The following is a 57,671-nucleotide window of genomic DNA, read 5'->3' as shown; positions in this document are numbered from 1 at the left end:
CTTGCATCGCCTACATAATCATAATTCCAAACGGCATCTAAAATTTGTTCTCTGGCTAAAACTAGTTCATTATTTTCAATAAAGTATAAAAGTAAATCATATTCTTTGGGTGTAAGGTCTAATTTTTCATTGGCACAAACTACTTCTTTTTTTAACTTATCAACTGATATATTGCCTATAACAACATTTTCGACCTTTCGCTTACCAGTTCTTTTTAATACAGCTTCAAGTCGTGCAAGAAGTAATGACGGCGAAAAAGGTTTAGATATATAATCATCTGCACCAAATTTAAATCCAGCCAATTGATCATATTCCTCCCCCTTAGCAGTAAGCATAATAATTGGAGTAATCGAGTCTTCACGAATTTCAGAAAGTACATCAAATCCATTCTTCATTGGCATCATTACATCTAATAAAATTAAATCTATCTTACTGTTATTAGAATAAAACATTTCCATCGCTTCTTTTCCATTGCTTGCCTCAAGTATCTCATATTTATGACTAACGAGAAAGTCCTTAAGCATTCGTCTAATTCTACTTTCATCATCAACAATAAGAATCAGACCTTTTATTACATCCATTATTATCACCGCCTTAAAATGATAGTATACCATAACTATGATAAAAATATGAGAAGTAAACATTAGTCACTACAGACCTTTTTCAGCTGACTGTCCAATAGATATTACTTGAATTAGTAACGTAGTGAACAATTTATATTAGCTAATTATCAAGATTCAGATCCCCATAATAGGTATTATAAAGGAAATACTTTAATAATTTTACAAATTAATAAAACAAAAGTATACTGAAATTATATAAATCTAAACTATATATGGATAAAATTCCATATGTAAGATGATGTATGAAATTAATTTATAAAGGATGAGTAGGATGAATGATAATATAAGTGTATTGGTGGTAGAAGATGATATAGATATAAATAATTTGTTATGTGGAATATTGAGTAAACATGGATACTATGTGAAAACTGCATATTCAGGATCGGAAGCAAGAATGTGCATAAATCAGTATGATTTTCACATTATCTTATTAGATTTAATGATACCGGGTATATCTGGGGAGGAGCTTATATCAATCATAAGAAAAATTAAAACTATGCCAATAATAGTTTTATCTGCGAAGACAGCACAGGATACAAAAATAGAAGTACTAAGACTAGGTGCAGATGATTTTGTGTCCAAGCCTTTTGATGTAAATGAAATTCTAGCAAGGGTTGAATCACAACTCAGAAGATATATGATATTTTCTAATAAAAGTAAAAGTGAAAATATTTTAAAGTATAAAGATTTAATTTTAAATAGTGAAGCAGTAGAGGCACTAGTTAAAGGAGAAAATATTAACATTACACCAAGAGAGTTTCATATCTTAGAGATGTTAATGTCTTACCCAAATAAGGTGTTTACTAAAGCAAATATATTTGAGACTGTATGGAATGATGAGTTTTTTGGTGATGATAACACTGTAAATGTTCATGTGAGCAACCTTCGCTCAAAAATAGCAAAAATTGATCCAGATAGTGAGTATATTCATACAGTATGGGGAATTGGTTATAAGATGAGCTAGAAATCTTAATACTTTCTTAAGGGTTTCCTTAAGGTTTCTTATACTTTAAGTACTATTATAAATATATAAGATAAGGGGAGGGAATTTAATGGGGGATATAATTTTAAAAACAAAAAAATTAACTAAAAAGTATGGTAAGGACTTTGCCGTAAATAATGTTGATTTAGAATTAAAACAAGGGGATATTTACGGACTTGTAGGTAAGAACGGTGCAGGAAAAACAACAATTCTTAGGATGATATCTGGATTATCTATACCAACAAGCGGAGAAATAGAACTTTTTAATGAAGTATCAAAAGCCGGTTTAAATAATTCAAGGACAAAGCTTGGATGCATGGTTGAAACACCAAGTTTTTTCAAGTATTTATCAGCAAAGAAAAATTTGGAATACTATAGATTGCAAAGGGGCGTTGTAGAAAAAGAATGTGTGGATAAGGCAATTAAAATGGTAGGTCTTGAGGATGTGGGCAAGAAAAAATTCAAAAATTTTTCACTTGGCATGAAACAACGATTAGGGCTCGCGCTAGCTATAATGACAAGTCCTGACTTACTAATCTTAGATGAACCTACCAACGGTCTTGACCCTACTGGAATAATAGAATTAAGAGAACTTTTATTAAAATTTAATAGAGAAAGAAATACGACAATAATTATATCTAGCCATATATTAAGTGAGCTATCTCAACTTGCAAATACCTATGGATTTATTAATAAGGGCGAGTTTGTAGAGCAAATATCTGCAAAGAATCTAGAAGAAAAATGTAGAAGATACCTATTAATTAAAGTAGATGATACCTCAAAAGCCACCGTTATAATAGAAAATAAGCTAGGAGCCATGGAATATGAAGTGTTAAATAGAAATGAAATTAGATTATATCAGCACATAGATACTCCAGAGAGAGTGTCAGAGGCGCTTATTAATAATGGAATTAAGCTATTTTCAATTAATAACAGTGGTGTGAGTTTAGAAGAGTATTTTGTAAATTTAATTGGGGGTAATAAGCATGATTAATTATATAAAAGCTGAACTTTATAGAAGTTTTAATAGAGTATATTTTTGGGCTTATACAGCTTCTATAGGTATTTTATCTATATTAGCTAATGTTATGATTTTAAATGTACATTGTCATATTCCCACTGATAGTATTAATAGTATGTTTGATAAGTTCACTATGTCAACCCTTATTATACCAATATTTCTAGTAGTTGGATTTGTGGATATGATTACATCGGAGGAAAACAAAAATGAAACGCTTAGAAATGTTGTGGTTTTTGGAGTTACAAGAAGTAAAATAATTTTATCAAAGCTTATAACTACAGTTATCCTTGCATTTATAGCAGAAATTATTATATTAGTTTTGTATTTTGGGAGCGCATTTGTAGTATTTGGAGTAAATAATGAACTAATTATAACTATAATAAGGTTTTGTCAAAAATCATTAGTAGCCACGCCTCTATGGATAGCAGCTATAGCAATATGTACTTTCTTAGCTGTTATTATTAAAAATAATACTATTTTTGCATTTGTCTATTCTGGAATATTTATATTTACAGACAAGATTATTGGAGTGCGTTCATTCTTTGTTTCTGATAAGTTTAAATACCTGGAAAATATTCTTATTACAAAAAAAATAAATGAAATTTCAACATCATCATTAACAAGCGAAACTATAATATCTTCGGTTTTAATGGGAGTTATTTATACATTAGTATTTACAATTATAACTATAGTGTATTTTGAAAAAAAGGAAGTTAAATGATCTCCTGCGGAGCTGCAACAGCTTCACAGAAGCTGTATTATCGACTTCAGAAGGAGATTTATATTCCCACTGAAGTTTTCTATTTATTAGGGCAAGTAACTCCTACTTATAGAAGAGGGGGACTTTCCTTCTGAAATGTCGTTAAATAAATTAGAGTAGCATACGGATAATATATTTTAGATATTAGAGGAAGGGGTGATATTTATGCAAAGAATAATAATAATTTTATTACTAGCTGCGGTAGTCATATCTGTTACCCTTTATGTTTTCCTATATAGTGAAATTAAAAGTATAAACAATCAATTAAACAAAATTAATAAGACTAAGACTAGTTCAAAAATACTATTATCTTATGATAATAAGCAATTACATGGGTTAGCTTTGGGAATAAACAAAAACCTAGAAGAAAAACAAAAGTCAGAAGCTAAATATAAAAAGATGGATTTAGAGCTTAGAAAAGCTATTTCAAATATATCTCATGATTTAAGGACTCCATTAACTTCGATAATGGGGTATATGCAATTAATTGATAATAATAGTTTATCTGAAGATGAAAATAAGAAATATATAGATATAGTAAAAAACAGAACAAAATCCTTAGAATCCTTAATAACTAGTTTTTATGATTTATCAAGACTAGAAGGTAATGAATATAAATTTGATATGAAATCATTAAACTTAAATAATATATTGTGTGAATGCGTGGCTTCATTTTATAATGATTTTTTAAATTGCGAAGTGGAACCTAAAATTGATATAGAAGAAAAACCTTATTTTATTATAGGAGATGAAGTTGAAGTAAAGAGAGTGTTTTCAAATCTAATACAAAACATTATTAAATATGGTGAAGGATATGCAGCCATCTCTTTAAAACGCAGTAATGAATACATTGTTACAATATTTCAAAATGCTGCCCAAAATTTAAGTGATGAAGATGCGAAGCGTTTATTTGAACGATTTTTTACAGCAGATAGAGCAAGAACAGGGAAAAGTACAGGGATTGGACTTGCTATAACAAAACAACTAGTTGAACAAATGGGGCATGAAATTTCAGTGGAACTAGTAGAAGGAAATCTTAGCATAATAATAAGGTGGAAATGTTTAAAGTCTATTACAGAGTAGATAGTCCGAATTTAAAGTAAGTCATCTTCAAAAAAATAACAAGCCACCTTCTGGCTTGTTATTTTTTGATTATATAGGAAACAGCTTTCGGAAAACAATGTGGATAACTTTTTTCATCTATATAATATATATTTAATGTAATATACACCTTTATTAAAATAACCAATTTGGTAAGTAATATAATATATGTAATTTAACGACAGTTAAACACATATATAGTATACTTAGGATGGTATAAACTGCAACTATGTTAAAATATAATAAGTTAGAGGGTGTTATAATATGAAATTTTTAAAAAATATAGAAAATCAAGCGATAACTGTTAAACAAATGACTATAATTAAAGCTTTTCTTGTAATGCTTACAGCAATTTTATTGGAGATATTAGGTCAAATACCCATAGAAATTTTAAATTTATTTTTTAAACGTTTTACAAAAGTAGCCCCCTATTTGAAATTTGTTACAGGAGTGTTAGTTAAATATTTCATTATTACTCTTTTATTAAAGTGGCATAGTAAAAATTCCTGTGAAAAAATTCATAAAAAAAGGTTTAATAGAAAGAATTTTATTTATGTTGCTTTAATAATTATAGGCTTTCGTATAGTATATGATAATAGTTTAATTTACTGGGTTAATAAGATACCTATGCCTGATTTTATAAATCAAGCATTTGAGGAGCTGGCGATGTCACCTATTATAATGATACTTAGTGCTGTTGTTATAGCACCTATATATGAAGAAATTGTTTTTAGAGGGATATTGCTAAGGGGTATGGCTAACAAAATAAATCCAACATTGGCACTTATAGTATCAGCCTTATTTTTTGCGTTGATGCATATGAATATTCCTCAGGGCATAAATGCATTTTTGCTAGGATTAATTATTGGATCTATATATTTGAATACAGGTTCAATTTATTTAAGTATATTTGCACACTTTATAAATAATTCTACGGCGATCTCAATTTCAGGAGCCTTCCAATTAATAAGCGGAAAGTATGCTACATTAATTCATGGTACAGCTTTTATTGTAGGAAGCATAATTTTAATTGTTGCCTACAGATGGCTTAATCAAAATAAACCAGGAAATAAGCTAGATATATACAAAGAATCTATAGAAATATAATATTAGGCCACAAAACAAAATCCTCCATTATAAAGATAATTATCTTTATAATGGAGGATTTTGTGCATTTTATTACTTTAAAGAAAGATACAATTATTACTTAAGGGTATAGGGAAATATTGATATGAACAAAAAAATGACGGATTAATTATAAGAAATTGCAGAATATCTTTACAAAATTGCGTTTAGGCTATATAATAATAAATAAATTGAAAGTTTAATGCATATAAAATTCAAATATGTATATTCTATAAATAGAGATAGGGTATACAGCAAGGAGGAAAATAAATGAAAGAGATGAAGATAACAAATTACAATGATTCCCATAAGAGGGTAATAAATAATTTTAAGGCAAGTAATGAAGAACAACCTAGGTTATTTAAAGAAATATTTCCATACTCAGAAATTCCAAAAATGGTTTTTAATAATGAACAGATTCCAATGTTTATACCTGAAGATATTTGGATTACGGATACTACTTTTAGAGATGGGCAACAGGCAATGGATACCTATACTGATAAACAAATAATTAAAATATTTGATTACCTACATAAACTTGATAATAATTCAGGGATAATAAGACAAACGGAGTTTTTTTTATATACCGAAAAAGACAGAAGAGCGGTTGAAAAGTGTTTAGAAAGAGGATATAAATTTCCAGAGGTAACTTCGTGGATAAGAGCCAACAAGGAAGATCTTAAGCTAGTGAAGGACATGGGGCTCAAAGAAACGGGAATACTTATGTCTTGTTCTGATTATCATATATTCAAAAAATTGAATAAAACAAGACAGCAGGCCCTGGATTTGTACATCTCATTGGTAGAAGAAGCATTAGAAAATGGCATAACTCCAAGATGTCATTTCGAAGATATAACTAGAGCTGATTTCTTTGGATTTGTGGTGCCACTAGCACAAAAACTTATGGAACTTTCTAAGAAATCGGGTATCAAGATAAAGATTAGAGCATGTGATACATTAGGCCTTGGGTTACCTTACTCGAGAACCGAGTTACCAAGGAGTGTACAAAACATCATACATGGATTAAGAATTTATGCAGGAGTTCCGCCTGAGTGTATTGAATGGCATGGACATAATGATTTTTATAATGTAGTGACCAATGCTACTACAGCATGGACTCATGGATGTGCAGCTATAAATACGTCGCTTTTTGGTATTGGTGAGAGAACAGGTAACTGTCCACTTGAGGCTATGATTATAGAATATGGTCAACTAAGAGGAAATGTAAAAGATATGAATCTTAAATTGATAAGTGAAATTGGCAAATACTTTGAAGGTGAGTTTAAATATAGTATTCCACCTAGAACACCATTTGTAGGGAGTGAGTTCAATGTTACGAGAGCTGGCATACATGCGGATGGAATATTAAAAGATGAAGAAATATATAATATTTTTGATACTGAGAAAATATTAGGCAGGCCAATTGTTGTAGCAGTTAATGAACATTCAGGACACGCAGGTATAGCAGCTTGGGTTAATACTTACTTTAGATTAAGGGGAACAGACAAGATAAGTAAAAAAGATGAGGGAATTAATGTTATAAAAGAATGGGTTGATAAGCAATATGAAACTGGAAGAAATACTGTAATGAAAAGTGAAGAGCTTGAATTAATTGCAAAAGAGATTATTCCACAGCTAAGTGTAAAGTCACAAAAGACTGCAGCTTGTTAATATAAGTTAGACATTGTAAATTCTATTTATAAATGAAAAATGGAGGGATATCATGGCATTTACTGTTGCACAAAAAATAATTAAGGCTCATTTAGTTAAGGGTGAAATGATTTTCGAACGTGAAATCGCAATTGAAATAGATCAAACGTTAACACAAGATTCTACAGGTACAATGGCTTATCTTCAATTTGAGGCTATGGGAATTGATAAAGTATTAACCAAAAAATCAGTTGCATATATAGACCATAATATTTTGCAAACCGGGCCTGAAAATGCAGATGATCATTTATATATACAAACTGTTGCTAAAAAACATGGCATATATTTTTCTAAACCTGGCAATGGTATTTGCCACCAAGTTCATTTAGAAAGATTCGGAGTTCCAGGTGAAACTTTACTTGGCTCGGATAGTCATACTCCCACTAGTGGGGGAATAGGGATGCTTGCTATAGGTGCAGGAGGATTAGATGTTGCGGTTGCTATGGGCGGTGGAGAATATTATATAACAATGCCTAAAATTGTAAAGGTGGATTTATTAGGAAAGCTTAACCCTTGGGTTTCAGCTAAAGATATTATATTAGAATTATTAAGACTCTTAACGGTTAAGGGCGGAGTTAATAGAATATTTGAATATGCTGGCTCCGGGCTGAAAAATCTAAGCGTACCAGAAAGAGCAACAATTACTAATATGGGCGCAGAGCTTGGAGCCACAACTTCAATCTTTCCGAGTGATGAGATTACACATGAATTCTTAAAAGCACAAGGTAGAGAAAAAGATTATGTGGAACTTAAAGCAGATGATGGTGCAGTATATGATGAGATAGTTGAAATAGATTTAAGTAAAATTGAGCCTCTTGTTGCTTGTCCTCATAGTCCGGATAGGGTAGTCTCTGCATCATCTTTAAAAGACATAAAGGTAGACCAGGTGTTAATAGGAAGCTGCACTAATTCTTCTTATGTTGATATGATGAAGGTGTCGAAAATACTTCTAGGAAAAACCATACCTGATGAAGTGTCACTTGCTATTGCACCAGGCTCAAAACAGGTTCTAAATATGCTTTCCAAAAATGGTGGACTCGGAGATATGATTGATGCTGGTGCAAGAATTTTAGAGAGTGCATGTGGTCCATGTATAGGAATGGGACAAGCGCCTTCAACTGGAGCAGTATCACTTAGAACCTTTAATAGAAACTTTAAAGGTAGATCTGGAACGGTGTCTGCGAATGTTTATATTGTAAGTCCAGAAGTGGCTGTTGCATCGGCACTTACAGGATATATAACGGATCCAAGAGAGCTCGGTGAAGCAATTAAAGTGCCCATGCCAGAAAAATTCTTGATTAATGATAATTTAATAATAAACCCAGCAGAGGATGGTAAAAATATAGAAGTGAAAAGAGGACCGAATATAAAGCCATTCCCTAAAGCGGAAGAATTAAAGGGAAATGTGGTAGGAAAAGTTTTAACTAAATTAGAAGATAATATTACAACGGATGATATAATGCCATCTAATGCAAAATTACTTCCATTTAGATCTAATATACCTTATCTATCAGAATTTTGTTTAACTCCGTGTGATGAGAGATTTCCAACTAAGGCTAAGGAGAATAGTGGTGGAATCATAGTTGCCGGATCAAATTATGGGCAAGGCTCCAGTCGTGAACATGCGGCATTGGCACCTCTTTACTTAGGTATTAAGGCCGTTATCGCGAAATCTTTTGCAAGAATTCATAAGGCTAATTTGATTAACAATGCTATAATCCCATTGGTATTTGAAGACATTAAAGATTATGAAGATATAGCTATTATGGATGAATTAATAATAGAAGGTGCCGTAGATCAAATTAAAAAAGGCATAGTTATTGTAAAAAATATAACAAAAGGATCTGAGTATAAAACTCTACCTGAAGTAACTCAAAGAGAAAAAGAGATGCTTATATATGGTGGATTAATAAATCTTATGAAAAACAAGAAAAAGGGAGGGGTTTAGAAGTATGGAACATAATATTACACTTATACCTGGTGATGGAATTGGGCCGGAAGTAACTTCTGCTGCAGTTAAAGTAATAGAAAAAAGTGGAGTCACAATTAATTGGGAAACGGTGCGTATGGGTGCCGCGGTTATAGAGGAATTTAATACTCCTATGCCTTCCTACGTTTTAAAAAGCATTAAAAAGAATAAAGTTGCACTTAAAGGGCCTGTAACTACACCGATTGGTAAGGGGTTTAAAAGTGTTAATGTTACATTAAGACAGGAATTAAATCTTTATGCTAATATAAGGCCTATAAAAACACATGAGGGGGTTCCATCAAGGTTTGAAGATGTAGATCTAATAATAGTAAGGGAAAACAGTGAAGATTTATATGCAGGAATAGAACATATGATTACAGAGGATATTGCTGAGAGCATAAAGGTAATAAGCAAGAAAGCTAGTGATAGAATAGTAGAATATGCTTTTAAATTGGCAAAAGAGCAGAATAGAAAACAAGTAATAGCTGTTCATAAAGCAAACATTATGAAACTTTCCGATGGATTGTTCTTAAGATGTGCAAGAAACATAGCGACCATGCACAAAGATATAGGCTTTGGAGATGTTATAGTAGATGCGATGAGCATGAAGCTTGTAATGAACCCAGAAAAATATGATGTGCTTGTAATGCCTAACCTATACGGAGATATATTATCAGATATGGCAGCGGGGTTAATTGGTGGGCTAGGACTAGTTCCAGGTGCAAATATTGGAGAAGAAGGTGCGGTTTTTGAGCCAGCTCATGGATCTGCTCCAGATATAGCTGGCTTAAACTTAGCAAATCCTACTGCGTGTATTCTATCAGGTGTTATGATGCTAAGATTTATAGGAGAAGTAGAAGCGGCAAATAAAATAGAGAAAGCTGTGGATGATGTTTTAAAAGAAGGCGAACATTTAACTTGTGATTTAGGTGGAAATACTGGGACTCGCGAGTTCGCTGAAGCGATCATTGGAAAAATGGGGAAATAAAATAATTAACAACAAATAACTCATGAGCAACTTGCTCATGAGTTATATTTGGTATAATGATACAAAGAGATTAAAGTAGTTTAGATGACTAGTGAAAGGATAAAGATTTATTATGAGAATAAATAAACTGCTTAGCAATTATGGTATTTGCTCAAGAACTGATGTTAATAGGCTTATAGATGAAAAAAGGATAATGGTAAATGGGAAGCTTTGCACCACCGGGCAGTGGGTAGAAAAAGAGGATAACATTCTTCTTGATAATGAGAATATTTCGATGAGAGAGAAGATTTATATTGCGCTAAATAAACCCGTCGGGATTACATGTACTGCAGAAAAAACAGTAGAAAACAATATAATTAATTTCATGAACTATCCAGAATACATATTTCCAGTTGGAAGATTAGATAAGGCATCTCAGGGGTTAATACTTATGACTAATGATGGTGATTTGGCAAATAATATTTTAGAATCTGAAAATGAACATGAGAAAGAATATATAGTAACTGTGAATAAGCATTTTGATGGATTTTTTCTCAAAGCAATGTCTGAAGGTGTTCAAATTTGTGGGGTTAAAACAAGACGTTGCAAAGTTATCGCGGTTAGCGATGATACTTTTCGTATTATTTTAACACAAGGACTAAATAAGCAAATTCGCAGAATGAGCAAAACTTTTGGATATACAGTTGTAAGATTAGAACGAGTTCGAATTATTAATATAAAAATTGATGAAACTGATATTGGCATGTGGCGTCACCTAACAGAGAAAGAGGTAATAGAATTAAGGAATAGTTAGAAAGGGTACCTTAGTAAAAATATTAAGGTACCCTTTGTTTTTTATGGAAAATACTCAATTATGTGGTTTTAAAAGTCAAACAATCTGTTTCTGAATAGAGATTAACATTTTCGCCACTAACGTCTATAGATTTAGCATTACAGAGCTGATTAGAGTTATAGGTGCAAGTACATACATTACAAGCAATTACGTCGCATCCATTGCTATTGGAATTAATGATATTTGTAAGAGAACTATAGACAATACTATCTAAAAAAGTAGCACAACAAGTATCAGAATCTTTTTTAGCACTTTTTCCACCAACATTTATTATGTTAGCATAACATGTGTTTTTGTCATTATGGGAGCAATTTGAAACGCTACAATTGATTTTTGACATTATATCTCCTCCTTAGTGTATCTACTAAGAAGTTTAACCAAAAGGAAAAGAAAATATTTATAATATAGGGTTTGTTTAAAATTTCTATTTGATAGATTTTTTATAAGAATGTTGCCGTAAAACATATTTTCGATTGAATATTGTTGTATTTTCATATATAATTAGAATTAAGTAAGAAAATGTAACAATATACATATTATTCAAAGTATATCGTTTATTAAATTATAGGGAATATATATCTATTGTCGCTTGTATTTTATCATGAAAACGAGTGCAATAGGTATTGATGGACCCCTTTGACTTCAGTATAAGTTAGCTTAACCCCTTGCTATTGCAAGGAGTTATATAAATAAACAGATAGTGTTAACATTATCAAAAAATATGAAGGGGGAGAATTTATGAGGTATGTTAATAAAACATTAAAAAGATATGGTAGCTTTGCTTTATCTTTAGTGATAGCTCTTAATTTAATGCTATCTTTTTCATTTAAAACGTATGCATCAACTATACAATCTGACTACAAGTCATTTGTAATGGCTCCATTGGAAAAAGTAACAGATTGGAATGCGTTCAAAAATCAATTAATAACCATTAAGAACAATGGAGTCTATGCCCTTACCACAGATGTGTGGTGGGGAGATGTTGAAAGTGCGGGTGACAATCAGTTTGACTGGAGTTACTACAAGACTTATGCAGATACTGTTCGTGCTGCAGGATTAAAGTGGGTGCCTATTATGTCCACTCACCAATGCGGTGGTTCTGTGGGGAATTCAGTAAATATACCTTTACCTACATGGTTATGGAATAAAGATAGTGCTGAGAATATGCAGTTTAAGGATGAAAAAGGAAATTATGATAAGGAATCTCTTAGTCCATGGTGGTCTGGTACAGATAAACAGTACAATGAACTTTATGTGTCTTTTGCTGAAAACTTCAGCAGCTATAAAGATATTATAGCTAAAGTTTACCTTTCTGGTGGTCCATCAGGTGAATTAAGATTTCCTTCTTACAATCCATCATTAGGTTGGTCATATCCAGGTCGTGGATCTCTACAATGCTACAGCACAACAGCAAAAACAGATTTTCAAAATACGATGAAAACTAAATACGGCACTATTTCGGCAGTTAATAGTGCATGGAATGCAAGTCTAACAAGCTTTACACAAATTATGCCTCCAACAGATGGGGATAATTTTTTTGAAAAGGGTTATAAGTTAACTTATGGTAATGACTTTTTAACTTGGTATCAAAGTGTACTTGCAAAACACTTGTCGAATATAACGGCTATAGCGCATAACAGTTTTGATTCAGTTTTTGATGTTAGAATAGGAGCAAAAATAGCAGGTATACACTGGCTAATGAATAGTCCTACTATGCCACATGCTGCGGAGTACGGTGCAGGTTATTATAAGTATAGTACTTTACTCGACCAGTTTAAGACATCAAATGTAGATTTAACATTTACATGTCTTGAGATGGATGATTCAAACGCATATGTTAGTCCAAGCTATTCAGCTCCTAAAAGTCTCGTTATAAATGTTGCCAATTTGGCTACATCGAAAGGTATAAGACACTTTGGAGAGAATGCACTAGCTATTTCTAATAATAATCAAGCGTATCAAAATGCTGCTGAAATGCTATTTAATTATAATTTCTCTGGATTTACACTTTTGAGATTTGCAAATGTTGTTAACCGCAATGGAACAGCTACTTCTGAAATGGCTCCCTTTGCAGATACTTTAGTTATGAAGCCAGTTCCTGTAACTTTTACAGTGAACAACGTTAATCCAGGCAGTGGTCAAAATGTATACTTATCAGGGAGTAGATGGGAATTATCTAACTGGACTACAGGCGTATATCCTTTGCCACTTACTAATAGCAATGGAAGGTATACAGGAACCACATATCTTGGTGAAGGCCGTGACTATCAATTTAAAGCAATTATGAAAGATGGTGATGGAAACGTAACCTGGGGAGGTGGCAACAGTCAATCTTATACTGTTCCTACAAGGGGAGGTTCCTATACCTGGAACTGGTAGCTAGAAAAAATACCATTATAATTTTTTTGCACGTATATTGGCAGTTTTAAAAAAAAGTTTAAGTTTATCGTAAAATTAAGAGCCACTACTCTGATAAATATGATATAATTAAAATAATGTAGAAAAATAAACATGTGTGTTCTAGAGAAAATTGAATTGTTATTAAAAAATTAGGGAAATATTAAAGTTATATATAATTTTAAATCCCTTACAAGGCATATGAAAAAAATAGACTAGCGTGCTGACTGGTTATTTTTTTGAAGATGCCTAAATAGAAGAAAGAGGTGTCCTATCATAAAAAACGAAAATGAAAATAAAAAAGAAACTACTAAAGTAGAAATTAAATCAAACAAATATCAGACGCTAGAAAATATTACATTTTTAAAAATAGTTAAAAAAGATGGAACAACTATTGATTGTAAAATAGATACTGAAGATTTACAAAAGGTATTAGAAAAAGGTCGTTGGTTTGCAGAGTGGAATAAAGATTTTAATAATTTCTTAGCGCAGAATCTAGGCAGTTATTATATCGAAGAAAAGAAATATAGAAGAAAACAGAGTTTGCAGTCATTCATATTAGATGTTCATCCAAAAGCACCTGTAAGACATATCAATGGAGACACTCTAGATAATAGAAAATGCAACTTAGAAGTATATAATCAAAATACAATTAACGATTATGAAGAATTAGATGAAGAAACTGTTGCTATAATATTAAGAGATAGATATGGTAAAGAAAAATCTAGGACTATAATCGATAAAGAAGATTTAAGCAGAGTGGTTAATAATAGTTATACATGGGTTCTCTTTAAGAAAGATACAGAACCTTATGCTGTAGCAAACACTCCTGAAGGAAAAATTTATTTGAATAGATTTATAATGAGTACAACTGAAGATATGGTTACTCATCCTATAAATCTTAATACATTAGATAATAGAAAAGCTAATTTAGAAAACAAAAAAGTTGAGTTAGAATTTGATAAACCAACTGAAGAAACAGAAGATTAATGACAGTTTAGAAGGAAAGTCATTAATCCAGCTCCGCAGGAGATGATTTAATAAGCATTGTAAAGCAGTATAGAAGATAATTCTATACTGCTTTTATTGTGCGCCCGGCATGGGCGCAATCTAATGGGTGAAAGTCCCTAGCACGGGTTAATAGTGCCAAGTGCATAGCTTAAGACAAGGGTGTCCATCGTGAGATGGAATCTGAAGGAAGTTGGCGGCCAAACTCCGGTCTGACGAACAGAAACTACATATAAGGCATATGCTTGTGGGTAAGTTTGCAATACAAAACGAAGCCCAAAACTATTCGAAACAAGTGGTGTAAATGTAGCAGATAGATGGAGTGAAAGATTGCGTTCTTACCCGGGGAGATCTGATAGGTAAGTTGTGGATATGAATTTAGAAATAACAACCCATACAGTGATGTATGGCTGAACTATCAGAAGTCAGCAGACGTCATAGTACCATGCAAAACGCGTTAGCGTGGGAAGGACTGAACAATAGGAGGTTTTGGAATTTTGAAGGATACGAGAAAATATGATAAAAGCAGACAACTTCATAAAGAAGGCTCTCTACGAGAGAATAGAGTGGAACTCGAAGGTAATGTAGAAGTGCATAGTATTTCCTCTATGTCAGAAGAAGGAAGAAACGATGTGAATGAATATGATAATGGTTTACTCGAGCAGATATTATCGAGAGATAATATGAATAAAGCATATAAAAGAGTAAAAGCCAATAAAGGAAGTCATGGGATTGATGGTTTGACAGTAGATGAACTTCTACATTATCTAAAAGAGCATGGACAAGAATTAAGGCAATCATTATTAGAAAGTAGATATAGACCTCTAGCCGTAAGAAGGGTAGAAATACCAAAACCTGACGGTGGAATTAGGCTACTTGGAATACCTACTGTATTAGATAGAGTTATTCAACAAGCGATATCACAAACTCTAATACCAATATATGAAAAGAAATTTTCTGATAATAGTTACGGTTTTAGACCTTTAAGAAGTGGAAAACAAGCTGTTGAAAAATGTAGGGGATATATTAATGCTGGACATACATGGACGGTGAATATAGACCTTTCTAAATACTTTGATACGATAAATCATGATAAATTAATAAGGATACTATCGGAAGATATTAAAGATAGTAGAGTAATTTCTCTGATACGAAAGTATCTACAAAGTGGAGTGATGATAAATGGGGTATTTATGAATACAGAAGAAGGAGCACCTCAAGGCGGGCCTTTGTCCCCATTATTAAGTAACGTAATGTTACATGAACTCGATGTAGAACTAACAAAACGAGGACTAAACTTTTGTAGATATGCTGATGATGCGAATATATACGTCAAAAGTGAGAAATCAGCAAATAGAGTAATGAAGAGTATTACGAGATTTATTGAGGAAAAGTTAAAGCTTAGAGTGAATAAAGAAAAGAGTACAGTAGATAGACCTTGGAAACTTAAATTTTTAGGATTTTCATTTTACCGAGCAAAAGGTGAATACAGAATGAGAGTTCCTCAAAAACCTATAATCAAATTCAAAGCAAAGCTAAAAGAATTAACTTCAAGAAGTAATGCGATGAGCATGAAATATAGGTTTATGAAACTTAAGCAAGTGATAGTTGGATGGATAAATTATTTTGCTATTGCAGACATTAAAAGTATTCTTAAAACACTTGATGAATGGTTAAGGCGAAGAATTAGAATGTGTTTTTGGAAACAATGGAAAAAGATTAAAACAAAATATGGGAACCTTGTTAAATTAGGAATACCAAACAATAAAGCTTTGCAATATGCAAATACAAGGAAAGGCTATTGGAGAACATCCAATAGCCCTATATTAAACAAAACATTGACCAATAAATACCTTAAAAATATAGGATTAGTTTCTATATCTGAGACATATTTATTAAAACATTAATTTCTATTGAACCGCCGTGTACCGAACGGTATGCACGGTGGTGTGAGAGGTCGCTAAATAAATTAATTATTTAGCTCCTACTCGATTTTTTGATATTGGGTCAGAAACAACTTGAAATTGATTTGTTTTTCCCATAATATAAGCTAAATTAATTATAGACTTTTCTTCCTCGGTCATTTCCCTTTTGAACATTTTTTCGAATTGTTTCATTAAATTACAAGTGTCAAGTTTGTAACTTTCAGCAGCGGGTCTAGTTACCCTTGTGTTTTTATGAGGATTATATATCCTAGATTTAATTTCACTGCTATAAATTTTCTTGAAAACTTCAGCTGTATAGAATGCATCATTATAAGCATTATGAAACTTGCTTTCAATAGGTATGCCTAATAGCTCTGCTGCATTACCTAGCCCAATGTTAATTCCTTTTTGACAATTAAGCTCTTTAGAAGCGTAGGACTGAATGTTTATGTATTTTGTGGGTACAATCAAGGTATCTAATTCATGATATTCTATATTTCGAAATAATTCTTTTATATCAGCGACTCCCCATACACACAATATGCTTGAGTCAGCGTTTATAAACTCTGAAAGTTCTTTATATAGTTCTTTAAAAGGTTTGCCTTTATCTAATTCATCCATTGTTATTCCGGTAAGTTCTTTTACAAAGGGATTGATGATAGTATATATTTCCGGTTTTATTAATACATCTAGAGTCCCAATCGTTTCAAAATTATCATTTAGTTTTATGGCACCTATCTGAATTATTTCGAAAGGACATTTAGGATTTGTTATGTTCGTAGTATCTTTTGTGTAATTGTAGCCTTGATTAAACTCTAAGTCAAATATTATATAATTCATGTAATTACCTCTAAACTTATTTAATATTATAGTGCATAGTGATATATTACTATATCATGTAGTATATCATTTTCTTTAGTAAAAAACACCTGCACTATTACAGTTTTAGCTGCAAAAAATTGAATGTTGTATATAAAGTAGTTTATAATGAGTATAGTTGCTATATCATATTTTAATAAAATAAGTGAAATCAATCCGTGCAGCGTATGCTACACGTGATATATAAGAGAGGAAGTTTTATATATGGGAAAAATATTGGTGCTTGCAGAGAAACCCTCTGTAGGCCGTGAACTAGCGAAAGTTTTAAATTGCACTCAAGGTGGAAATGGGTATTTAATGGGACAAAAGTATATTGTAACTTGGGCACTCGGACATCTTGTTACACTAGCTGGTCCGGAGGATTATGATCAAAAATATAAAAGTTGGAAAATGGAAGATCTTCCTATGCTGCCAAAGGACTTAAAACTGGTAGTTATTAAGGAAACTTCAAAGCAATATAAGATTGTACATGAACTCCTAAAAAGAGCTGATGTAGATGAGCTTATTATTGCTACAGATTCAGGACGTGAAGGAGAACTAGTGGCGCGTTGGATTATTCAAAAAGCAGGATTTAGAAAGCCAATTAAAAGGTTGTGGATTTCGTCTCAAACTGAAAAAGCAATAAAGGATGGATTTGCGAATCTTAAACCTGGAAAAGATTATGAAAACCTATTTTGGGCAGCGCAATCAAGAGCAGAAGCAGATTGGCTAATAGGGCTTAATGTTACAAGAGCATTAACTTGTAAATATAACGCTCAATTGTCTGCGGGAAGAGTTCAAACACCAACTTTGGCACTTATTGTTGAAAGAGAAAACGAAATTAAGAGATTCATTCCAAAGGATTACTGGACAGTAAATGGAAAGGTAAATAATTTTACAGTTCATTGGTCTAGTAAAAATGGTGAAGCACGTACATTTGACAAGCAAAAGGCAGAAGATATAGCTAATAAGGTAAATAATCAAATGGGAACCGTTTCCGAGTTAAATAAAGCATCTAAAAAAGAGCTCCCTCCACTTGCATATGATTTAACGGAGCTTCAAAGGGATGCAAATAGAAAATTTGGATATTCTGCAAAGCAAACTCTTAATATAATGCAGAGATTATATGAAAATCATAAGATATTATCTTATCCAAGAACAGACTCTAGACATATTACCACAGATATTGTAGCAACGCTTCTCGACAGATTAAAGAGCATTGCTATAGGACCATATGAGAAAGCTGCTAGAAGTATAATAAAAGGAAGGATACATACTACAAGTAGACTTGTGGATAATAGCAAGGTATCAGATCATCATGCTATAATTCCAACAGAGCAACATGTAGATTTATCAAGCCTTAACAAAGAAGAAAGAAGCATTTATGACTTAGTTGTAAAAAGATTTTTAGAGGTTCTAAGTCAACCTTTTGAGTATGAGCAAACTACTGTGAAAATAAATGTTAAGGGTGAGACTTTTTCTGCAAAAGGAAAAATACTTAAGTCAAAGGGCTGGAAAGAAATAAGTAGTTCTGAGGGTGGAGAAGACAAAGATCAGTCACTTCCACCAATTAATAAAGGTGAAGAAGTTAAACTTACTTTAGTTAAATTGGAAAATGAAAAAACTAAGCCACCAGCTAGATATAATGAAGCAACGCTGCTTACAGCTATGGAGCATCCAGGAAAAGATATCCAGGATGAAAGTCTAAGAGAAGCATTGGATAATACTTCGGGACTTGGGACGCCTGCTACGAGAGCAGATGTTATTGAAAAATTATTTAACATCTTTTATATGGAGAGAAGAGGCAAAGATATATTCCCAACCTCAAAAGGAATACAGCTAATAGGTTTAGTTCCGCAGGAATTAAAATCCCCAGAGCTTACGGCTAAGTGGGAAAAACAGCTTCAACTTATAAGTAAAGGAAAAGCTAATTCCATGAATTTCGTAAAAGATATGAGGGAATATGCAGTGAAGCTTGTGAAGAATGTTGCAGCTTCTGGCGAAATATATAAACATGACAACGCCACAAGAATGAAATGTCCTGAGTGTAGTAAGTATCTTCTTGAAGTTAACGGCAAAAGGGGAAAGATGCTAGTATGTCCAGATAGGGAATGTGGATATCGTAAAGGAGTTTCACAAGTTTCTAATGCACGTTGTCCTACTTGCCATAAGAAAATGGAGATTAGAGGAGATGGAGACAATAAGATATTTGTTTGTGGCTGTGGATATAGAGAAAAACTTTCAGCCTTTAACAAACGTCGCGACTCAGAAAAAAGTGCTTTAAACAAAAAAGATGTCAGTAGATTTTTGAATCAGCAGAATAAGAAAGATGAACCAACTGGCAATTCTGCTATGGCTGAGGCTTTTGCTAAGTTTAATTTAAAATAGTAAGGAAAAACACAATGTATAAGATTTTTATGCGTTGTGTTTTTTTATTCTCGAAATATATCTCAAGCGCGCTTAATTATTGATTAAGCTTAATTAAAAGGCTAAGGATATTTAATGGTGATTTTATTCATAATTATTCATAATTATCCTATTTTTATTTAATAATTAAATTGTATGATAATCTTATGATGATAAATAAGTTATTCATTAATAATATTAATAATAAAAGAAAGGACGATTGTAAGGTATGTGGGTTAAAAAATTAAGACAACGAAAAATGCAGAGCATTATGATTTTTTTTATCATATTAATTTGTACCATGCTAATGTCAAGTTCTATAATGATGATATCATCATTACAAAAACCCTTTGAAGATCTCCAAAAAGAGTGCCAATCTCCGAAAGTAAAAGTATTTCCTCTTGAAAAAGGAGAAAAAGAAATCGGTGAGTTATCCAAAAGAATAGAAGGATTAGACTCTGTATCAAAAACAGTATTAATTAACAGACATTGGATAACAGAAAAAATATCTTATAAAGGTAAAAATGTGGAAACATTTGCAAGTTTAACCAAATATGAGGGAAGTGTATATGGGAAGATAAGATCTATTAGCAATAAAGTTGATGTGCCTAAGGAAGGAGAGTGCTTTATTCCAGCTGCACTCTCAAATGAATATAATATAAAGGTTGGCGGAAAAATTGTTTTATGGAGTGGCAGTAGAAATTATACTTACAAAGTAGCAGCCATTTATGCAGATCCATACTCTATATCTTTAGCATTTAATTGTGAATTTCTTGTGAGTGAAATTCCAGAAGAGTTAGAAACTTCAAAGGTTATAGCAGTGTTTAGCGATAAGAGTATTACTGGAAATGATATTATTAGCGAATACCGCGTGAAAAATCATGGCGTATTAGAAGGAAGAGCCATGACCATAGAAGATAGTATGAGTAACAGTGCTATATCAGAGAAGATTTTAGGCGGTATATTGCTGGCAGCAAGCATTCTTGTGCTTTTAGTAAGTAGCATGATGATTCGCTATATGATCAAAAATGCTCTAATTCAAGATAGCAAAACTTTAGCTATTTATAAAACCATTGGTTATTCATCAAAATCTATTATGAGAATTTATATGGAACTATATTTCTTTATTGTAGCAAGTGGAAGTGTTCTAGGAATCATTTGTTCTTCATTTATTTCAAGTAAATTTACTAAGCAAATCTTTGCTAATATTGGTGAAACTAATCATGCTAGTATATGGTTTCCTGCATCAATATGTTTTTTCTTAATCAATGGCTTTGTATTACTTCAAGTTTATTTAGTAATAAATAAATTGAAAGATATAAAACCGGTTATTGTGTTAAATGGAAGAGAAAATCAGCTTGGCACTCGTAAAACAAAAAATCATCCCTTTACAGAAAAATTAAGTTTTTCTCCACTAGGAATAGCAGTTAGAAATATGCAAAGAGATAAAAAAAACACCTGTTATATTATTCTCACTTGTGTGATTTCTATTTATTGTGTAAATTTTGCGTTATCATCCATTTCCGTATTAGATACCATGAAGGATAACAATTACTATTGGATAGGTTTTGATAAATTTGATGTAGCAGCCGTTTCTGAAAACCAGGTGAAATTTGACGAAAATTGCCGTGTTTTATTAACAGATGCAGATGTTAAGCGTGTTATTAAAACAACTGCAAATTCAAATGTTATGATGAAATGGACCAAAGGGATGGGAGACCCCAATATTGCAAGGATGGTGTATGAGACTTATAAAAATATTGATATGCCGGTAGTGAAAGGACGCAATCCAATACACAGTGATGAAATTGTGCTAGGAAATTTAATCGCGAAAGAAATGAAAAAGGATGTAGGCGATTATGTGGATATCTATTTAACCCCAGATAAAAAAGTAAGCCTTCTTATTGTAGGAACTAGCCAAGGGTACTATGAGCTTGGGAGAACCTGCAGACTTCTAAGTTCTACCTTGGAAAAAAATGGAGTAAAGTTTTCTTTCGATGAAGCATCCATTTATCTAAATAAGAATGTAGATAAAAATCAGTTTATTGTGAAATATAATAATAAAATGAAAAATGATTTGAAAATAATAGATCGATCAAATAAATACAGCAATATTATGGATATGATATGTGGACCTCAAAAGGAGGCAATTGCTCCCTTTATGGTATTGGTTATGATTATTGGTGCATTGAATCTTTTCTGCATAGTATATTTAAAAAATATAAAAGAGCGAAAGAAACATAATATTTTCAAATCTATTGGCTATACAGGAAAGCATTTATTACTAACGAATTTATGTTACATTGGGATTATTGCATTAGTATCAATCTTAGTAACTGTGCCAATCTTTATTGTAACATTTCCTAAAACTATGGTTATGGCCTTATCTATGTTTGGATTTTCACAATATCTGGTGACTTATAATGTTGCAACTTTGGTTATGGGTAATACTGGAATACTATTTGTGTTCTTACTAAGTGCTGTATTATCATCAACTGGATTATTTAGTAATCACCTAACAGAGCTCGGGCAAGAATAAAAAAATAAAAAATAGTGAGGTAGAATTTTATGGATAATGTTATAATTAAAACAAGCTTATTGTGCAAAAGTTTTTTAAGTGATGGTGAAGTAAATAACGTAATCAAAAACTTAAATCTTGAGATAAATAAAGAAGACTTTACAGTAGTTATGGGAAGTTCCGGCTCTGGTAAATCCACTTTGCTTTATCTGTTAAGCGGTATGGATGGAGCAACTAGTGGAGAGGTATTTATAGGTGATGAAAATATTACAAATTATAAGGAAAGTGAAATGGCTGATTTACGAAGAAACAAAATCGGATTTGTATTTCAAGGGATTAACCTTATTCCTGATCTAACCATTTATGAGAATATTGTAAGTCCAACCTATAAAACTAATAAAAAGAAATTTGACATTGATAAAAAAATTGATGAGTTATTAGAGAAAATGGAGTTAACAGATCACAAAAAAAAATTCCCCAGTCAATTATCTGGTGGACAAAGTCAGAGGGCGGCAATTTGCAGAGCGCTTATAAATGAGCCTGAACTATTATTTGCCGATGAACCTACAGGTGCACTTAACTCAGCTCAAGGAGAAAATGTACTAGATATTTTTTCTGATATTCATAAGGGCGGTCAAGCAGTTGTTATGGTTACCCATGACTTAAAGGCTGCGCTTCGAGGCACTCGAATTATATTCTTAAAAGATGGCTATATTGATGGAGATTTAAAATTAGATGAATATAAAAAAGAGACAGCTGATGAAAGAGAAAAAATAGTTTATGAATTTTTAAAACAAAGAGGATGGTAAAAAAATAGGAGATATTATGGAGCAAAAAACGATTTTAATTATTGAAGATGAGAAAGAGTTAGCTGAAATATTACGCGATTATCTAGAAATAGAAGGTTTTAAAATATTCATTTCATTTGATGGCGAGGAAGGATTAAAACTTTTTAAATCCAAAAAACCAGAACTTGTACTTCTTGATATTATGCTCCCTAAAGTAAATGGTATGGAGGTTTGTAAGCAAATTCGAAATAATTCTAATATACCTATAATAATGGTATCTGCTAAAAGTGGAGAGATGGATAAAGTGATTTCCCTTGGAATTGGAGCAGATGATTATGTCACAAAGCCCTTTAGTCCGTTGGAACTTGTGGCAAGAGTAAAAGCCCATTTAAGAAGGTATAAAGAGCTCGAACAATCGAAAGCTCCTTCTGTGATTATTACTATTGGTAAGCTTAGAATTAGTAAGGAAAGCTATGAGGCAAGTATAGATGAAAAAATCATAGATTTTACCACAAAAGAATTTGAAGTCTTATATTTTTTTGCAAGGCATGTAAATCAAGTATTTTCAAAGCAGCAAATATACCAAGAGGTTTGGGGTATGAATGAATTTGGTGATATTAGTAGTGTGGCAGTTTATATAAAAAGAATTCGAGAAAAGTTGAATAATTTTGGACTTTGTTATATCAAAACAGTATGGGGAGTAGGATACAAGTTATCTGTATAAAATTATGAAAAATAGAATTTTCAAACAACAAATAGGGTTACATTTTTTTATAGTGCTCATTTTGGTAATATCCACATTAATGTCCATGATAAGATATTCAAATAATAAAGAGGAAATTCTTTATAATAAGGCCAGAATTCTAGTAGCCAGTCAAGTCAATGAACTAGAATCAAAACAATATAAACAAGGTGAGTTTTCTTATACAGTGTTTGATTTAGATGGAATGGTTGTTTATACCAGTGACAAAAATGATTATAAACAAGGGGAATTTATAAATCTTAAAGAGGTTCTCCAAACTGATAAAAGTTTTTATGAAAAGAATAACAAACAAATTAAAGTTTCCTTTGTTTTGTTAAGTGGGAAAAAGGTAGACAAATTTGCTGTGTTTACTATACCAAGACAGCAGATATTAAAGCGTACAGAAATAGAAAACTTGTTCTATTTATTTGCTCCAATTATTTGTGGAATTATCCTTGTGCTACTTATACTAATTGCCATAAATATTTATATGAAATACCATGTCTTAGATCCACTGCTTGAAATAAACCAGTCCTCAAAAGCAATTATTGAAGGTAATTATGACATTCCAGTAGCACGCGCAAGAGGCAATAGATTGCTACAGAATGAAGTGGCTGAATTAACATATGGGTTCGAATTAATGCGAGATCAATTAAAGGAAAAGAGAGAAAAAGAAAAGGAATTAAAAAGGTCTCAAAAGGAACTTATTTCCTGCATTTCTCATGATTTGAAAACACCTATATCGACAATTAAAGCTTATAGTGAAGGCATGCGAGATGGCATTTCAAACACTGAAGAAAAACGCAAAAAATATGTGGAAGTTATTATTCGAAAATCTGAGGTAATTACTAAAATGGTTAACGATTTGTCAGAGCATTCCAATGCAGAATTGAATGAACTGAAAATTGTAAAAAGTGAGTGTTATTTGGATATATATTTAAAAAAGGTAATATTAGAATTAAAGCTTTTAGTGGAACATTATGGACTTACCTTTGAATATCAGTGCAATGCTGCAAATGTAATGGTTTCTATGGATAAAAGCCGTATAACACAGGTAATTTACAATCTTATAGAGAATAGTATAAAATATACTAATCATGAAAATGGCAAGATAAAAATTACTGTTTTTTATCTTGAAACTGAAAATAAGATAGCTTTTTCTGTAATGGACAATGGAAGTGGTATTAGTTTAGGAGATATGACCTATGTTTTTAATAAATTCTATAGAGCAGAAAAATCTAGAAGTATGAGCATCCCGGGTTCTGGACTCGGATTATCAATATGCAAATATATTGTAGAAGCCCATGGCGGAAACATTAAATGTAAGAATAACCAAGTAGCTGGGGCAGAATTTATATTTACTATTGATATATAAACATCCCTTGTGTGCTTATTTTTATATTTATGAGAAAATAGTAAGTAAACTTTGCGACGATTTTGAGAAATAGATTTTCGAATAAATAAAAAAACTATTATTGGAGGGATTTTAAATGGCAGAAATTAAATTTGAAATAAAAGAAAAATCAGGGGTGATTTCCGAGTCAGCAAAGGGATGGACAAAGGAACTAAACCTTGTCTCTTGGAATGATAAAGATCCTAAATATGATATTAGAGATTGGGATTGCGAGCATAAGAAGATGGGTAAGGGGATTACTTTATCTGTAGAAGATTTAAAGAAACTTAAAGATATTTTGAATAGTATGGAAATATAAGAATATTACTATGGGGATATTGACTTCTTAAAATAAAAATGGATAAAAGAATGTGTTAATTAAAATTAGCATTTCTTTATCCATTTTTTTTAGTGAAATAATAAAAGGAAAAGCTCCTATAGAAAGTTATTTATCCTACTTTAATTTAGAGGCACATTTGGGACAAATATTCCACTCAGGTTCTACTGGGAATCCACAAGAACTACAGTTATCTTTAAGCTTAAAGCCACAGAATGGACAATTCATAAAGTGATCATCTACAGGATTTCCACAGCTTTTGCACATTGTTTTAGTGTAGGAATTCCTTACGACTAGATAGATTATTAAACCTATAAGGTTTGGAACAAATAGTGCCACCATTGTCCAAAGCCAAGGGTCCATACCCCTTCTCTTTGAATCCATAAATACAAAATGACCAATTAAATAAATTACTCCAAAGATTAATAAAAGTATTAAAGGTAGTATTATGAGAGGTGGAACTATTTCAGAGATATTTGTGTTCCCATGTCTATAGTCCGAGGCTATGGCGAAAGATATGAAAATAATAAAAGATAAAAAGAGTAGAGGAAGTATTGTTATAAGGGTAAAAAATATTTTTTTTGAATTTTTCATTTTAATCTCTCCTTTAAATAGTAATTGAAAATTTTAATTTAAACTGCCCTTTAAAAAATATTAGAGGTAATATTGATAAGCTTGAAAAAAAACTGTATAAAATATATAGGCCAATAATTCCTTTAAAATTAAATTTTAAATATATAATAGTAATTAAACTTATAAGTGAAATAATATTAAAAAAAACTGACATACAAATAATGGATAACAAGTGCTTATTATATATTTTTTCTTTAGTATTTTGAACTAAATTTTTAGGAAGATTAATATCTTCATTACCTAGTTCAAAGAGAAGCTCTTCTAAATATTTATCTTCCATAGTTATTATCCTCCATATATTCTTTTAATAACTTTTTAGCTTTATTTAATCTGGATTTTACAGTTCCTTCAGGTATTTTAAGAATTTCTGAAATTTCTTTTTGCTTTAATCCGTTGTAGTAAAATAGTATTATTACCATTCTAAATTCATCTTTTAAATTATTCACACTATTTCGTAACTGTTGCTTATTTTGGTTATTATCATAAGATTCCTCAGGAAGAAAGGTAGTTGACTTTATATTTTCCATTACAATGTTTTTCTCATTAATATCAAAAAAATCTATAGACTTTGAAAACCACCGTTTTACTTTTCTATAATTATCCTTATATAGATTAATAGCAATTGTAAAGAGCCAAGGTTTAAAATTCTTAATTCTGTTAAAGTCGTCCATATATTTAAAAGCTTTTATCCAAGTATCTTGAAATAGATCTTCAGCACTAGTACTGTTTTTATGCAAATGTATACAAAGCTTATAAAGAGGAGTTTTATATTTTTCTATAAATAGTTCAAGTCCTTGATTTTTATCAGTATCAAAGGTTATCCAAATAAACTTATCATCCAAAACCTTGCCCCCTTTCATTATTTACTACGCGTCAAAATATAAAAGGTTCATTAAATATATACAAATAATCTAGAATCAGCATTTGTTAGCGCAAGAAATAATATTACAAAATATATTTTACACTAAATAATATAGTAATATAAGAATGATTTTAAGAAGTGGCATTGAGAATGAAATAAATAATCATTCTCAATGAGTTTAGTGATATAATAATAAACAAACTTTAAGGAAAAGGAGTTATAAAAACAATGAATATTTTTAAAAAATTTAAAAGTTACTATAGACCATACAAGGGGCTGTTCTTTGCGGATATGTTTTGTGCATTAATTTTATCTGTAATTGATTTGGTGTTTCCTTTAATAGTTAGATATTTGCTAAATGATGTTTATGTATTAAATGATGGGAATAAGATATTTAAATATGTTTTATATGTGGGGATAGCGCTATTACTTATGTATATTGCAAGGTATTTTTGTCAGTATTTCATAACCTCATGGGGACATATAATGGGGGCAAAAATGGAAGCGGATATGAGAAAAGATATTTTTAACAATCTTCAAAAACAATCTTTTTCTTATTACGACGAAGCGAATACCGGAAAGCTCATGTCGAGAATAGTTACAGACCTTTTTGATATATCAGAACTTGCGCATCATGGGCCTGAGGATGTATTCATATCCATACTAAAAATAGTTGGGTCTTTTGTTATACTCGCAAATATAAATTCAAGAATAACACTTATACTTCTTTTATTTACACTGGCAATGTTATTTTTTTCATATTTCTATAATCAGAAAATGCGAAATGTTTTTTCAGAAAATAGGGAAAAGATAGCAAGTGTAAATGCCCAAATTCAAGACAGTTTAGCAGGTATTCGCGTGGTGAAATCATTTGCTAATGAGAATATAGAAAATACTAAATTTGCTAAAGGTAATAACGAATTTTTAAAGACAAAAGAGGAAAGTTATTTTATAATGGGCAAATTCCATAGTGGTAACAGCTTTTTTCAAGGATTACTTTATCTTAGCGCTATACTTGTAGGGGGTATATTTATAAGTGATGGCTCATTAAAAGTATCTGATCTTGTAATTTACATACTTTATATAAATACATTTTTAAATCCTATTGATAAGCTTGTAAATTTCACGGAGCAGTTTCAAAGAGGGCTTTCGGGATTTGAAAGATTTGTTGAAGTCATAAATACAAAGCCAGACATAATCGATAAAGAAGATGCAGTTGAATTGGTTAATCCAAAAGGAGAGATATCTTTTAATAATGTATCATTTAGTTATAATAATATGCATAAAGTATTAAGTAATATAAATATAAAAATACAATCAGGTAAGAATATTGCACTTGTTGGTCCATCGGGTGGTGGTAAAACAACCTTTTGCAGTCTTATACCAAGATTTTATGAGGTAAACCATGGTTCAATAACAATAGATGGCATCAATATAAAAGATATAAAACTTAAATCACTTAGAAAATCTATTGGGATAGTCCAGCAGGATGTTTATTTGTTTTCGGGAAGCATTAAAGAAAATATATCATATGGCAGACCGGGAGCATCGGAAAAGGAAATAATTGAGGCGGCTCAAAAGGCAAATATTCATGAGTTCATTATGAGCCTTGAACATGGGTATGATACTTATACTGGAGAAAGAGGAGTAAGACTTTCTGGTGGTCAAAAGCAAAGGATATCTATAGCAAGAGTATTTTTAAAGAATCCAGCAATTTTAATACTTGATGAAGCTACATCAGCTCTTGATAATGAAAATGAACAATATATTCAAAAATCATTGGAAGACCTTACAAAAAACAGGACGACGCTCGTTATTGCTCATAGATTAAGTACAATAAAAAATGCGGATGAAATAATTGTACTTACTGATGAAGGAGTAAACCAAAGAGGAACGCATGACGAGCTTATAAAGCAAGAAGGATTATATTCTTATCTTTACAATATGCAGTTTAAGCAAATAGAGTAGGAGTGATAATATGTTTTCGAATAAAACTGGTTTATTTAGAGAAGCAAAACAAGCGAAGGTACTTCCTAATATTATTTTATGTTTATTTTGGGTATTGCTTTTTCTAATTGGAGGGCAAGGAATAGGTGAAATATTGGCTCATTTTACAAAGAAAATTATTGGCAATGATCCTTCCGTTTTATTACTAAATCAACTTATTTGTGGTTTTATATTTATAACATTATTAGTATTTGCTAGAGTAAAGTTTAGAGAAAAAAGAAGTATTTCAAGCATGGGATTAAAAAAAGAAGGATTTATAAGAAAGTATTTAATAGGTTTTGGCATAGGAATTTTAATGTTTTCAATAGTAGTTTTATTGCTTAGTGTTAGCGGGCATACTGTAGTAAATAGTAATCCAGTAGGTCTTTCAGGTGTAGCAGCTTTAAGTGGTGTGCTAATTGTTATACCAGGGTGGATGATACAAAGTGCTGCAGAGGAGATTCTTTCAAGAGGATGGTTTATGAATGTTTTAGGTGCAAGATATAATGTAGCTGTAGGTTTGATTGTTTCCTCTACGTTTTTCGGATTTATGCACCTTGGAAATCCAAATGTAAGTGTTTTAGCTATAATAAATATTGTTTTAGTAGGTTTGTTTTTTGGCGTATATGTTATAAAAACTAATGATCTGTGGGGGGCTTGTGGACTTCATGCTGCGTGGAACTGGACTCAGGGAAATATTTTTGGGTTTGAGGTAAGTGGACTAAAAGTAGCAACAGGTAGCTTGATGAATTTAAAGTTAACTGGTGCAGAATTGTTCACTGGTGGAGTATTTGGTCCTGAAGCCGGTATGGCAGCAACCATAGTTCTTTGTATAGGAATTATAATTGTATATTTTATTCCACTACATAGAAAATTGGAATCTGCGAGGAGTTTATAGAAATAATACCAAAAAATAATTTATGTTTGTAATTAACACAATACAATAACTATTTTCTCTTTATTAGGTGGGCCAATTGAACAGTTATATTTACTTAATTAAATAAAATAACAACATTTTTTTAAAAATGTTGTCAGGTTGTTTACAAACCCAGTATAATTTTTTTATTATACTGGGCTTTTTACATGCAATTATGCGATAGCGCTTTGAGTTATGGATAAATTTAAAATAACAACTATCTTCTTAGTTAGAAAATCAAAAAACAGTAAAGATAGCAGGCTAGCTATCTTTTTCATATTCTGCACTGCTGCTGTAAGCAGACACTGCTCTTGCACATTTTCTAATCCACGCATATGGCAATAGCGAAGCCCATGCAGTTGTTTTGAATCTGCGAAGCTTCGCTCTATAGTTTCTTTTCTTCTTCTATATATATTTCTGCCTTTATCTGTTCTGGTGAACTTTACAACATCTTCTTTATACGTTTCCCAAACATGTCTTCTAATAGTTTTAAACTTGCTTTTTGCAGAAAAGCATTGAGCTCTATTTGGACATATCTCGCAATATTTTGCATTACCAACATATTCTTTATATCCTTCTCTTGTTGTCGTTTTATAATGTAAAGCCCTTAAGTCAGGGCATACGTAAATGTCCTGCTCTTTAACATATTGGAATTTATTTTTTGTGTACATTCCTTTTGTATGTGGAGACCTACGGTATCCCATTACAGATTTTAATTCCCTCTCATATAGTTCTTTACATATAAGATTTGTAGCATAACCAGCATCTGCACCAACATATTTTGTATTAAAATTAAACTTTTTTATTTGCACATCTAATCTATCGATATAAGGATCAACATCATTTATGTTTCCAGGAGTAACATACACATCAGTAATTATATTATGTCTGCTATCGACAGTTCTGTGATCTAAATATGAGAAGCCTTCCGGCTTGCCATCTCTCATCATATATCCACTGTCGGGGTCGGTTGTGCTAACTTTAGTTTCTTTTATTTTGGTAACAGGTTCTTTTTCCTTTAAAGGTTTTTTACCATGGTTTATTCTATCTTCTTCCACTGCTTTATTAAGTTCAGCTACATATTCTTTCGGCGTTTTTTCAACTTCAATTTTCACAAGCTTTCGCTTATTAGCATTTGCTTTTAGGTGTGTAGAGTCTGTGTAAAGTATTTTACCGGTTACCATCTTAAGATTTATAGCCTTAAATACTACTTCGTCAAATATTTTTTGAAACACATCTGTACCTTTAAACCGTCTACGTCTATTTTGGCTAATTGTTGAATGATCTGGAATAGGATCAGTAAGACTTAGTCCTAGAAACCATCTATAAGCCACATTTACTTCAATGTCCTTTACAAGTTGTCGTTCAGATTTTATTCCAAATAAGTACCCAATAAACAGCATTTTAAAAAGTATAATAGGATCTACGCCAGGTCTTCCATTATCTAAGCAGTAATATTTTTTAGTCAGTTCTCTTATAAAAGAGAAATCCATGTATTTATCTATATTTCTCAGAATATGGTCTTTAGGAACTAAATCTTCTAAATACACCATTTCTAGTTTTTGTTGTGTGAAGTTCTTTTCATTAATCATAATAATGCCCTCCGAATTATAAAGTTTGTATACTATATATTCGACATTGATGTCCTAAAATCCTTTTTGAATATGAAAAAAAACACTCCGATTTTAAATTAGAGTGTTTTACATTTTATGTTTGTCAACGGTCTGACAACATTTTTTTAAAAATGTTGTTATTTTTTTATGAGACAAAGTATATAATATACCCTCCAAAAAACTATGGAGGGTACCTCAGTAATTTTTTTTATCTTTTTCTGAAATAAACATAGTTAATAGGGCAAGTATTGCTATATTAGTGACAAGTTATATTATATAAATGACAATATAACTTGTCCCAAAAACTAAATGGTAGTATACTATATTTTGATAACAATTTAAGGATGTGACTTTATGAAAGAAGAATTAATATTAAAAAATAAACTTAAATTAGCTAGAGCAGAAAACAATCTGTCTCAAGGAGATTTAGCGGAAATGGTTGGCGTTTCCAGACAAACAATTAGCTCAATAGAAACAGGTCAATTTAATCCAACTGCAAAGTTAGCGTTGATATTTTGTATTGCATTAGATAAAAAATTTGAAGATTTATTTTACTTTGAGTAGGGTAATGAGCTATAGTAAAAGAGTTTGTTAATCATGAAAAAAACACAGCAAAGCACTAATAAGGCTACATTCCTTTAAACTATATTTATAGATTTAACTATAGTGAAAATATATTGAATTATATATTATATTATATTTATAAAAATAAAATGAAAGTTTAAAATGGTGATGAAATGAAAAAAAGAAAAAAAATTAATAGACATAATGTCCTATTTGTAATTATGTTAGCTATATTTTCAATAATAATTGCAAAGTTATATTATTTACAAGTATTAAATGGACAATATTACAAGGATACAGCAAATGCCAGTGCTCAAAAGGTCATAACTGTAGAGGCCCCAAGAGGACTCATAACAGATAAAAATGGGATAAGCCTTGCAAATGAAACGCTAGGATATAACCTTACATATACAGACACAGCTAATGCTAGTACTCAGATATTTACAACTTTACAAAAAATATTTGCAATTTTGGACGAAAATGAAGAAGTTCAGACAGATAGTTTTCCTTTGAAAATTGAACCATACAGATTTGAATTTAGTTCAAGTGATCCTAAGGCAATACATACCTTACAGTTAAGATTTTTAAAAGATAGAGGGATTCAAGGTAATATATTGAAATCAAAATTTGAAAATAAAAAAGAGGAAGATTTAAATTCTTCTGAAACTACAAAACTTAATAATGAACTTTTGAAATTAACCCCAGAGGAAGTATATAATGAACTGCTAAAGGAATACGGTGTAATAAAAGGAGTTTCAAGTTTACATATACAGGAAACTCCAGATTTAATAAGAAAATATTTAATTGTAAAAGATGATATAAAAATGAACTTTTTTTCTTCATACAAATCAATTAACATAGCAACTAATATAAAGAAGGATACGTCATTTATATTCGAGCAAAGTCTCTCAGATTTACCTGGAATTAAAGTAGAAAATATGCCTATGAGACAATATCCCTATGGACAGCTCGCTTCATCGGTTTTAGGATATATAAGCAAAATAAGCCCTGCTGATAAGGAAAAATATTCAGCAAAGGGTTATGATACAAGCACAGATTATGTGGGATACTCTGGAATTGAAGCTGTAATGGAGAGCAGTCTCAAAGGAGTTAACGGAGGAGAAAAGATACCAGATGCGAATCAGGGTAAGGTAAAAAGTGAAATCACTAGTAAGAAGGCAACTCCTGGAAACAATGTTCAGCTTACAATAGATGCAAATCTGCAATATGCCACAGAAAGCGCTTTAAATAGTGAAATGAAGAGATTAAGAGGACTAGGAATGGTAAATGGCTTAAATGTATCAAACGCTACAAGAGGCGGAGCTGTTGTAGAAGATATTCACACTGGTGACATATTAGCACTTGTTAGCTTACCGGGTTTTAATCCAAATGATTTCTCTACGGCGCAAGGATTAACTGAAGCTCAATCAAAAAAATATTTTAATCAGGATTATGAAGCCATGGCAAAAGCTCAGGGAAAACCACAAAGTTTAATTGATTATATGTTCCCAATAGACAAAAGTATAAAGGGAAATACCACAATTAGAAAGGACAAATTTGATTACTATCCAAAGTATTTGTATAATTATGCAACTATGTCGTTAATTCCTTCTGGTTCTATTTTTAAGCCAATGACTGCAATTGCAGGTCTTGAAGAAGGAGTTATAGATGCTAATTCCACATATGATGATAAAGGTGGGTATGATATGGGTGGTGATAATAAAGTTGGGGGTGTAAATTGGAATCCTTTCGCAACAGATGGAGCACTTGGTATTGTAAACGTAGTACGTGCATTAGAAAAATCAAGTAACCCATTTTTTATGAATGTAGGTGATTTATTAAGGTCAAAATCTGGAGATGACATTTTAGCTAAATATGCATGGATGTTTGGACTAGGAGCTGACCCTAAAGTAGTGAAACCTAGTACTGGGATAGAAATAAACGAAAATTTTGGGCAAGTATATAATACAGTATCCCAGAAAAATCTATCAGCATCGCAATATCTTTTGACTATTGAGGATGATTTAACTAATGGAGTTTCTGGTATAGGAACAAAATTCTCCCCATTAGATTTGTACGATAGAGAGGGGGATGTTCTTATTGTTTATAAGGGGAAAAAACTTTCAGAAATAAAAACTGAAATTAAAAATAAAATAAAAGACTCTGTAAAGAATGGAACTTTTTCAAAGAGTAACTACGAGGTTTTATTTAAGCAATTAATTGCTGCCGATCCTAAGAATAAAGATAAGAAGTTTACTGATGCTGATATACAAGCAATTGTAGATGATGTATATTACCAAGCTGTACAGACAGGGCATGGTTCTTTAAGCTTACCATACAATATGTATATTGCATCTATTGGTCAAGGTATGGATAATTTCACGCCGCTTCAGATGGTAAATTATATAGCAACCCTTGCAAATGGTGGAACAAGATACAAACTTAACTTGATTGATAACATAAAAGATTTTAATGGAAAGTTAGTATCTCAATCAAAACCTGAGGTGTTAAATAAAACCAATATGAGTGCAGAAACAAGAAATCTAGTTATGCAGGGCATGAACAACGTTACAGGGCCAGGCGGTAATACCGACGGTACTGCGTCTAAAGCACTTGCTGGATTTCCTATACCTACAGGTGGTAAAACGGGTACAGCGCAGTTTAATAAACCTGAAATACAAAATAAAGTCGGTAGAGGAGATTATGCTTGGTATGTAGGTTATGCACCGGCTGAAAATCCTGAAATTGCAATATCTGTAGTTATATTTGACGGTGGTTATGGTAGTGACGCTGCAAATGTCGCTAGAGGTATGTACGAGAGTTATTTTAAAAATGATCCTCGGATGGCAAAGTATAAGAATACGTATGACATAAAATTAAAACGTATGAATTAGAGACCTTAGAAAATACTAAGGAGATGAAAACTTTAATTGTATTGCATTAAAAAAGCACTCTATAACAATAAATTGGATTATTCAAAATATTAATTATATTTTCCGTTTATAGCTTAATTCAAAACAGTTAAACTAACACAATAAGTGTAATTACATGAATATATGACATAATACAACATAAATTCCATCAATAAAAAAACTATAAACCTCATTTAGATGATAGAATGTGTATACAAAGTAAAAATCACGCTTTGTATATTATAATTAGAAAGGTGAGGTAAGAAAGATGAAAAAAACATTAAGATTATGTATATTAACTTTAGGGATTTTAGTAACAACAGGAATAAGTTCAGTAGCGTACGCAGCAGGGGATACCATAAATTACACAGTTAAGTCAGGAGATTATTTGTGGAAGATTTGTGTTAATTATGAGGTTGGAGTTTCAGAGGTTTTAGCTGTCAACCCTCAGATAACTAAGCCTGATCAGATAAACGTTAACCAAATAATAAAAATACCAAACTTAGTTGGGGATAAAAAATTGGAGAAAGATGTAGTAATACTAGTTAATCAAGAAAGAGCAAAACAAGGACTAGCTCCATTAAAAGATAATTGGGAACTTTCCAGAGTGGCTAGATATAAGTCACAAGATATGGCAGATAAAAACTATTTTTCTCATACATCACCAACTTATGGATCACCTTTTGATATGATGAAAAACTTCGGCATAACATATAAATCTGGTGGTGAAAACATTGCAATGGGTCAGCAAACAGCGGCTTCAGTAATGAGCTCTTGGATGAATTCTCCAGGACATAAAGCTAATATTTTAAGTAAGAATTTTACTGAAATAGGAGTTGGGGCGGCAAGAGATAAAAATGGAACTATTTATTGGACTCAACAATTTATAGGAAAATAAATAATTTAATTACATTTCAGAAGGAAAGTTTCCCACCTCTATAAGTGGGGGTTAACTACCATAGCAAAAATAAAACTTCAGTGGGAGTATAAATTTCCTTCTGAAGTCATTAATATTACAGCTCCGCAGGAGATGATTTAATATGATCTGTGTTTTTAAATATTGAGTTTTAACAATATTTAGAAACTCAGATTTTTTTTGTTAAATGAAATATTCTAGCTAGATAATAATATTGATTATACATAACCAAAGTTGCCATTATGTTCATATATCATCTTATAAAATTATGTTACACTTAAAAATATAATATGAGAAAGGATAGTGAATATATGATGAAAACAATAAGCATCTAATGGAGTTTATAAGGGAATATAGCCCGAAGAGGGACGATTATATATAAATAGAATAAAGGAAAAAAACTACATTAATTTAAATAGAGAGAGTGATCGAATGAATTTTTTAAGAAACATAGAAAATGGAGCTATAAATATTAAAAAAATGGGAATCATTAAAGCTCTTCTTGTCATGTTTCTATCAATTTTGTTGGAGGGATTAGGGCAATTACCTGTAGAAGTTTTAAATTTATTCTCTGGGAGATTTGAAAAAGTAGTGCCTTATATAATTTTTGTTTTTGGGGTATTGGTTAAATTGTATGTTATTATCATTTTATTCAAGTGGCTTAGTAATAAAGCAAATGATCAAAAACCTAAACAACAATTGAATTGGATGGATTTTGCTTATGCAGCCCTCATGATTATAGCCTTCCGTCTGCTATTTGATAACAGTGTAACTTTGTGGGTTAGCAAGATATCGATGCCAAATTTTATAAAACAATCATTCGAAGAACTACCTAGTTCGCCAATTATATCAATATTTAGTGATATTGTCGTAGCGCCTATATATGAGGAAATTGTTTTTAGAGGAATATTATTGAAAGGAATGACTAAAAAAATAAATCCAACTATAGCGCTTGTAGCATCTGCATTATTGTTTGCTCTAGTTCATATGAACATTCCTAAAGGTATAAATGCATTTTTACTAGGACTAGTTGTCGGAGTTATATATTTAAGAACGGGCTCAATTTATTTAAGCATATTTGCGCATTTAGTAAATAATATTCTGGCTATTTTGGTTTCTCCGCTGTTTTCATTAATAGGAGGGAAATATGCTGTGGAAATTCATGGGATGTTTTTGACTGTAGGGGTCATACTTTTAGTTATAGCTTGTAGTGGACATAATCATAATAAAATTAAAAACAAACCAGGCATATATAAGCAAGTTATAGAAATATAGATATTGTTTTTTGTTAAAAAGAAAAATAGGTGAAATGAAAATTATATATATACATAAAGAAGCCTCTAACAACTTAATCTGTTAGAGGCTTCTTATAGTTAATGAAAAATTATTATATTATAATTAATTATTTTAATTCATTCATCATTTGGTTAGCTTCATCTTTTAATTGTTGAACTTCATTATCTGCAGCATCTTTTGTAGGATACCATCCTTTTTGTTTCATAGCGTCAAATATCATATATTGAATGTTTTGATCGTTTTTAAAATTGTCAATTAGGGTACTCCTCAAATTTGTACAAGAAGATTCAGTTATTCCTGTACTATAAGCAGAAATAACCTGTTTTTCTGTAGCAAGTAAATCATGCATCAAATCTTTTTCGCACATACTTGTATTCATATAATATCCCTCCATTTATATATTATTGATGAGAATCAAGGTAAGTTTTTAATGTATTAAAGTTTTGTTTATGTGTTTGGCTAGCTTCAGTGCAAAGATTTTTTAAATTTTGATCTGTACATTGTGAACCATATTCATTAAATTTTTTATTAAGTAATGATTCATATCCTAATTGGTCTTTAATAACTTTTAGGTTGTTGCTTTCAATTTGTTTATTTTCAGCATTCATCATATTTATTACCTCCAGTCTTTTATTTAAATCGGAACAAGAGTATTATCTGCTTTTTGTATTAAAATATAACTGGTAAATTAATGTAATATTAATGTAGAATTAACTTATCGAATAAAGGTAATTTATAACAAAAATGTTTAAATAAAAATTTATTATAAATAGATTTTTATTGAAAATTAATAAAAATTAAGAAAATTTTAAGGTAACATTAATCAATATTTAATAATAATGGAGTACAATATATATATAATAAGAAAGTTAGATTAGACGGGAGTGACTATTATGCCTACTATAAATATGCTGTCAACAGCTGATAAAGTCAAAGGTCAAGGAGTAGGCTCAGCTTATTTAGAACAAGTAAATTTAGTCCAAAACGGATTAGATAAAGAATATAAAGTTGTAATAAATAAAATAGCAAGAACCGAAATAATGCATTATCATAGTATTGATTTTAAGCATTATTTGAGTATACCTTTTGCTAAAAGAAAAGGGGTAACAGTGGGATATGTGCATTTTTTGCCTGAGACTATTGAAGGAAGTATTAAATTACCCAAGTTAGTTGAAAAGATTTTTTATAAGTATATAATAAGTTTTTATAATAGTATGGACTATTTAGTTACAGTAAATCCTAATTTTATAACTAAACTTGAATCCTATAATATTGATAGAAAGAAAATTACTTACATTCCTAATTTTGTTTCTACTGAAAAATTTTATAATCTTTCAATTGAGGATAAATACATAGCAAAGGAAAAAATGAAAATTGCAAAGGATGCCTTTGTTGTGCTTGGAGTAGGCCAAATACAAACAAGGAAAGGTGTTATTGATTTTATTGATATCGCAAAAAAACTTCCAGAAGTACAATTTATTTGGGCTGGTGGGTTTTCTTTTGGAAATATTACGGACGGATATAAAGAACTAAAAAATGAAATAGAAAATGCACCTGAAAATATCTTATTTACAGGGATAGTTGAAAGAGATTTGATGAATGATATATATAATGTATCAGATGTTCTTTTTATGCCATCTTATAACGAGCTTTTTCCTATGTCAATACTTGAGGCAATGAATACTCACACTCCAGTACTGCTAAGAGACTTGGAACTATATGAGGACATATTATTTGATTATTACTTAAAAGAACATGATAATGAAGGGTTCATTAAGGCTATAGAAAAATTAAAAAATGATGCAACTTATTATAAACAGGCTAAAGAAAAAGCTATAAGAGGGCACAGTTTTTATTCTAGAGAGAATGTACTTGCTATGTGGAAAAAATTTTACGAAAAGGTATATAGAATAAAGGGTAGGTAATCTAATGAAAAAATATAAATTTAATATTATTTTGGGGATAGCTTCTGGGGTTATATTTGTTTTGTTGATCATTTTCACAAACGGTTGGATGGATTTAATTCATCAAATGAAAAATTTGCAAATCCAATGGATATTCGTAGCAGTTATTTCCATGATGCTATATTGGATTTTTGAAGCTAAAACTTTGCAAAGTATTATACTTTTAATGAAAAAAGACTATAAATTCAAACAAGCATTTAAAGTTACTATGGTAGGGCAATATTTTAATTCAATTACTCCATTTGCATCTGGGGGTCAGCCAATGCAACTATATTCACTTACAAAACAAAAATTGGGAGCTGGCAAATCTGGTTCAGCGCTGATGATTAAATTTATTATCTATCAGACGATATTGACTATATATTCTTTAATTCTTATATTTTGGAAAGCAGCTTTTTTCAAAAGTAAAATGAGCAATTTATTTTATTTAATAGGGTTTGGATTTACAGTTAATGCTAGCGTGATTATATGCTTAATTATATTTTCTAAGTATCGGAAATTAACACGAAAATTAATAATAGCTTTTTCTAAAGTATTAGGAAAATTTAGAGTGGTAAAGAATATATCAAAGCTAGAAATACGTATTAATGAGAATTTAGATCAATTTCATGATAATATGGAGATAGTAAAGCATAGCAAGGGATTGATGCTTAAAGCTGTTGTTTATACAGTATTTCAACTGACAATATATTTTAGCATCCCTTATTTTATTTATCTTAGTTTTGGAATGAAGGGTGCTAGCATAGGCAGTATGATAGCTGCAACCGCGTTTGTAATTATGCTCACAGCGTTTATACCATTGCCTGGAGCTATTGGTGGAGCAGAGGGTGCTTTCTATATGTTTTTTAGTTTGTTTTTCGTATCTAATAATATAATGGCTGCTATATTATTATGGAGGATAATTACATTTTATTCCTGTATAATTTTTGGGTTTTATGCTACTGTAAAAAATTAGCTTCATTGGGAGTATAAATATCCTTCTGAAGTCGATAATGCAGCTTCTGTGAAGCTGTTGCAGCTCCGCAGGAGATGATTTAATGCATATTAAGCAAGAAAATTTTATAAGGAAATTATAGTGTTTAAAGGGGATTGATTATGAATATTGGAATTTTTACTGATGCTTATTATCCACAAGTAAGTGGGGTAGTTACTTCTACTATTATATTGAAAAATGAATTAATTAGACTTGGACATAATGTAACCATTATTACTGTTGCACACCCAGATGTAGAGGAGCAGGAGGGTATCATTAGATTGCCTAGCATACCATTTTTTCTTTTACCTTCACAAAGAGTTGGGATGATATATTCACGTAAAATTATGAATAAGATAAAAAAAATAGACCTAGATATAATACATACACAAACGGAATTTAGCATAGGAATATTTGGAAGAATAGTTGCTAAAAGATTAGATATTCCTGTAGTTCACACCTATCATACTATGTATGAGGATTATATCCATTATATATCTCATGGCATAATGCTTAAGCCTGCTTCGCAATTAGCTAAGAAGGTAAGTGAGCTATATTGTAGAGATTGTAGTGCTATAATAGTTCCTACAATAAAGGTGAAGGATGCATTGGAAAATTATGGCTTAACAAGGCATATAGATGTAATACCAACTGGAGTTAACATTGAACCATTCAAAAGAAGTAATTACAATAAAGAGACTATCAAAGATGAAAAGAGATCTTTTGGAATAAATGAAACCCAACCAGTTGTACTATTTATTGGGAGAATAGCAAAAGAAAAAAGTATAGATATAATTATAAATAGTATGAAAGAACTAACTAAGAGAATACCGAATTGTAAATTGCTCATTGTAGGTGATGGACCAGAACGTGAAAATCTAGAAGATTTAGCTAAGGCATTGGGCATTGAAAAATCTGTGGTATTCGCAGGAGAAAAACCTTGGGAAGAAATTGGCAGGTATTATCAGATGGGAGATGTGTTTGTAGGTGCCTCACTAACTGAAACGCAAGGCTTAACATTTGAGGAAGCTATGGCGGCACAAATTCCTGTGGTAGCTAAATACGATAAAAATTTAGATGGTATAATTCGCGATAAAATTAATGGAAGATTCTTTTATAAAGACGAAAATTTAGCTGAAATATTATTCCAAATATTAATGGACAAAGAGGAATCTGCATTAATGGTGAAAAATGCTTATGATAGAATGGAACCATTATCGTCTAAGTGCTTTGGAGAAAATGTTGAGAAAGTTTATATGGAAGTTGAAAAACAAAATTGTATGCTACAAAATCAAAAAGTAACATAATGAATTTAACAAAAGAGAATTAATTCTAAGCCACATTCCTATATTCTATAGGAATGTGGCTTTTTAATGTCAGCTGAAAATTTTCGTAGTTATACCAATGAATATATCTTCTTACCCATAATAAAATGCTGTCACACAAGTTAAGGTCTAAGTATTTGGGTAGTAGCGCTTTACATCATTTGGTATAAACTGCCTGTATTCTAATTTATTTCAAGTAATTATAATTGTAAGAATAAATTGAAAAAAACCGAAATTAAAGTAAAAGTATATTGAAATTAAAGTAAAATGTTGATAAAATAACAATTGAAAGGTTTACAAAAGGAGGGAGACTAATATGAAAAGAAAAAAATGTGATGAATTATTAAATGAATTCAAACTTCAAAAAGTTGAATTTAAAGCTAATAAATTAAAATTTGTTTTAAATGACAATAAAGATATATATAACATAACAGCACCATTTGAAATTGATAATGAAGTAGTTATAGCAGGAAGAGTTGAAGCAAGGGATTCCGAACATTCGAAAATAATGTTCTTTAAAGAGATTGAAAATGAGTGGAGAGTAATTGAGGGAACCCCGATTTTTGATTTGCAAGATCCATTTGTAACTAAAATAAATGGAGAATTAGTTTTAGGTGGAGTAGAGATTTACGAAACAGGAAATGAAGACATGCCTATATGCTATAGAACTGTATTTTTAAAAGGAAATTCATTAAAAAAATTAGAAAGATTTGCTGTTGGACCAGACAGAATGAAGGATATAAGACTACTCGAGTTATCAAATAATAAAATATTAGTATTTACAAGACCGCAAGGTGAAATTGGGAATAGAGGTACTATAGGTTACTTTATTATGAGGAGTTTAGAAGAGCTTACTATAGAAAACATAGAAAGTGCGAAACTTTTAGATAATATGTTTTATGAAGAAGAATGGGGTGGAGCAAATGAGCTTCATTTACTTGAAGATGGTACTATAGGAGTTTTATCTCATATAGCTAAGTTTGATAATGAGGGAAATAGACATTACTATTCATCAGTATTTACATTTAATCATGAAACTTCAGAATATAGCAAAATGAAGTTAATTGCAATAAGAGATAATTTTGAAGAAGGGGCAGCAAAGAGACCTGATTTAATAGATGTAATATTTAGTGGTGGATTAATAAGAAAAGAAAACGGACAAGCGGAACTTTACTGTGGAGTAAGTGATGCAGAAGCTCACAAAATATTAATTAGAGATCCTTTTAAATTTTAACTGCATTTCAGAAGGCAAGTCTCCCACTTCTATAAGTGGGAGTATCTACTATAAGTAGGAGATACTTGCCCTAACAAATAGAAAACTTCAGTGGGGGTATAAGTCTCATTCTGAAGTAGTCAATGCATCTTAGGCGAAGCTATTGCAGCTGCCCAGGAGATGATTTAATGAGAAAATAGTAAGGGAGAAATTTAAAATGAGAAAAAATAAAGTAGTTGCAGTTTTAATGAGTTGTTTATTAGGAACGTCATTATTAGTAGGGTGTGGTGGAAGCAATAAAGCGAACTCAAGTAATAATCCGGATGGAACACTAGTTATTAATGGTGATTACATAGTGCCTCCAGCTGCACATGGCAATCCATTTATAGGCGGATTTGTAAACGGTATCGAACCGTATATGCAAGATAACCTATTTGTATATGCACCATTTCCGTCAGCAAAATTTAAATCTCATTTAGGGGAAAGTTATACATTTGAAAATAAAGTTTTAACAGTTAAATTAAAAGATGGACTAAAGTGGAGTGATGGGTCACCATTAACTACTAGAGATGTTGAGACTACTTTCTATATGAATATTGGAAGAAGACAGGTTTGGGAATTTTTAGAAAATATACAAATTGTAGATGATACAACTATGAAGTTTAACTTTAAAACAGAAAGTCCATTAATAATAAATATGGCCTTTGATATTAAAATTAATGCACCTACATCAGTATATGGTAAGTGGGCAGAAAAATATAAAGAAATAGCAATGACAGGAAGAAAGTATCATCCAGAAACACTAACTTTCTGGTATTTAGAAGAGTCTAATAAGAAGTTACAAGACTTAAATATTCAATTAGAAGGATTTAAGCCAAAAGTAGAGGAAACTATTGGATCAGGCCCATTTACTGCAAAAAATATTACAACTTCAGAAGCGTTATTAGTTCAAAATCAAAATTACCGTGAAGAATTAGATATTAAACAATTAAGGGTTATGAGAGTAGTTACACCGGAAACAGCGGCAACAGCTATGGTGGATGGAACGCTAGATATGCACAGTGGTGGTATTGTTAGAGATGTAGAAGAACAAATTAAAAAGGGTTTAGACACATATAAAGCGCAGTATGTTTCAGAATTTAGTCAAATGTCAGTTGTATTTAACACACAAAAATATCCTGCAAATAAAAAAGAATTTAGACAAGCTATGGCTTATTTAATTAATAGAGAAGAAATAATGCCATTAACAGAACCAGGTAGTTTAAAAAGTGAGACTACATTAACAGGTCTTCCAGCTACATTACAAGAAAGCTGGGGAGTAAAAGATTTTGCGAAAAATGAATTAACAGATTATTCATTTGACCCTGAAAAGGCAGAAAAATTACTAACATCGATTGGTTGGAATAGAAATGCTGCTGGTACTTGGACAAATGAAAAAGGCGAAGTTGTAACATTTGAATTAGCTTGTAACAATGGGTGGGGTTCAGCTATGTTGCCAGGTGAAGCAATTGCAACAAAACTTAAAGAGTTTGGATTAGATGTTCAATTTAGGCCAATGGAAGGTTCAGCGTTTAATGATTACTTTACTAAGAAAGAGCACACTGTAATTATTGAATTTGCCCCAACTGGAAATGTACTATATGCACATCCATATGGAAGTTACGAAGCAATTTATAGATCGAGACCATTCTTAATGGGATTAGAGACAAACGAAGAAGGAAATATAATTATTGAGTCAGAAGGTGAAGAAGTAAATGTAACTGATTTAGTTAAGAAACTATTTACAGCCAAAGGTGATGAAGTACAAGAAATAACTAAGAAATTAATGAAAATAACTAATGAGCAAGCATATTTTATTCCTTATTTAGAAAAAGGATTCCCGATAAGAACTCTAAAAGATAATGTTACTTTAGGGTTTGGAAATGATGAAACAATAAAAGATGTTAGATACTCCGGTGTAGGAGAAAATCTACTTGCAACTTTAATAAAAGAAAAGACTATAACTTTGGGAAAATAATATTAAAGGTGTCTTATACATATTATAGGACACCTTTTTTCAAGGGAGGATCATTATGATAAAGAAAATTTTAATGTTATGTTTAACTGTTATATTTGCAGTTATAGTAACATTTTTAATAATAGAACTTATGCCCGGAGATCCTGTAGATGTATTAGCTAGGGAAATGGTTAGTACACAAGGAGTGCCTTATGAGGAAGCATATAAAAGAGCTGTTATGCAGTTGAATTATGATCCAAATGTTCCACTAGCTGAAAGGGTTTTAGATTTTGGTGAAGGAATATTAAATGGAGATTTAGGACAGTCATTAAAGTTTAAAACAGATGTTAAAGATATAGTAATGTCAGCATTGCCATGGACATTGCTTATAACCGGTGTTTCAACAATACTAGCATTTACAGTAGGTATAAGCATTGGGATGGTTGCTGCGTGGAAAAGAAGTAAAAAGCTAAATCTTTTATTAGATACCTCGGCATCGGTTTTAGGAGCTATACCAGAGTATATTATAGGGTTTTTCTTAATATTAATATTTGCAGTGAATTTAAGGATGCTACCATCTAAAGGGGCCTATTCAACAATGGTTGATGTCGGATTTAACATGGCTTTTATAGCAGATGTTGCAAAACATGCTATTTTACCAATACTGGCATTCTTCATTGTTAACGTAGTGAACTGGATAGTAAATATGAGATCAATAGCAGTTGGAATATTAAGTGAAGATTATATTCAATATGCAAGGGCAAGAGGAATAACTAATAAAAAGATAATTTTTAAATATGTAGGTAGAAATGCAATGTTGCCAATGGTTACATCATTAGCAACTACTTTTGGATTATTAGTAGGTGGTTCACCACTTATAGAAAATTTATTTTCATATCCAGGGGTTGGTTATTATTTAAATAATGCAACAGCAAATAGAGATGTTACTTTAATGCAAGGGATGTTCTTTGTAATAATAATAACAGTTATTTTATGTAACTTCTTAGTAGAATTATTATATGGGTTTGTAGACCCTCGTTTAAGAAGGAAGGGGAGAGCATAAATGAAAAACAAGCTAAGTTCATTATGGGAAGGGATAGTTAATTTCTCGAGAGTAATAGTTACAAATAAACAAGCAACTTTTGGAGCTTTTATATTAATCATATTTACATTGATGGCAATATTAGGACCAATTATGTTAACTCCTGATAAGGCTAACTATGTAAATAGATTACAAGGAGCATCATTTCAACATTTATTAGGTACCGATTTTGCAGGAAAAGATACATTGAAACAATTCATATTAGGTTCAAGAGAGGTTTTAACAATAGCTCTTTATGCAGGTGTTTTCACATTGAGTATTGGGGTTACAGTAGGAATTACATCAGGATTACTTGGTGGAATAGTTGATGATATTTTAATGATGATAACTAATGTAGTTCAGACAATACCTAACTTTCCTGTATTAATGGTTATGTCATTAATAGTAAATATTGATAGTTCATTAAAGTTTGGGCTTATATTAAGTATATGGTCGTGGGCGGGACTTGCAAGGGCAGTAAGGTCACAAACATTATCTTTGAAAAATAGAGATTTTATTGAGGCAAGTAGAATTTTAGGTATGAGTAAGATTTATATTATTATAAATGACATTTTACCAAATATTATATCATACATAGCAGTTAACTTTATTATGATAATGAAATCATCAATACTAGCAAGTGTTGGATTAATGGTATTAGGATTAGCTCCGTTTAAAGGAGATCATTGGGGAATAATGCTGGATATGGCATTAAACAAAACGGGAGCATTATTTGGTTCAAAAGCGATAATATATCTATTAACACCAATTGTAGGGATTGTTTTATTCCAATTAGGATGCTTTATGTTTAGTAAAGGGTTAGAGGACGCATTTAACCCAAGAATAAAAACTACTATAGCTATAAAAAGAAAAACAAAAGTAATGGGAGTTTAGGGGTGAGAGTATGGAAAAATTATTAGAATGTAAAAATATAACTGTAGAATTTGACGTAAAATATTTTAATGAAGATAAAGTTTTAAAGGCCGCAGATAATATTACTTTAGATATTTATAAAGGTGAAATGTTAGGGATAATAGGAGAAAGTGGAAGCGGTAAATCAACTTTAGCTTCAGCCATGTTAAATTTAGTAAGAGAGCCAGGTAGAATATCAAGCGGAGAAGTTGTTTATTTTAATGGTGTAAATTTATTAGCCCTTTCGGAAAAGGAATATAACAAATATAGATGGAAAGATATATCAACAGTATTTCAAGCTGCACAAAATTCACTTAATCCAATAGCAACGATAAAAGATCATTTTGTTGAAACTTATACTACACATTTAGATAAAGTATCTAATGAAGTAATGATGAACCGTATAAAAGAGTTATTGAACTTTGTTAGGTTAGATGAAAAAGTTCTAGATTCTTATCCATTTGAGCTAAGTGGTGGAATGAAGCAACGTGTATTAATAGCATTAAGTTTATTGCTTGAACCAAAGTTAATAATATTGGATGAACCTACTACTGCTTTAGATGTAATAACTCAGTGGTATATATTGGAAATATTAAGAAAAATAAATAAAGAAAATGGAGTTTCTATAGTGTTTTTAACTCATGATATATCAATAATAGGCTCTATGGTTGATAGAATAGCTGTAATGTACGCAGGAGAATTAGTAGAAGTTGGTGATGTTTTAGATGTATACGAAACGCCGAAGCATCCATATTCAAAAGCATTATTAGCTGCAATACCTTCATTATATGATGATGTAACCACAAGAAGATCTATAAAAGGGGCACCTATTAATATGTTAGATTTAAAAGGTGAATGTAGATTTAAAAATAGGTGTATTTATAAGGGAAAGGTTGGCTGTGATGGGTCGGATGAAAATAGTAAAGAGCTTATCAAGGTAAAGGATAATCATTATAGTAGATGTAAGTACTGGGAGGGAATTTAAAGTGAGTAATTTAATAAAAATAGAGGGTGTAAGTAAAAGTTTTGGAGAAGGAAAGGAACAGGTTAGAGTATTAAAGGATATTAATCTAGAAATTGGAGACGGTGAAATATTAGCTGTAGTAGGGGAAAGTGGTTGTGGTAAAACTACTTTAGGAAAGATTATCGCAGATGTTCATAAACCGACAGAGGGGAAAATACTTTATAAAGGAACAGATATAAATGTTCTAAAAAGGGGGGATTATAAGGACTTTAGAATGGGGGTGCAAATGGTGCATCAGGATTCATTTGCAGCATTAAATCCAAATAAAACTATCTTCCAATCATTAAGCGCCCCTATACTAAAACATAAAATTGTTAAAACAAATGGAGAAGCTTTAGATCTATGTACAGAATATCTAGAGGAAGTAGAATTAACTCCAGTTGATCAGTTTTTACATAAATATCCGCATCAATTAAGTGGAGGACAAAGACAAAGAATATTATTAGCAAGAGCTTTATTAGTGAAACCTAAGCTTATAGTAGCAGATGAGCCAGTATCGATGGTAGATGTATCATTAAGAATTTCGTTATTAGATTTAATGGCAAGGATGAACAAAAAACATGGAATTTCTTTTGTTTACATAACACACGATTTAGCTACAGCAAGATATATAGCTAATGAGGGGAGAGTTCTGGTTATGTATTTAGGATCAATTGTGGAATTAAATAATATAAATGATGCAATAACAAATCCTAAACATCCATATTTTAAAGCTTTATTAAAAGCGGTTCCAGTTGCAAATCCAAAAAATAAAAATATGATTTCAAACTTACCGTTAAAGACAATGGATATTCCAAGTCTTAAAGATTTACCAAGTGGATGCAAGTTCAATCCAAGATGTATTTATTCAAATGAATTATGTGAAAAAGAAGAACCAAAACTAAGAAAACTTGGGGATGGATTTGTTGCATGTCACCATGCAGAAACTATTTAACGACATTTCAGCTCATCAGGGGATGATTTAATATAGCAAATAGGAGTGTGTTATTACGGTGGAGCGAATTTCTATAGACATTAGTAAAGATGAAAACAAGAAATACACAGTAAGTTTGTTGAATAGTAACAAAGTTGTAGCAAAGGATGATATTAAAAATATAAAGATTACTATAGAAAATGAAGATAGATCATATAGAGAGGTTATAAGTAATATAGATATTGATACTGTTGGTTATTATGAAAATGAAATTATCTGTAATTGTAGATATTACTGCAAGATGCTAGAAACGTATATAGATATTCAAGTTGTTTATAAAGTAGTTAATGAGGCCTTAGTGGAGAAAAGAATAATACTTAAGCAAACAAATATACCTATGCTGTTTTATAGTATAGAGAACTCTATAATTCCAAGTGAGGAGCCAAAATGTTATTGGAGTTTTGATAATGATAATAACAATGGTGGTGTGGTGAGAGAAGTATTTCCAGCAGCGGGATATGTAGTGGGAAAAGCATATGTTGGATTGCTGACAGATGCTGGACACAGAAATTATTGGACAAGAAATATTAGAAGAAGGCCACATTATAACAAACTAGGATTTACAGCAATAAAAGAGGCTTGTGATATTAATCTTTATAGAGTTTCAACTTTATCTGATAGAGAAAAAGGTGATCATTATGTGAAGATAACTTTAGGAGAATTAATAGATTTTAATAACGGGAAAAAAGAAGTTGTTGAAGTAGATAATGATTTTATAAATAAAGATAATGAAGGAAGTTTAATCATAACACTAGATCTTGAAGATGGGTATTATGATATAAGTTTTGATCATAGGATAAATGGAGAATTAAGTGTAGTTGTTTTGAAAGAATTAACAAAAGATAATTACGAAGTACATGGTTTTGATTATCAGAATAATATACCATCTTATAAGGAAACATGGACTAGCTTCCAAGATGGATTAATACTATCAAATACGGAAAATAAAAAGAGCCTCTTAGTGATAAAGAGTAATGATAATGAATCTATTGATATAAAAAACTTAAAGGTAACTAAGGTAAATGGTATAGAAAAACCATTTCATAGGTTGGAACAAGGTAAAAGTTGTGAGAAGAAGTTATTCATACTTATTAAGCAAATGGATGGTCTTCGAGATATACGTTACTACAGCCAAGTGTTATTAGCAGATGGGTTAGGGTTTAATGGAAGTGATGTTGAAAAAATTCTTTTTGCAGATATGCAGATGTTAACATGGATAACTAGTGCATATGACTTTTTGCCATTAAATGTACCTAGCTTAAATTATGCCCCAGATATGTATAATAGAGATTCTTTTTGGAGTGTAGCGGGGGTAAATGATAAGGAATTGAGCAAAAAACTTTGGGAAAAGTGGGGTTCAACTCAAAATGAAAATGGAACAATAGGAACCATAATAACCCCATATATGGGAAGCTTAGAAGTAAAAGGTAACGAAGCTACTTGTGAATGGATATGGTGGGCATATATAAATAAAATCAAGTATGGAATAGAACCTAATATGAGCAAAGTTAAAAAAGCTTATAACTATTGTATTAATGAGTTTGATGAAGATGGTGATGGTATAGCAAAATCACATTTTGTATTAGGTCAAAATGATGTTCAAACATATTTTGAAGGTGGAAAAACATCAAGTGTATCAGTTAATCAGGGTGTATTTGCAGTGACATTAAAAGTTGCTAAGGCCTTAGGCATAGATGTGCCAGATGATTATATAGAGAAAGCTAATATTGGGTATAAAAGCTTTTATAGCAATGAAAAAGGATACTTATTAAATACTTTAGACTATAAAGATGCTATATCAGTAGGTGATTTGATGCCTGAATTTGTTTCATTATGGTTCTTTAATGAAGGGTTACTTAATGAGGGAATTGTAAAAAATACACTTGAAAAAATACCAGTTATTAATGATTGCGCAACTTTTATAGGACATGTTAATAACAAGTATTTTAGTGGGGTTGATAGTCCTTTTGATGAAAAGTTTAGCTGGAGTGATGGAGTATATTATAATGGTGGTAGCTGGCTTAGAGAAGAGATAATGGCATATGCAGTTGGAGTGAGATATGGATTAGATGACTATAAGAACAGGATTTTAAATAGAATGGATAGAGAGATAAACCTAATTAAAGATGATCCGGTAAGTCATGAATTTTTACCAACGGATTTATCTAAGGAAGGGTGTTTATGGAAATCTATAAGGGTTTTTTCTTGGAATGTATTTGCAATAACAGCATTAGAGGTAGCAGGAATAAGAAAAACAAAAGGGTGTGTTAATAATGAGTTTTGCTAAAAGAAGTAATATGAATCCCCTTATAAAACCAAGTGACGTGAAACCAAGTAGAGAAGATTTTAAAGTTGATGGCGTATTTAACTGTGGTGTTTGTAAATATGATGATGAATATCTATTATTATGTAGAGTTGCAGAATCTGTTAAAGTTGATAAGGAAGATGAAGTAAAGATACCTGTAGTAGTAAACATAGATGGAAAAGATGTAATAGACATAGTTTCATTTAATAAAGAAATAGATACGCAATATGATTATTCAGATGCACGTTCTTTATGGATTACGCATATTGGAGGAGTAAGAAAAATTGCTTATTTAACTTCATTATCACATATAAGGATAGCAAGATCAAAGGATGGAGAAAATTTCATCATAGAAGATGAAGCTTTTATTAAACTTACAGCTTCAGAAGAAGAATGGGGAATGGAGGACCCAAGAATAACTAAAATAGAGGATACATATTATGTGAATTATACATCTGTGACTAGAAATGGTGCAGCCACTTCGTTAGTTTCTACAAAGGATTTTAAAACTTATGAAAGACATGGAATTATATTTGCCCCAGAAAATAAAGATGTAACTATATTCCCAGAAAAAATAAACGGGAAATATATAACATTTAATAGACCCGTTCCATGTGCAATCGGCGGAGCAGATATGTGGATAGCAGAATCACCTGATTTAGTACATTGGGGAAAACAAAAACATTTTTATGGTGGTTCAAATGAAGGAGCATGGGAAAATGGAAGGGTTGGAGGAGGTGCAGTACCATTCTTAACAGAAAAAGGTTGGATAAAAATTTATCATGCAGCAGATAAAAATGATAGATATTGCTTAGGAGCATTCTTACTTGATAAAAATGATCCTAGCAAAATATTAGCCAAAACAAGTAGAGCTATATTAGAACCAAAAGCTACCTATGAAAAAGAAGGTTTTTTTGGTAATGTAGTATTTACATGTGGATGTTTATTTGAAGATGGTATTGTTAAAATATATTATGGCGCAGCAGATGATAAAGTTTGTAGAGCAGATATAAAAATAGAAGATATATTCACTTTAATGGATAAATAACACATAAATCCTTAATATTGTAGCTCCGCAGGAGATAATTTGATAAAATTAACTGATAGCCTTATAGTATATTTATGGTAGGAGATATTAGATGAGAAAAGTAATAATGAAAGATATAGCAGATAAATTAAATATATCTATTAATGCAGTATCATTAGCATTAAATAGAAAGGCAGGAGTTAGTGAAGAAACAAGAAAGACAGTTCTTGATGTGGCAGAGCAGATTGGTTATTTGGAAAAATCAACTAAATTCATTCTGTCATATGCAAGTAAAAATATATGTGTTTTAATAAGAAAATTATATTTTGAAGATAATTATTTTTATTCTAAGATAATGATGGGGATAGTTGAGGAAGCGAGAAAAAATGGATACGACATAATTACGTGTATGATTGATGAAAATGAGGAAAATATTCCAAGTTGCATTGAACATAAGAAGGTATGTGGAGTAGTTGTAATAGGTGCAATAGATGATGATTATTTGATAAAGCTAAAAGGTTATAAGGCGCCAGTAGTTTTAGTAGATCATACATCGTTATTAGAAAGTACAGATAGTATTTTGACAGATAACAAGCTTGGAAGCTTTAAGATTACGAAATTACTTTTAGATCGTGGATATAAAAAAATAGGTTTTTTTGGAGAGCTAGAATATTCTCTAAGTGTAAAGGAAAGATTTTTTGGATATCAAGAAGCTATGAAAAAATTTATAAATTTCAAGGAAGAAAATAAAATAATTGATTTTATAAATAGATATTCAGTTTTAGATAATTTAGAAGAGTATGTAATAAGACAAGATTTAGAATGGGTAAAAGAAAAAATAAAGTGCTTAAAGGATATGCCAGAAGCATTTGTATGCTCAAATGATAATGCTGCTATTATTCTAATTTCATCACTTAAGGAAATGGGATATTCAATTCCACAAGATATAGCAGTTGTAGGCTTTGATGATATAGTGTTAAGCTCATTTGTTGTGCCTAATATTACAACAGTGAGAGTAGAAAAGGAATTAATGGGACGTAAAGCTTTAAATAAATTATTATGGAGGTTAGATCATAAAAACGAACTAAATGAAAATATAATTATGAGTGTAAGTGTAATTGAAAGAGATTCAGTAGGTGTAAAAGAGTAAAGTATAGATTAATTTATAATCTGTTCAAATAGGGAGAAGTAAAAAACATGGATAAAAAGTGGTGGAAAGAATGTGTGTTCTACGAAATATATATGTCAAGTTTTATGGATGGAAATAACGATGGAATTGGGGATTTTAAAGGAATAACATCTAAATTAGATTATTTAAGTGAATTAGGTATTAAGGGGATTTGGCTTACACCATTTTATCCATCTCCTAAAGTTGATAATGGTTATGATATATCAGATTATTATAATATTGATAAATGTTATGGTACTTTAGAAGAATTTAAAGGATTCATAAATAAGGCACATGATTTAGGAATAAAAGTAATAGTTGATATAGTTTTAAATCATACATCAAGTGAACATTCATGGTTTAAAGAATCAAGAAGCTCTAAAGATAATGAAAAAAGAGATTTTTATATATGGAAAAAAGACAAACCTAACAACTGGGAGTCATTTTTTGGTGGAGATGCTTGGGAATTTGATAAGAAAACAAAGGAATATTACTATCATGCATTTGCAAAAGAGCAAGTAGATTTGAATTGGGCAGAACCTAAGGTCTATGATGCAATGAAAGATGTACTTAAATATTGGATTGACCTGGAAGTAGATGGATTTAGATTTGATGTAATTAACTTTTTAACAATAAAAAATGACTTTAATAAAGATAATCCATATGATGAAAAAGGTGAACAAATACATAGAAATGATAAAGATCAAGATGGAATTATAGACGTTATAAAAACTTTAGTAAAAGATATAAGAGAAATAAAAGAAGATATTTTCCTCGTAGGAGAAATTGGATCAGATGAGTTAATTGAACTGAAAAATTACTCCGGTAAGAATTTATTAGACGTAGTGTTCAATTTTAACTTAGGTAGTATGAAGGAATTTTCAGCGGAGAAAATATATAAAGAAATTAAAGCTATGAATGAGGAATACAATTCAGAGCAAATACCAACAATATTTTTTAATAGCCATGATATGGGAAGAAGTGTTTCAAGATTTAATCCAAATGGAGAGAAAAATGGAATTGAAAGAGCGATGGCAGCTTTATTATTAACAACTTATGGTGTTCCATTTATGTATTTTGGAGAGGAAATTGGGATTAAGGATTTGGTTTGCCTCGATATAAACAAAATGAATGATGTTCAAGGGATTACAAAATATAATATAGAAATTTCAAAAGGGAAAAGTAGAGAAGAAGCATTAGCTAGTGCAAATAAGAGTTCTAGAGATAAATCAAGAAGTCCAATGCAATGGGAAAATTCGGAGTTTTATGGATTTAGCAAGAGTAAATCTTGGATAAACATAGAAGATAAGGTAGATGACATATCAGTAGAAGTTTGTAAAAAAAATAAAAAAAGTTTATTATACTTGTATAAAGACCTTATTAAAATAAGGTATAATAATCCATGTTTATTATATGGAACATATAAAACTATTTTCTTTAAGAAAAATATACTTATTTTAGAAAGAGAACTTCATAATGAAGTAATTAGAATTGTAATTAACTTTGGTATTAAGGTATATATAGAAAATAGCATTGGTCAAGTTTTATATTGTAGCAATAGTATAGAAAATGGGCTGAAATTGAATCAGTTTGATTTTATAATAATTGAAAAGAAATAGGTATATCAAAGCAGATATACCTATTTCTTTTCAATTATTAAGGCTTTTGTTTTAGAATTTAAATAAAAAAGTCAGACATAGTAATAAATATATCGCATAATAATAAGTGCATATTTTTTTATAATTTATATATATATAACCTATAATATTTATTTATTTGGTACAATGAGATAAATACAAAAGAAATGGAGTGGATGAGAATGAAAATGCTTTATTATGATTGTTTTTCAGGTATTAGTGGTGATATGAATTTAGGAGCGTTGCTAGACTTAGGTATAGACGAGAAATATTTAATCGAGGAATTAAAAAAGCTAAATATAAATGGGTATGAAATAAAAGTATCGAGAGATAGTAGAAAAGGTATAGAGGGCACTAAGGTGGATGTAGATTTAGAGGAGCATCATCATGTACATACTCAGGATGGAAGTGAAGGAGAACACTCTCATGGGCATGTGAGCAATAATCATAGCCATGAGGAACATAGAAACCTTAAAGATATTGAGAAAATTATAGATTGTAGTGAGTTAAGTTCTAAAGTGAAAGAATTAAGCAAAAAAATGTTTATGAGGGTTGCGAGAGCTGAGGCAAAGGTTCATGGAAAAACATTGTATGAAGTTCACTTCCATGAGGTAGGTGCAATAGATTCTATTGTGGATATAGTAGGAGCTGCTATTTGCATAAGTCATTTAAATGTTGATAAAATAATGAGCTCATCTATAGAACTTGGTGGTGGGTTTGTTAAATGTGATCATGGACTTATACCAGTACCAGCACCTGCTACTGTGGAAATTTTGAAGGGGATACCGGTAAAAATGGGAGCTGTACCTTTTGAAACTACAACACCTACAGGTGCTGCAATTCTTGCAGCTAACGTCTCTGAATTCAAAGATGATAACGATTTTATTATTAAGAAGATCGGCTATGGCATTGGTAACAGAGATACTGAAATTCCTAATGTACTGAGGGTCATGTTAGTAGAAGAGGTAAATAATTTGTCTGATACTGAAAAGAAAGAAAATGAAGGGGAAGTATTTCAAGAAATTGTGGAATGTAATATAGATGATATGAATCCAGAGATATATGAGTATATTCTTGATAAGCTTTTTACAAAGGGTGCTTTGGATGCATACTTAACTCCAATTATAATGAAAAAAGGCAGACCAGGCGTAAAAATAAGTGTTTTATGTAAAGAAGATAAAATTGAAAGGATGAAAGAAGTATTATTTAAAGAAACTACTACATTTGGAGTAAGAAGTTTTAAAGTACATAAAACAATGCTCCAAAGAGAATTTACTAAAATGAACACTAGCTATGGTGAAGTTACTGTGAAAGAAGCTTACTACAAAGGTGAAAAAATAAAGAATAAGTTAGAATATGAGGAGTGTAAGAAAATAGCCCGAAGTGTGGGACTCCCTATAAGCAAAGTATATGAGACATTAAGGAATGAAATATAACATTATAGATATAAAAACATAAAACTGTAAGCTTAAATTAAAAAAGGTGGAGAATATATGAATACAGAAGAAATGAAGAAATTCCTTAAGTCCGTTAAAAATGGTAATATATCCATTGATGATGGTGTAGATAAGTTAAAAGATTTGTCTTATTCAGATTTAGGATTTGCAAAAATCGATAATCATAGAGAACTTAGAGTTGGTTACCCGGAGGTTATATATTGTGAAGGGAAAACTGTGGATCAAATAAAGGGTATAGTTAGTTTAATGATTACTAAGGATATAAATATTCTTGGTACAAGGGCCTCTAGGATCATGTATGAAGGGGTAAAAGAGGTATGTGATGATGCTGAGTACAATGAACTTGCAAGAACAATTGTAATTAAAAAAAAGGACGTAGAGATTCCAAGTACATATATTGCATTAGTAACAGGAGGAACTTCTGATATATCAGTAGCGGAAGAGGCAGCTATTACAGCAGAAATCTTTGGGAATAAAGTTGAAAGAATTTATGATGTAGGAGTAGCGGGTATTCATAGGTTGTTTGAAAATCTAGATGTTATAAGGCGCGCGAAGGTAGTTATTACTGTGGCGGGAATGGAAGGCGCTTTAACTAGTGTAGTTGGAGGCTTGGTGGATAAACCAGTTATAGCTGTTCCAACTAGTATAGGATACGGAGCTAATTTTAAAGGACTTTCGGCATTGCTATCAATGTTAAACAGCTGTTCTAGTGGAGTTAGTGTTGTTAATATTGACAATGGCTTTGGCGCAGGATATTTAGCAAGTATTATCAATAAACTATAAATTAATTTTTAAAAAGGAGGCTTGCATACTCATTATGCAAGCCTTAATTATGGTGTGTTTGAAAAGTGTATATTACATAAAATATAGTTGCAGTAATATATACTTTTCTTATTGAGCAGGGGATTCGCGATTGTATATATCTGCATAGACTTTGAGAGTGCATTGTGCAGTGTTCTGCCATGAAAATTTTTTAGATCTTATTAATGCTTTAGAACTTAATTCTGATCTTAGAGCTTCATTACTTAATAAGTTACCTATGGCGAGAGACATCTCTGAGATATCATATGGATTTATTAAAATCCCACCGTCACCCACTACCTCGGGAATAGAAGTAAGGTTAGATGCTATTACAGGAGTGCCGCAATTCATTGCCTCTAAAGGGGGGAGTCCAAAGCCCTCATAAAAAGATGGATAGATGAAAGTATCACAGCAATTATAGAAAAGTGGTAAATGATCTTCAGGTACAAAACCGATAAAAATAACATGCGAGCCTATTTTCAATTCATTCGCAAGTTTTATGAGTTTTTGACCGGAATCTTTATAGCCACCTACAATAACTAAATTATACTTTTTATTTAAATCTTTATATATTTTAGAAAAAGCAATTATGACAGAAGCCACATTCTTTCTTTCACTAAATCCTCCTAGGTAG

The 57,671-nt window shown here is 31.1% G+C and carries 50 protein-coding genes (2 of these 50 running past the window's edge); 39 read left to right on the top strand and 11 right to left on the bottom strand.

Annotation, left to right across the window (positions count from 1 at the left end; genetic code table 11):
* On the bottom strand, positions 1-581 hold the 5' portion of the coding sequence (locus ACWJKE_RS11940; protein WP_216303329.1) for a response regulator transcription factor. It extends 109 nt beyond the left edge of the window; the window shows 581 of its 690 coding nt (coding positions 1-581); it begins with the start codon at positions 579-581; its stop codon lies off the left edge, out of view.
* Between the two features lie 313 nt (positions 582-894).
* Between ACWJKE_RS11940 and ACWJKE_RS11935 the strand changes: the two genes are divergently transcribed.
* From ACWJKE_RS11935 to ACWJKE_RS11895, 9 genes are all read left to right on the top strand, one after another.
* Positions 895-1,587: a response regulator transcription factor gene (locus ACWJKE_RS11935; protein ID WP_216303330.1), complete on the top strand. Its 693-nt coding sequence runs from the start codon at positions 895-897 to the stop codon at positions 1,585-1,587.
* An 88-nt stretch (positions 1,588-1,675) separates the two neighbouring features.
* Complete coding sequence (locus tag ACWJKE_RS11930) at positions 1,676-2,599, top strand: ATP-binding cassette domain-containing protein (RefSeq protein WP_220286909.1); 924 nt, start codon at positions 1,676-1,678, stop codon at positions 2,597-2,599.
* Positions 2,592-3,347, top strand: a complete 756-nt coding sequence (locus ACWJKE_RS11925; RefSeq protein WP_462958847.1) for an ABC transporter permease — start codon at positions 2,592-2,594, stop codon at positions 3,345-3,347. Before ACWJKE_RS11930 ends, ACWJKE_RS11925 begins: the two co-directional genes overlap by 8 nt.
* A 204-nt stretch (positions 3,348-3,551) precedes the next feature.
* Positions 3,552-4,469 carry a sensor histidine kinase gene (locus ACWJKE_RS11920; protein WP_220286907.1) on the top strand — a complete coding sequence of 306 codons (918 nt, stop codon included), beginning with the start codon at positions 3,552-3,554 and terminating at the stop codon, positions 4,467-4,469.
* A gap of 282 nt (positions 4,470-4,751) precedes the next feature.
* Positions 4,752-5,594 (top strand): CPBP family intramembrane glutamic endopeptidase, encoded by an 843-nt coding sequence (locus tag ACWJKE_RS11915; RefSeq protein ID WP_216303334.1) that lies wholly within the window; start codon positions 4,752-4,754, stop codon positions 5,592-5,594.
* A gap of 297 nt (positions 5,595-5,891) precedes the next feature.
* On the top strand, positions 5,892-7,283 hold the full coding sequence (locus tag ACWJKE_RS11910; RefSeq protein ID WP_220286930.1) for a beta/alpha barrel domain-containing protein: 1,392 nt from the start codon (positions 5,892-5,894) through the stop codon (positions 7,281-7,283).
* Positions 7,284-7,335: 52 nt separating this feature from the next.
* Positions 7,336-9,270, top strand: coding sequence for an aconitate hydratase (locus ACWJKE_RS11905; protein WP_462958846.1), 1,935 nt, complete (start codon positions 7,336-7,338; stop codon positions 9,268-9,270).
* A 4-nt stretch (positions 9,271-9,274) separates the two neighbouring features.
* The gene (locus tag ACWJKE_RS11900; RefSeq protein WP_462958845.1) at positions 9,275-10,279 is read left to right on the top strand and encodes an isocitrate/isopropylmalate dehydrogenase family protein; all 1,005 of its coding nucleotides are present in this window, start codon (positions 9,275-9,277) and stop codon (positions 10,277-10,279) included.
* 112 nt (positions 10,280-10,391) lie between these two features.
* Complete coding sequence (locus tag ACWJKE_RS11895) at positions 10,392-11,072, top strand: pseudouridine synthase (RefSeq protein ID WP_462958844.1); 681 nt, start codon at positions 10,392-10,394, stop codon at positions 11,070-11,072.
* Positions 11,073-11,130: 58 nt separating this feature from the next.
* Here the strand turns inward: ACWJKE_RS11895 and ACWJKE_RS11890 are convergent, their stop codons facing one another.
* Positions 11,131-11,451 carry a DUF1540 domain-containing protein gene (locus ACWJKE_RS11890; RefSeq protein ID WP_216303338.1) on the bottom strand — a complete coding sequence of 107 codons (321 nt, stop codon included), beginning with the start codon at positions 11,449-11,451 and terminating at the stop codon, positions 11,131-11,133.
* A gap of 398 nt (positions 11,452-11,849) precedes the next feature.
* On the opposite strand from ACWJKE_RS11890, the gene ACWJKE_RS11885 reads away from it, so the two are divergent.
* The 3 genes from ACWJKE_RS11885 (at position 11,850) to ltrA (ending at position 16,423) form a co-directional block, all read left to right on the top strand.
* Complete coding sequence (locus ACWJKE_RS11885; RefSeq protein WP_216303339.1) at positions 11,850-13,490, top strand: family 14 glycosylhydrolase; 1,641 nt, start codon at positions 11,850-11,852, stop codon at positions 13,488-13,490.
* A 561-nt stretch (positions 13,491-14,051) separates the two neighbouring features.
* Complete coding sequence (locus ACWJKE_RS11880; protein WP_462958843.1) at positions 14,052-14,498, top strand: hypothetical protein; 447 nt, start codon at positions 14,052-14,054, stop codon at positions 14,496-14,498.
* Between the two features lie 515 nt (positions 14,499-15,013).
* Entirely contained in the window at positions 15,014-16,423 is a 1,410-nt protein-coding gene (gene ltrA / locus ACWJKE_RS11875) for a group II intron reverse transcriptase/maturase (protein WP_462952630.1), read from the top strand.
* A gap of 66 nt (positions 16,424-16,489) precedes the next feature.
* Here ltrA and ACWJKE_RS11870 read toward each other — a convergent pair whose 3' ends face one another.
* Entirely contained in the window at positions 16,490-17,281 is a 792-nt protein-coding gene (locus ACWJKE_RS11870; protein ID WP_216304161.1) for a 3'-5' exonuclease, read from the bottom strand.
* A gap of 243 nt (positions 17,282-17,524) precedes the next feature.
* Here ACWJKE_RS11870 and ACWJKE_RS11865 point away from each other — a divergent pair, with 243 nt between their 5' ends.
* From ACWJKE_RS11865 to ACWJKE_RS11840, 6 genes are all read left to right on the top strand, one after another.
* On the top strand, positions 17,525-19,687 hold the full coding sequence (locus tag ACWJKE_RS11865; RefSeq protein WP_462958842.1) for a DNA topoisomerase III: 2,163 nt from the start codon (positions 17,525-17,527) through the stop codon (positions 19,685-19,687).
* A 325-nt stretch (positions 19,688-20,012) separates the two neighbouring features.
* The gene (locus tag ACWJKE_RS11860) at positions 20,013-22,244 is read left to right on the top strand and encodes an ABC transporter permease (RefSeq protein WP_462958841.1); all 2,232 of its coding nucleotides are present in this window, start codon (positions 20,013-20,015) and stop codon (positions 22,242-22,244) included.
* Positions 22,245-22,273: 29 nt separating this feature from the next.
* Positions 22,274-23,032 carry an ABC transporter ATP-binding protein gene (locus ACWJKE_RS11855; RefSeq protein ID WP_220286847.1) on the top strand — a complete coding sequence of 253 codons (759 nt, stop codon included), beginning with the start codon at positions 22,274-22,276 and terminating at the stop codon, positions 23,030-23,032.
* 16 nt (positions 23,033-23,048) lie between these two features.
* A complete protein-coding gene (locus ACWJKE_RS11850) occupies positions 23,049-23,735 on the top strand; it encodes a response regulator transcription factor (RefSeq protein ID WP_216304150.1) in 687 nt (228 codons plus the stop codon).
* Between the two features lie 4 nt (positions 23,736-23,739).
* Positions 23,740-25,128, top strand: coding sequence for a sensor histidine kinase (locus tag ACWJKE_RS11845; protein ID WP_216304149.1), 1,389 nt, complete (start codon positions 23,740-23,742; stop codon positions 25,126-25,128).
* A 115-nt stretch (positions 25,129-25,243) separates the two neighbouring features.
* Complete coding sequence (locus ACWJKE_RS11840) at positions 25,244-25,465, top strand: YdbC family protein (protein WP_216304148.1); 222 nt, start codon at positions 25,244-25,246, stop codon at positions 25,463-25,465.
* Between the two features lie 135 nt (positions 25,466-25,600).
* On the opposite strand, the gene ACWJKE_RS11835 is transcribed toward ACWJKE_RS11840, so the two are convergent.
* From ACWJKE_RS11835 to ACWJKE_RS11825, 3 genes are read right to left on the bottom strand one after another with little or no spacing between them, the layout of a single operon-like run.
* On the bottom strand, positions 25,601-26,077 hold the full coding sequence (locus ACWJKE_RS11835; RefSeq protein WP_216304147.1) for a zinc ribbon domain-containing protein: 477 nt from the start codon (positions 26,075-26,077) through the stop codon (positions 25,601-25,603).
* A 13-nt stretch (positions 26,078-26,090) separates the two neighbouring features.
* A complete protein-coding gene (locus ACWJKE_RS11830; protein ID WP_216304146.1) occupies positions 26,091-26,396 on the bottom strand; it encodes a hypothetical protein in 306 nt (101 codons plus the stop codon).
* On the bottom strand, positions 26,386-26,958 hold the full coding sequence (locus ACWJKE_RS11825) for a sigma-70 family RNA polymerase sigma factor (RefSeq protein ID WP_165414960.1): 573 nt from the start codon (positions 26,956-26,958) through the stop codon (positions 26,386-26,388). The genes ACWJKE_RS11830 and ACWJKE_RS11825 overlap by 11 nt, the downstream gene beginning before the upstream one ends.
* 248 nt (positions 26,959-27,206) lie before the next feature.
* Here ACWJKE_RS11825 and ACWJKE_RS11820 point away from each other — a divergent pair, with 248 nt between their 5' ends.
* Both ACWJKE_RS11820 and ACWJKE_RS11815 read left to right on the top strand, forming a co-directional pair.
* On the top strand, positions 27,207-28,946 hold the full coding sequence (locus ACWJKE_RS11820; RefSeq protein ID WP_216304145.1) for an ABC transporter ATP-binding protein: 1,740 nt from the start codon (positions 27,207-27,209) through the stop codon (positions 28,944-28,946).
* A gap of 10 nt (positions 28,947-28,956) precedes the next feature.
* Positions 28,957-29,862 carry a CPBP family intramembrane glutamic endopeptidase gene (locus ACWJKE_RS11815; RefSeq protein WP_216304144.1) on the top strand — a complete coding sequence of 302 codons (906 nt, stop codon included), beginning with the start codon at positions 28,957-28,959 and terminating at the stop codon, positions 29,860-29,862.
* A gap of 191 nt (positions 29,863-30,053) precedes the next feature.
* On the opposite strand, the gene ACWJKE_RS11810 is transcribed toward ACWJKE_RS11815, so the two are convergent.
* Positions 30,054-31,472, bottom strand: a complete 1,419-nt coding sequence (locus ACWJKE_RS11810; RefSeq protein WP_258280577.1) for an IS1182 family transposase — start codon at positions 31,470-31,472, stop codon at positions 30,054-30,056.
* A 375-nt stretch (positions 31,473-31,847) separates the two neighbouring features.
* On the opposite strand from ACWJKE_RS11810, the gene ACWJKE_RS11805 reads away from it, so the two are divergent.
* From ACWJKE_RS11805 to ACWJKE_RS11790, 4 genes are all read left to right on the top strand, one after another.
* Entirely contained in the window at positions 31,848-32,057 is a 210-nt protein-coding gene (locus tag ACWJKE_RS11805; RefSeq protein WP_216304143.1) for a helix-turn-helix transcriptional regulator, read from the top strand.
* Between the two features lie 173 nt (positions 32,058-32,230).
* Complete coding sequence (locus ACWJKE_RS11800) at positions 32,231-34,951, top strand: penicillin-binding transpeptidase domain-containing protein (RefSeq protein ID WP_216304142.1); 2,721 nt, start codon at positions 32,231-32,233, stop codon at positions 34,949-34,951.
* Positions 34,952-35,237: 286 nt separating this feature from the next.
* Entirely contained in the window at positions 35,238-35,867 is a 630-nt protein-coding gene (locus ACWJKE_RS11795; protein ID WP_216304141.1) for a CAP domain-containing protein, read from the top strand.
* Between the two features lie 450 nt (positions 35,868-36,317).
* Positions 36,318-37,160 carry a CPBP family intramembrane glutamic endopeptidase gene (locus tag ACWJKE_RS11790; protein ID WP_216304140.1) on the top strand — a complete coding sequence of 281 codons (843 nt, stop codon included), beginning with the start codon at positions 36,318-36,320 and terminating at the stop codon, positions 37,158-37,160.
* Between the two features lie 127 nt (positions 37,161-37,287).
* Here ACWJKE_RS11790 and ACWJKE_RS11785 read toward each other — a convergent pair whose 3' ends face one another.
* Both ACWJKE_RS11785 and ACWJKE_RS11780 read right to left on the bottom strand, forming a co-directional pair.
* Positions 37,288-37,560, bottom strand: a complete 273-nt coding sequence (locus ACWJKE_RS11785) for a spore coat protein (RefSeq protein ID WP_369811875.1) — start codon at positions 37,558-37,560, stop codon at positions 37,288-37,290.
* A 22-nt stretch (positions 37,561-37,582) separates the two neighbouring features.
* Positions 37,583-37,792 carry a hypothetical protein gene (locus ACWJKE_RS11780; RefSeq protein WP_165413274.1) on the bottom strand — a complete coding sequence of 70 codons (210 nt, stop codon included), beginning with the start codon at positions 37,790-37,792 and terminating at the stop codon, positions 37,583-37,585.
* Between the two features lie 282 nt (positions 37,793-38,074).
* Here ACWJKE_RS11780 and ACWJKE_RS11775 point away from each other — a divergent pair, with 282 nt between their 5' ends.
* The 3 genes from ACWJKE_RS11775 (at position 38,075) to ACWJKE_RS11765 (ending at position 41,425) form a co-directional block, all read left to right on the top strand.
* Positions 38,075-39,106, top strand: a complete 1,032-nt coding sequence (locus ACWJKE_RS11775; protein WP_216304139.1) for a glycosyltransferase family 4 protein — start codon at positions 38,075-38,077, stop codon at positions 39,104-39,106.
* A 4-nt stretch (positions 39,107-39,110) separates the two neighbouring features.
* Positions 39,111-40,100 (top strand): lysylphosphatidylglycerol synthase transmembrane domain-containing protein, encoded by a 990-nt coding sequence (locus ACWJKE_RS11770; protein ID WP_165413272.1) that lies wholly within the window; start codon positions 39,111-39,113, stop codon positions 40,098-40,100.
* 140 nt (positions 40,101-40,240) lie between these two features.
* Positions 40,241-41,425 carry a glycosyltransferase family 4 protein gene (locus tag ACWJKE_RS11765; RefSeq protein WP_216304138.1) on the top strand — a complete coding sequence of 395 codons (1,185 nt, stop codon included), beginning with the start codon at positions 40,241-40,243 and terminating at the stop codon, positions 41,423-41,425.
* Positions 41,426-41,450: 25 nt separating this feature from the next.
* Here the strand turns inward: ACWJKE_RS11765 and ACWJKE_RS11760 are convergent, their stop codons facing one another.
* Positions 41,451-41,564 (bottom strand): IS3 family transposase, encoded by a 114-nt coding sequence (locus ACWJKE_RS11760; protein ID WP_369811874.1) that lies wholly within the window; start codon positions 41,562-41,564, stop codon positions 41,451-41,453.
* A 195-nt stretch (positions 41,565-41,759) separates the two neighbouring features.
* On the opposite strand from ACWJKE_RS11760, the gene ACWJKE_RS11755 reads away from it, so the two are divergent.
* The 12 genes from ACWJKE_RS11755 (at position 41,760) to larB (ending at position 57,019) form a co-directional block, all read left to right on the top strand.
* Positions 41,760-42,677 carry a DUF1861 family protein gene (locus tag ACWJKE_RS11755; protein WP_220286851.1) on the top strand — a complete coding sequence of 306 codons (918 nt, stop codon included), beginning with the start codon at positions 41,760-41,762 and terminating at the stop codon, positions 42,675-42,677.
* 196 nt (positions 42,678-42,873) lie between these two features.
* Complete coding sequence (locus ACWJKE_RS11750) at positions 42,874-44,673, top strand: ABC transporter substrate-binding protein (RefSeq protein WP_216303393.1); 1,800 nt, start codon at positions 42,874-42,876, stop codon at positions 44,671-44,673.
* 55 nt (positions 44,674-44,728) lie between these two features.
* Positions 44,729-45,715 carry an ABC transporter permease gene (locus ACWJKE_RS11745; protein WP_462953353.1) on the top strand — a complete coding sequence of 329 codons (987 nt, stop codon included), beginning with the start codon at positions 44,729-44,731 and terminating at the stop codon, positions 45,713-45,715.
* A complete protein-coding gene (locus ACWJKE_RS11740; protein WP_165413268.1) occupies positions 45,716-46,627 on the top strand; it encodes an ABC transporter permease in 912 nt (303 codons plus the stop codon).
* A gap of 10 nt (positions 46,628-46,637) precedes the next feature.
* A complete protein-coding gene (locus tag ACWJKE_RS11735; RefSeq protein ID WP_216303391.1) occupies positions 46,638-47,630 on the top strand; it encodes an ABC transporter ATP-binding protein in 993 nt (330 codons plus the stop codon).
* A 1-nt stretch (position 47,631) separates the two neighbouring features.
* Positions 47,632-48,603: an ABC transporter ATP-binding protein gene (locus tag ACWJKE_RS11730; RefSeq protein WP_462958840.1), complete on the top strand. Its 972-nt coding sequence runs from the start codon at positions 47,632-47,634 to the stop codon at positions 48,601-48,603.
* 58 nt (positions 48,604-48,661) lie between these two features.
* Positions 48,662-50,929, top strand: coding sequence for a hypothetical protein (locus tag ACWJKE_RS11725; protein ID WP_462953350.1), 2,268 nt, complete (start codon positions 48,662-48,664; stop codon positions 50,927-50,929).
* The gene (locus ACWJKE_RS11720) at positions 50,916-51,995 is read left to right on the top strand and encodes a glycoside hydrolase family 130 protein (RefSeq protein WP_216303389.1); all 1,080 of its coding nucleotides are present in this window, start codon (positions 50,916-50,918) and stop codon (positions 51,993-51,995) included. The genes ACWJKE_RS11725 and ACWJKE_RS11720 overlap by 14 nt, the downstream gene beginning before the upstream one ends.
* A gap of 91 nt (positions 51,996-52,086) precedes the next feature.
* Positions 52,087-53,124: a LacI family DNA-binding transcriptional regulator gene (locus tag ACWJKE_RS11715; protein ID WP_462958839.1), complete on the top strand. Its 1,038-nt coding sequence runs from the start codon at positions 52,087-52,089 to the stop codon at positions 53,122-53,124.
* 47 nt (positions 53,125-53,171) lie between these two features.
* Positions 53,172-54,761: an alpha-amylase family glycosyl hydrolase gene (locus tag ACWJKE_RS11710; protein WP_216303387.1), complete on the top strand. Its 1,590-nt coding sequence runs from the start codon at positions 53,172-53,174 to the stop codon at positions 54,759-54,761.
* A 200-nt stretch (positions 54,762-54,961) separates the two neighbouring features.
* Positions 54,962-56,215 carry a nickel pincer cofactor biosynthesis protein LarC gene (gene larC / locus ACWJKE_RS11705; RefSeq protein ID WP_462958838.1) on the top strand — a complete coding sequence of 418 codons (1,254 nt, stop codon included), beginning with the start codon at positions 54,962-54,964 and terminating at the stop codon, positions 56,213-56,215.
* Between the two features lie 57 nt (positions 56,216-56,272).
* Positions 56,273-57,019: a nickel pincer cofactor biosynthesis protein LarB gene (larB, locus tag ACWJKE_RS11700; protein WP_216303385.1), complete on the top strand. Its 747-nt coding sequence runs from the start codon at positions 56,273-56,275 to the stop codon at positions 57,017-57,019.
* 108 nt (positions 57,020-57,127) lie between these two features.
* On the opposite strand, the gene ACWJKE_RS11695 is transcribed toward larB, so the two are convergent.
* Positions 57,128-57,671, bottom strand: partial view of a glycosyltransferase family 4 protein gene (locus ACWJKE_RS11695; protein WP_462958837.1) — the 3' portion only. It continues 590 nt past the right edge of the window; 544 of the gene's 1,134 nt are visible here — the last part of the coding sequence; its start codon lies beyond the right edge, outside the window; it ends in the stop codon at positions 57,128-57,130.

It is taken from the genome of Clostridium sp. CM036 (assembly GCF_055081135.1).
Note: the sequence above shows the minus strand (reverse complement) of the source record. Positions and strands in the feature narration are given on the sequence as shown.

Excerpts from the sequence above, each read along its gene's own strand:
- ACWJKE_RS11840 (WP_216304148.1), top strand. The coding sequence starts at position 25,244 with ATGGCAGAAATTAAATTTGAAATAAAAGAAAAATCAGGGGTGATTTCC.
- ACWJKE_RS11855 (WP_220286847.1), top strand. The coding sequence starts at position 22,274 with ATGGATAATGTTATAATTAAAACAAGCTTATTGTGCAAAAGTTTTTTA.
- larC (WP_462958838.1), top strand. The coding sequence starts at position 54,962 with ATGAAAATGCTTTATTATGATTGTTTTTCAGGTATTAGTGGTGATATG.
- ACWJKE_RS11865 (WP_462958842.1), top strand. The coding sequence starts at position 17,525 with ATGGGAAAAATATTGGTGCTTGCAGAGAAACCCTCTGTAGGCCGTGAA.
- ACWJKE_RS11920 (WP_220286907.1), top strand. The coding sequence starts at position 3,552 with ATGCAAAGAATAATAATAATTTTATTACTAGCTGCGGTAGTCATATCT.
- ACWJKE_RS11870 (WP_216304161.1), bottom strand. The coding sequence starts at position 17,281 with ATGAATTATATAATATTTGACTTAGAGTTTAATCAAGGCTACAATTAC.
- ACWJKE_RS11930 (WP_220286909.1), top strand. The coding sequence starts at position 1,676 with ATGGGGGATATAATTTTAAAAACAAAAAAATTAACTAAAAAGTATGGT.
- ACWJKE_RS11720 (WP_216303389.1), top strand. The coding sequence starts at position 50,916 with ATGAGTTTTGCTAAAAGAAGTAATATGAATCCCCTTATAAAACCAAGT.
- ACWJKE_RS11905 (WP_462958846.1), top strand. The coding sequence starts at position 7,336 with ATGGCATTTACTGTTGCACAAAAAATAATTAAGGCTCATTTAGTTAAG.
- ACWJKE_RS11745 (WP_462953353.1), top strand. The coding sequence starts at position 44,729 with ATGATAAAGAAAATTTTAATGTTATGTTTAACTGTTATATTTGCAGTT.
- ACWJKE_RS11820 (WP_216304145.1), top strand. The coding sequence starts at position 27,207 with ATGAATATTTTTAAAAAATTTAAAAGTTACTATAGACCATACAAGGGG.
- ACWJKE_RS11910 (WP_220286930.1), top strand. The coding sequence starts at position 5,892 with ATGAAGATAACAAATTACAATGATTCCCATAAGAGGGTAATAAATAAT.
- ACWJKE_RS11765 (WP_216304138.1), top strand. The coding sequence starts at position 40,241 with ATGAATATTGGAATTTTTACTGATGCTTATTATCCACAAGTAAGTGGG.
- ACWJKE_RS11740 (WP_165413268.1), top strand. The coding sequence starts at position 45,716 with ATGAAAAACAAGCTAAGTTCATTATGGGAAGGGATAGTTAATTTCTCG.
- ACWJKE_RS11935 (WP_216303330.1), top strand. The coding sequence starts at position 895 with ATGAATGATAATATAAGTGTATTGGTGGTAGAAGATGATATAGATATA.
- ACWJKE_RS11715 (WP_462958839.1), top strand. The coding sequence starts at position 52,087 with ATGAGAAAAGTAATAATGAAAGATATAGCAGATAAATTAAATATATCT.
- ACWJKE_RS11810 (WP_258280577.1), bottom strand. The coding sequence starts at position 31,472 with ATGATTAATGAAAAGAACTTCACACAACAAAAACTAGAAATGGTGTAT.
- ACWJKE_RS11835 (WP_216304147.1), bottom strand. The coding sequence starts at position 26,077 with ATGAAAAATTCAAAAAAAATATTTTTTACCCTTATAACAATACTTCCT.
- ACWJKE_RS11710 (WP_216303387.1), top strand. The coding sequence starts at position 53,172 with ATGGATAAAAAGTGGTGGAAAGAATGTGTGTTCTACGAAATATATATG.
- ACWJKE_RS11755 (WP_220286851.1), top strand. The coding sequence starts at position 41,760 with ATGAAAAGAAAAAAATGTGATGAATTATTAAATGAATTCAAACTTCAA.
- ACWJKE_RS11750 (WP_216303393.1), top strand. The coding sequence starts at position 42,874 with ATGAGAAAAAATAAAGTAGTTGCAGTTTTAATGAGTTGTTTATTAGGA.
- ACWJKE_RS11785 (WP_369811875.1), bottom strand. The coding sequence starts at position 37,560 with ATGAATACAAGTATGTGCGAAAAAGATTTGATGCATGATTTACTTGCT.
- ACWJKE_RS11890 (WP_216303338.1), bottom strand. The coding sequence starts at position 11,451 with ATGTCAAAAATCAATTGTAGCGTTTCAAATTGCTCCCATAATGACAAA.
- ACWJKE_RS11850 (WP_216304150.1), top strand. The coding sequence starts at position 23,049 with ATGGAGCAAAAAACGATTTTAATTATTGAAGATGAGAAAGAGTTAGCT.
- ACWJKE_RS11860 (WP_462958841.1), top strand. The coding sequence starts at position 20,013 with ATGTCAAGTTCTATAATGATGATATCATCATTACAAAAACCCTTTGAA.
- ACWJKE_RS11775 (WP_216304139.1), top strand. The coding sequence starts at position 38,075 with ATGCCTACTATAAATATGCTGTCAACAGCTGATAAAGTCAAAGGTCAA.
- ACWJKE_RS11925 (WP_462958847.1), top strand. The coding sequence starts at position 2,592 with ATGATTAATTATATAAAAGCTGAACTTTATAGAAGTTTTAATAGAGTA.
- ACWJKE_RS11735 (WP_216303391.1), top strand. The coding sequence starts at position 46,638 with ATGGAAAAATTATTAGAATGTAAAAATATAACTGTAGAATTTGACGTA.
- ACWJKE_RS11885 (WP_216303339.1), top strand. The coding sequence starts at position 11,850 with ATGAGGTATGTTAATAAAACATTAAAAAGATATGGTAGCTTTGCTTTA.
- ACWJKE_RS11845 (WP_216304149.1), top strand. The coding sequence starts at position 23,740 with ATGAAAAATAGAATTTTCAAACAACAAATAGGGTTACATTTTTTTATA.
- ACWJKE_RS11815 (WP_216304144.1), top strand. The coding sequence starts at position 28,957 with ATGTTTTCGAATAAAACTGGTTTATTTAGAGAAGCAAAACAAGCGAAG.
- ACWJKE_RS11790 (WP_216304140.1), top strand. The coding sequence starts at position 36,318 with ATGAATTTTTTAAGAAACATAGAAAATGGAGCTATAAATATTAAAAAA.
- ACWJKE_RS11895 (WP_462958844.1), top strand. The coding sequence starts at position 10,392 with ATGAGAATAAATAAACTGCTTAGCAATTATGGTATTTGCTCAAGAACT.
- ACWJKE_RS11795 (WP_216304141.1), top strand. The coding sequence starts at position 35,238 with ATGAAAAAAACATTAAGATTATGTATATTAACTTTAGGGATTTTAGTA.
- ACWJKE_RS11900 (WP_462958845.1), top strand. The coding sequence starts at position 9,275 with ATGGAACATAATATTACACTTATACCTGGTGATGGAATTGGGCCGGAA.
- ACWJKE_RS11915 (WP_216303334.1), top strand. The coding sequence starts at position 4,752 with ATGAAATTTTTAAAAAATATAGAAAATCAAGCGATAACTGTTAAACAA.
- ACWJKE_RS11780 (WP_165413274.1), bottom strand. The coding sequence starts at position 37,792 with ATGATGAATGCTGAAAATAAACAAATTGAAAGCAACAACCTAAAAGTT.
- ACWJKE_RS11800 (WP_216304142.1), top strand. The coding sequence starts at position 32,231 with ATGAAAAAAAGAAAAAAAATTAATAGACATAATGTCCTATTTGTAATT.
- ACWJKE_RS11805 (WP_216304143.1), top strand. The coding sequence starts at position 31,848 with ATGAAAGAAGAATTAATATTAAAAAATAAACTTAAATTAGCTAGAGCA.
- larB (WP_216303385.1), top strand. The coding sequence starts at position 56,273 with ATGAATACAGAAGAAATGAAGAAATTCCTTAAGTCCGTTAAAAATGGT.
- ACWJKE_RS11830 (WP_216304146.1), bottom strand. The coding sequence starts at position 26,396 with ATGGAAGATAAATATTTAGAAGAGCTTCTCTTTGAACTAGGTAATGAA.
- ACWJKE_RS11770 (WP_165413272.1), top strand. The coding sequence starts at position 39,111 with ATGAAAAAATATAAATTTAATATTATTTTGGGGATAGCTTCTGGGGTT.